57 protein-coding genes, 2 pseudogenes and 1 riboswitch (1 of these 60 cut by a window edge) are annotated in these 56,265 nt (G+C 57.1%); of the genes and pseudogenes, 27 read left to right on the plus strand and 32 right to left on the minus strand.

Going from position 1 to position 56,265, the window contains the following annotated elements:
• Both CWM53_RS26485 and CWM53_RS26490 read right to left on the minus strand, forming a co-directional pair.
• On the minus strand, positions 1-356 hold the 5' portion of the coding sequence (locus CWM53_RS26485) for a fumarylacetoacetate hydrolase family protein (RefSeq protein WP_012967776.1). Its footprint begins 304 nt before the window's first position; 356 of the gene's 660 nt are visible here — the first part of the coding sequence; the start codon lies at positions 354-356; its stop codon lies off the left edge, out of view.
• A 16-nt stretch (positions 357-372) separates the two neighbouring features.
• Positions 373-654, minus strand: coding sequence for a YcgL domain-containing protein (locus CWM53_RS26490; RefSeq protein WP_004203320.1), 282 nt, complete (start codon positions 652-654; stop codon positions 373-375).
• Between the two features lie 126 nt (positions 655-780).
• Here CWM53_RS26490 and minC point away from each other — a divergent pair, with 126 nt between their 5' ends.
• From minC to minE, 3 genes are read left to right on the plus strand one after another with little or no spacing between them, the layout of a single operon-like run.
• Positions 781-1,482, plus strand: a complete 702-nt coding sequence (gene minC, locus CWM53_RS26495; RefSeq protein ID WP_008804301.1) for a septum site-determining protein MinC — start codon at positions 781-783, stop codon at positions 1,480-1,482.
• Positions 1,483-1,505: 23 nt separating this feature from the next.
• Positions 1,506-2,318 (plus strand): septum site-determining protein MinD, encoded by an 813-nt coding sequence (gene minD / locus CWM53_RS26500; RefSeq protein ID WP_008804300.1) that lies wholly within the window; start codon positions 1,506-1,508, stop codon positions 2,316-2,318.
• Positions 2,319-2,321: 3 nt separating this feature from the next.
• Positions 2,322-2,591, plus strand: coding sequence for a cell division topological specificity factor MinE (gene minE / locus CWM53_RS26505; RefSeq protein ID WP_004103270.1), 270 nt, complete (start codon positions 2,322-2,324; stop codon positions 2,589-2,591).
• 77 nt (positions 2,592-2,668) lie between these two features.
• Here minE and rnd read toward each other — a convergent pair whose 3' ends face one another.
• The 5 genes from rnd to CWM53_RS26530 form a co-directional block, all read right to left on the minus strand.
• Positions 2,669-3,784 carry a ribonuclease D gene (rnd, locus tag CWM53_RS26510; protein WP_162678272.1) on the minus strand — a complete coding sequence of 372 codons (1,116 nt, stop codon included), beginning with the start codon at positions 3,782-3,784 and terminating at the stop codon, positions 2,669-2,671.
• A gap of 81 nt (positions 3,785-3,865) precedes the next feature.
• Positions 3,866-5,551, minus strand: coding sequence for a long-chain-fatty-acid--CoA ligase FadD (fadD, locus tag CWM53_RS26515; protein WP_074386165.1), 1,686 nt, complete (start codon positions 5,549-5,551; stop codon positions 3,866-3,868).
• A gap of 205 nt (positions 5,552-5,756) precedes the next feature.
• Positions 5,757-6,338 carry a Slp family lipoprotein gene (locus CWM53_RS26520; RefSeq protein WP_008804297.1) on the minus strand — a complete coding sequence of 194 codons (582 nt, stop codon included), beginning with the start codon at positions 6,336-6,338 and terminating at the stop codon, positions 5,757-5,759.
• 38 nt (positions 6,339-6,376) lie between these two features.
• Positions 6,377-7,072: a tRNA (adenosine(37)-N6)-threonylcarbamoyltransferase complex dimerization subunit type 1 TsaB gene (gene tsaB, locus CWM53_RS26525; RefSeq protein WP_008804296.1), complete on the minus strand. Its 696-nt coding sequence runs from the start codon at positions 7,070-7,072 to the stop codon at positions 6,377-6,379.
• A 145-nt stretch (positions 7,073-7,217) separates the two neighbouring features.
• Positions 7,218-9,128, minus strand: a complete 1,911-nt coding sequence (locus CWM53_RS26530; protein ID WP_061154139.1) for an ATP-dependent DNA helicase — start codon at positions 9,126-9,128, stop codon at positions 7,218-7,220.
• A 131-nt stretch (positions 9,129-9,259) separates the two neighbouring features.
• Between CWM53_RS26530 and CWM53_RS26535 the strand changes: the two genes are divergently transcribed.
• Entirely contained in the window at positions 9,260-9,604 is a 345-nt protein-coding gene (locus CWM53_RS26535; RefSeq protein WP_061156348.1) for a RidA family protein, read from the plus strand.
• Here CWM53_RS26535 and CWM53_RS26540 read toward each other — a convergent pair whose 3' ends face one another.
• The gene (locus tag CWM53_RS26540) at positions 9,605-9,802 is read right to left on the minus strand and encodes a YoaH family protein (protein ID WP_074385474.1); all 198 of its coding nucleotides are present in this window, start codon (positions 9,800-9,802) and stop codon (positions 9,605-9,607) included.
• An 88-nt stretch (positions 9,803-9,890) separates the two neighbouring features.
• On the opposite strand from CWM53_RS26540, the gene pabB reads away from it, so the two are divergent.
• The 4 genes from pabB to CWM53_RS26560 all read left to right on the plus strand — a co-directional run bounded on the left by pabB (position 9,891) and on the right by CWM53_RS26560 (position 15,109).
• Positions 9,891-11,246, plus strand: a complete 1,356-nt coding sequence (gene pabB, locus CWM53_RS26545; protein WP_074385473.1) for an aminodeoxychorismate synthase component 1 — start codon at positions 9,891-9,893, stop codon at positions 11,244-11,246.
• 3 nt (positions 11,247-11,249) lie between these two features.
• Positions 11,250-11,828 (plus strand): CoA pyrophosphatase, encoded by a 579-nt coding sequence (locus CWM53_RS26550; protein ID WP_008804292.1) that lies wholly within the window; start codon positions 11,250-11,252, stop codon positions 11,826-11,828.
• 162 nt (positions 11,829-11,990) lie between these two features.
• Positions 11,991-13,355 (plus strand): L-serine ammonia-lyase, encoded by a 1,365-nt coding sequence (gene sdaA, locus CWM53_RS26555; protein WP_061154131.1) that lies wholly within the window; start codon positions 11,991-11,993, stop codon positions 13,353-13,355.
• Positions 13,356-13,537: 182 nt separating this feature from the next.
• Entirely contained in the window at positions 13,538-15,109 is a 1,572-nt protein-coding gene (locus CWM53_RS26560; RefSeq protein ID WP_074385472.1) for an EAL domain-containing protein, read from the plus strand.
• Between the two features lie 33 nt (positions 15,110-15,142).
• Here the strand turns inward: CWM53_RS26560 and yoaE are convergent, their stop codons facing one another.
• Positions 15,143-16,702, minus strand: a complete 1,560-nt coding sequence (gene yoaE / locus CWM53_RS26565; protein WP_061154129.1) for a CNNM family cation transport protein YoaE — start codon at positions 16,700-16,702, stop codon at positions 15,143-15,145.
• Positions 16,703-17,148: 446 nt separating this feature from the next.
• Between yoaE and manX the strand changes: the two genes are divergently transcribed.
• The 5 genes from manX (at position 17,149) to mntP (ending at position 21,348) form a co-directional block, all read left to right on the plus strand.
• Positions 17,149-18,120: a PTS mannose transporter subunit IIAB gene (gene manX / locus CWM53_RS26570; RefSeq protein WP_100729541.1), complete on the plus strand. Its 972-nt coding sequence runs from the start codon at positions 17,149-17,151 to the stop codon at positions 18,118-18,120.
• Positions 18,121-18,176: 56 nt separating this feature from the next.
• Complete coding sequence (locus tag CWM53_RS26575) at positions 18,177-18,977, plus strand: PTS mannose/fructose/sorbose transporter subunit IIC (RefSeq protein WP_004203359.1); 801 nt, start codon at positions 18,177-18,179, stop codon at positions 18,975-18,977.
• 12 nt (positions 18,978-18,989) lie between these two features.
• Positions 18,990-19,841, plus strand: coding sequence for a PTS mannose transporter subunit IID (locus CWM53_RS26580; RefSeq protein WP_061154127.1), 852 nt, complete (start codon positions 18,990-18,992; stop codon positions 19,839-19,841).
• A gap of 62 nt (positions 19,842-19,903) precedes the next feature.
• Positions 19,904-20,362, plus strand: a complete 459-nt coding sequence (locus CWM53_RS26585) for a DUF986 family protein (protein WP_100729542.1) — start codon at positions 19,904-19,906, stop codon at positions 20,360-20,362.
• Between the two features lie 199 nt (positions 20,363-20,561).
• Positions 20,562-20,664: riboswitch (yybP-ykoY riboswitch) on the plus strand.
• A gap of 117 nt (positions 20,665-20,781) precedes the next feature.
• Positions 20,782-21,348 (plus strand): manganese efflux pump MntP, encoded by a 567-nt coding sequence (gene mntP / locus CWM53_RS26590; protein ID WP_100630716.1) that lies wholly within the window; start codon positions 20,782-20,784, stop codon positions 21,346-21,348.
• A 3-nt stretch (positions 21,349-21,351) separates the two neighbouring features.
• Here the strand turns inward: mntP and rlmA are convergent, their stop codons facing one another.
• From rlmA to mgrB, 7 genes and pseudogenes are all read right to left on the minus strand, one after another.
• A complete protein-coding gene (gene rlmA, locus CWM53_RS26595; RefSeq protein WP_074385470.1) occupies positions 21,352-22,146 on the minus strand; it encodes a 23S rRNA (guanine(745)-N(1))-methyltransferase in 795 nt (264 codons plus the stop codon).
• A 61-nt stretch (positions 22,147-22,207) separates the two neighbouring features.
• A complete protein-coding gene (gene ftsI, locus CWM53_RS26600; protein ID WP_061154123.1) occupies positions 22,208-23,956 on the minus strand; it encodes a peptidoglycan glycosyltransferase FtsI in 1,749 nt (582 codons plus the stop codon).
• A 187-nt stretch (positions 23,957-24,143) separates the two neighbouring features.
• Positions 24,144-24,353 carry a transcription antiterminator/RNA stability regulator CspE gene (gene cspE, locus CWM53_RS26605; protein ID WP_001062678.1) on the minus strand — a complete coding sequence of 70 codons (210 nt, stop codon included), beginning with the start codon at positions 24,351-24,353 and terminating at the stop codon, positions 24,144-24,146.
• 85 nt (positions 24,354-24,438) lie between these two features.
• Positions 24,439-24,510, minus strand: a pseudogene (locus CWM53_RS26610) (DUF2627 domain-containing protein); the annotation flags it as partial.
• Between the two features lie 97 nt (positions 24,511-24,607).
• Positions 24,608-24,817: a hypothetical protein gene (locus tag CWM53_RS31470; RefSeq protein WP_165784164.1), complete on the minus strand. Its 210-nt coding sequence runs from the start codon at positions 24,815-24,817 to the stop codon at positions 24,608-24,610.
• A gap of 284 nt (positions 24,818-25,101) precedes the next feature.
• Positions 25,102-25,392, minus strand: a complete 291-nt coding sequence (locus CWM53_RS26625) for a YebO family protein (protein WP_100675394.1) — start codon at positions 25,390-25,392, stop codon at positions 25,102-25,104.
• A 74-nt stretch (positions 25,393-25,466) separates the two neighbouring features.
• Positions 25,467-25,610, minus strand: a complete 144-nt coding sequence (mgrB, locus tag CWM53_RS26630) for a PhoP/PhoQ regulator MgrB (RefSeq protein ID WP_002911375.1) — start codon at positions 25,608-25,610, stop codon at positions 25,467-25,469.
• 159 nt (positions 25,611-25,769) lie between these two features.
• Here mgrB and CWM53_RS26635 point away from each other — a divergent pair, with 159 nt between their 5' ends.
• Positions 25,770-26,009 carry a YobH family protein gene (locus tag CWM53_RS26635; RefSeq protein ID WP_008804283.1) on the plus strand — a complete coding sequence of 80 codons (240 nt, stop codon included), beginning with the start codon at positions 25,770-25,772 and terminating at the stop codon, positions 26,007-26,009.
• 58 nt (positions 26,010-26,067) lie between these two features.
• On the opposite strand, the gene kdgR is transcribed toward CWM53_RS26635, so the two are convergent.
• A complete protein-coding gene (gene kdgR, locus CWM53_RS26640) occupies positions 26,068-26,859 on the minus strand; it encodes a DNA-binding transcriptional regulator KdgR (RefSeq protein ID WP_100729544.1) in 792 nt (263 codons plus the stop codon).
• A 177-nt stretch (positions 26,860-27,036) separates the two neighbouring features.
• On the opposite strand from kdgR, the gene CWM53_RS26650 reads away from it, so the two are divergent.
• Complete coding sequence (locus CWM53_RS26650) at positions 27,037-28,407, plus strand: MFS transporter (protein ID WP_074385468.1); 1,371 nt, start codon at positions 27,037-27,039, stop codon at positions 28,405-28,407.
• Between the two features lie 69 nt (positions 28,408-28,476).
• Here CWM53_RS26650 and htpX read toward each other — a convergent pair whose 3' ends face one another.
• The 4 genes and pseudogenes from htpX to CWM53_RS26670 form a co-directional block, all read right to left on the minus strand.
• Positions 28,477-29,361 carry a protease HtpX gene (htpX, locus tag CWM53_RS26655; RefSeq protein ID WP_008804280.1) on the minus strand — a complete coding sequence of 295 codons (885 nt, stop codon included), beginning with the start codon at positions 29,359-29,361 and terminating at the stop codon, positions 28,477-28,479.
• Between the two features lie 234 nt (positions 29,362-29,595).
• A complete protein-coding gene (prc, locus tag CWM53_RS26660) occupies positions 29,596-31,644 on the minus strand; it encodes a carboxy terminal-processing peptidase (protein WP_061154119.1) in 2,049 nt (682 codons plus the stop codon).
• A 19-nt stretch (positions 31,645-31,663) separates the two neighbouring features.
• The gene (gene proQ / locus CWM53_RS26665; RefSeq protein WP_100729545.1) at positions 31,664-32,341 is read right to left on the minus strand and encodes an RNA chaperone ProQ; all 678 of its coding nucleotides are present in this window, start codon (positions 32,339-32,341) and stop codon (positions 31,664-31,666) included.
• An 81-nt stretch (positions 32,342-32,422) separates the two neighbouring features.
• Positions 32,423-32,936, minus strand: a pseudogene (locus CWM53_RS26670) (GAF domain-containing protein).
• A 132-nt stretch (positions 32,937-33,068) separates the two neighbouring features.
• On the opposite strand from CWM53_RS26670, the gene yebS reads away from it, so the two are divergent.
• The 5 genes from yebS to CWM53_RS26695 all read left to right on the plus strand — a co-directional run bounded on the left by yebS (position 33,069) and on the right by CWM53_RS26695 (position 39,161).
• Positions 33,069-34,352: a membrane integrity lipid transport subunit YebS gene (gene yebS / locus CWM53_RS26675; protein WP_074385466.1), complete on the plus strand. Its 1,284-nt coding sequence runs from the start codon at positions 33,069-33,071 to the stop codon at positions 34,350-34,352.
• On the plus strand, positions 34,321-36,954 hold the full coding sequence (locus CWM53_RS26680) for a PqiB family protein (RefSeq protein ID WP_061154116.1): 2,634 nt from the start codon (positions 34,321-34,323) through the stop codon (positions 36,952-36,954). Before yebS ends, CWM53_RS26680 begins: the two co-directional genes overlap by 32 nt.
• Before the next feature lie 129 nt (positions 36,955-37,083).
• On the plus strand, positions 37,084-38,517 hold the full coding sequence (rsmF, locus tag CWM53_RS26685) for a 16S rRNA (cytosine(1407)-C(5))-methyltransferase RsmF (RefSeq protein WP_100729546.1): 1,434 nt from the start codon (positions 37,084-37,086) through the stop codon (positions 38,515-38,517).
• Between the two features lie 115 nt (positions 38,518-38,632).
• Positions 38,633-38,872: a YebV family protein gene (locus tag CWM53_RS26690; RefSeq protein WP_002911393.1), complete on the plus strand. Its 240-nt coding sequence runs from the start codon at positions 38,633-38,635 to the stop codon at positions 38,870-38,872.
• A gap of 97 nt (positions 38,873-38,969) precedes the next feature.
• The gene (locus tag CWM53_RS26695; protein WP_002911395.1) at positions 38,970-39,161 is read left to right on the plus strand and encodes a YebW family protein; all 192 of its coding nucleotides are present in this window, start codon (positions 38,970-38,972) and stop codon (positions 39,159-39,161) included.
• Here CWM53_RS26695 and pphA read toward each other — a convergent pair.
• A complete protein-coding gene (gene pphA, locus CWM53_RS26700) occupies positions 39,158-39,811 on the minus strand; it encodes a protein-serine/threonine phosphatase (protein WP_100675391.1) in 654 nt (217 codons plus the stop codon). The genes CWM53_RS26695 and pphA overlap by 4 nt on opposite strands.
• Positions 39,812-39,966: 155 nt before the next feature.
• Here pphA and CWM53_RS26705 point away from each other — a divergent pair, with 155 nt between their 5' ends.
• Both CWM53_RS26705 and CWM53_RS31475 read left to right on the plus strand, forming a co-directional pair.
• The gene (locus CWM53_RS26705; protein ID WP_077268376.1) at positions 39,967-40,935 is read left to right on the plus strand and encodes a VirK/YbjX family protein; all 969 of its coding nucleotides are present in this window, start codon (positions 39,967-39,969) and stop codon (positions 40,933-40,935) included.
• 103 nt (positions 40,936-41,038) lie between these two features.
• The gene (locus CWM53_RS31475) at positions 41,039-41,182 is read left to right on the plus strand and encodes an Ecr family regulatory small membrane protein (protein ID WP_142667623.1); all 144 of its coding nucleotides are present in this window, start codon (positions 41,039-41,041) and stop codon (positions 41,180-41,182) included.
• A 641-nt stretch (positions 41,183-41,823) separates the two neighbouring features.
• Here the strand turns inward: CWM53_RS31475 and CWM53_RS26715 are convergent.
• Genes CWM53_RS26715 through yobA form a run of 3 tightly spaced genes read right to left on the minus strand, consistent with a single transcriptional unit; the run spans position 41,824 to position 43,426 of the window.
• Positions 41,824-42,162 (minus strand): YebY family protein, encoded by a 339-nt coding sequence (locus tag CWM53_RS26715; protein WP_008804271.1) that lies wholly within the window; start codon positions 42,160-42,162, stop codon positions 41,824-41,826.
• A gap of 16 nt (positions 42,163-42,178) precedes the next feature.
• The gene (gene copD, locus CWM53_RS26720) at positions 42,179-43,048 is read right to left on the minus strand and encodes a copper homeostasis membrane protein CopD (RefSeq protein ID WP_074385462.1); all 870 of its coding nucleotides are present in this window, start codon (positions 43,046-43,048) and stop codon (positions 42,179-42,181) included.
• A 3-nt stretch (positions 43,049-43,051) separates the two neighbouring features.
• On the minus strand, positions 43,052-43,426 hold the full coding sequence (yobA, locus tag CWM53_RS26725) for a CopC domain-containing protein YobA (RefSeq protein WP_074385461.1): 375 nt from the start codon (positions 43,424-43,426) through the stop codon (positions 43,052-43,054).
• A 113-nt stretch (positions 43,427-43,539) separates the two neighbouring features.
• Here yobA and CWM53_RS26730 point away from each other — a divergent pair, with 113 nt between their 5' ends.
• The gene (locus CWM53_RS26730; protein ID WP_012541260.1) at positions 43,540-43,770 is read left to right on the plus strand and encodes a DNA polymerase III subunit theta; all 231 of its coding nucleotides are present in this window, start codon (positions 43,540-43,542) and stop codon (positions 43,768-43,770) included.
• A 78-nt stretch (positions 43,771-43,848) separates the two neighbouring features.
• Positions 43,849-44,508 (plus strand): exodeoxyribonuclease X, encoded by a 660-nt coding sequence (exoX, locus tag CWM53_RS26735; protein WP_074385460.1) that lies wholly within the window; start codon positions 43,849-43,851, stop codon positions 44,506-44,508.
• 3 nt (positions 44,509-44,511) lie between these two features.
• On the opposite strand, the gene ptrB is transcribed toward exoX, so the two are convergent.
• The 3 genes from ptrB to CWM53_RS26750 all read right to left on the minus strand — a co-directional run bounded on the left by ptrB (position 44,512) and on the right by CWM53_RS26750 (position 47,852).
• Positions 44,512-46,572, minus strand: coding sequence for an oligopeptidase B (gene ptrB, locus CWM53_RS26740; protein WP_100675389.1), 2,061 nt, complete (start codon positions 46,570-46,572; stop codon positions 44,512-44,514).
• Positions 46,573-46,692: 120 nt separating this feature from the next.
• Complete coding sequence (locus tag CWM53_RS26745; protein ID WP_074385458.1) at positions 46,693-47,355, minus strand: tellurite resistance TerB family protein; 663 nt, start codon at positions 47,353-47,355, stop codon at positions 46,693-46,695.
• 149 nt (positions 47,356-47,504) lie between these two features.
• Complete coding sequence (locus CWM53_RS26750; protein ID WP_100675387.1) at positions 47,505-47,852, minus strand: YebG family protein; 348 nt, start codon at positions 47,850-47,852, stop codon at positions 47,505-47,507.
• Positions 47,853-47,987: 135 nt separating this feature from the next.
• Between CWM53_RS26750 and purT the strand changes: the two genes are divergently transcribed.
• Positions 47,988-49,166, plus strand: a complete 1,179-nt coding sequence (gene purT / locus CWM53_RS26755; RefSeq protein ID WP_100675386.1) for a formate-dependent phosphoribosylglycinamide formyltransferase — start codon at positions 47,988-47,990, stop codon at positions 49,164-49,166.
• Positions 49,167-49,223: 57 nt separating this feature from the next.
• Here the strand turns inward: purT and CWM53_RS26760 are convergent, their stop codons facing one another.
• From CWM53_RS26760 to CWM53_RS26775, 4 genes are all read right to left on the minus strand, one after another.
• Positions 49,224-49,865, minus strand: a complete 642-nt coding sequence (locus CWM53_RS26760) for a bifunctional 4-hydroxy-2-oxoglutarate aldolase/2-dehydro-3-deoxy-phosphogluconate aldolase (protein ID WP_002911423.1) — start codon at positions 49,863-49,865, stop codon at positions 49,224-49,226.
• A 38-nt stretch (positions 49,866-49,903) separates the two neighbouring features.
• Positions 49,904-51,715 (minus strand): phosphogluconate dehydratase, encoded by a 1,812-nt coding sequence (gene edd / locus CWM53_RS26765; protein WP_100675385.1) that lies wholly within the window; start codon positions 51,713-51,715, stop codon positions 49,904-49,906.
• A 222-nt stretch (positions 51,716-51,937) separates the two neighbouring features.
• Complete coding sequence (zwf, locus tag CWM53_RS26770; protein ID WP_008804260.1) at positions 51,938-53,413, minus strand: glucose-6-phosphate dehydrogenase; 1,476 nt, start codon at positions 53,411-53,413, stop codon at positions 51,938-51,940.
• 10 nt (positions 53,414-53,423) lie between these two features.
• A complete protein-coding gene (locus CWM53_RS26775; protein ID WP_004145554.1) occupies positions 53,424-53,573 on the minus strand; it encodes a hypothetical protein in 150 nt (49 codons plus the stop codon).
• A gap of 159 nt (positions 53,574-53,732) precedes the next feature.
• On the opposite strand from CWM53_RS26775, the gene CWM53_RS26785 reads away from it, so the two are divergent.
• Positions 53,733-54,638: a MurR/RpiR family transcriptional regulator gene (locus CWM53_RS26785; protein ID WP_162677299.1), complete on the plus strand. Its 906-nt coding sequence runs from the start codon at positions 53,733-53,735 to the stop codon at positions 54,636-54,638.
• 125 nt (positions 54,639-54,763) lie between these two features.
• Complete coding sequence (gene pyk, locus CWM53_RS26790) at positions 54,764-56,206, plus strand: pyruvate kinase (RefSeq protein WP_100729547.1); 1,443 nt, start codon at positions 54,764-54,766, stop codon at positions 56,204-56,206.
• The last annotated feature ends 59 nt before the right edge of the window (positions 56,207-56,265 follow it).

The raw sequence follows: 56,265 nt of genomic DNA on the forward strand, positions 1-56,265 counted from the left end.
TCCCACGGCTGCCCGGCCTTTTTCATCTTAGCCTGCAGGTCGCGCAGGGTGAGATCCAGCGCGACGCCATAGCCGGCGATCCCTTTCTGCACATGTTCTTCCGTTGCCTGACGCAGCGTACTGCCAATCAGCACCGCCAGCTCGACTTCGTGGTGCACTGAGCCCAGCCCTTCAGGAAGCACCAACGGCTGACGGAGATCGCACAGCGCGGTCTCAGGTTTAATAAACAGCACCGGCTCTTCCGGCGTCGCACTGCCCATTTCCTTGATGTGTTTTGCATAATTACTGCCGACGCAAACCACTTTGCTCACTGGATAATCCAGAAGCGCACCCTGCCAGTTATGATGTTGGTACATTATTTTCCCTCATGGGTTAATCGGATTGTTTCCCCTGTTCCGCCAGGTGTTTCTTTAGTAGATTTTCAGATGGCGGGGGAAGTTGCAGGTAATAGCCCTGCTCGCTCAACGCCTGTTTCACTTTTTCCAGGTCGGCGTTAACCAGCTTTTTGCGCCCATCCAGCGGCAGCAGCATCGCCATTTGCGGCGTGCCGAAGCCGCGCATTAGCTCGTCAGGAACGCGTGAGAAATCGTCCTTTTTTTCGACATATAAATAGGTTTGTTCACGTTTAGTACTTCGATAGATCACACAAAACATAGTTTTACTCGGAATTAGACCCGTGGTCACTTGCCTCAATATATGAGTGACTATAACATGCCTTTTAGTCTTCGGAATATCACCGCACTTCTGCGGTTGATAAACAGCAAATTGAGTAAGGCCAGGATGTCAAATACGCCAATCGAACTTAAAGGCAGTAGCTTCACGTTATCTGTCGTTCATTTGCACGATGCAAATCCCGAGGTTATTCGTCAGGCGTTAGAAGACAAAATCGCCCAGGCTCCCGCCTTTTTACGCCATGCTCCGGTGGTGGTGAATATCGCCAGCGTGGAGGAGGAGGTCGAATGGCGCGCCATTAACGAGGCCATCGCCGCGACCGGTTTACGCATTATGGGCGTCAGCGGATGCAAAATCCCGCGCCTGAAAACCGAAATCGATCGCGCCGGGATCCCGTTATTAACCGAAGGGAAAGAGAAAGCCCCTCGTCCGGCACCGTCCGAACCCACCCCTCCGCCGCCGCCAGTTGCTAACCAGATCACAAAAACGCGTTTGATTGATCAGCCGGTACGTTCCGGTCAGCGCATTTATGCGCCACACTGTGATCTTATTGTTACAAATCATGTGAGTGCCGGTGCGGAACTTATCGCTGACGGCAATATCCATGTATATGGCATGATGCGAGGACGCGCGCTGGCAGGCGCCGGTGGCGACAGAGACGCCCAGATATTTTGTACCCACCTTGCGGCGGAGCTGGTCTCCATCGCCGGGGAATATTGGCTGAGCGATAACATCCCGGCCGAATTTTATGGCAAAGCGGCACGCCTGCGTTTAGGTGAAAGCGCTTTGACAGTTCAACCGTTGAATTAATCCCTTTTTAACAAGGAATTTCTATGGCACGCATTATTGTTGTGACTTCGGGTAAAGGGGGCGTTGGCAAGACCACCTCCAGCGCGGCCATCGCTACAGGTTTGGCCCAGAAGGGAAAGAAAACCGTCGTTATCGACTTCGACATCGGCCTGCGTAACCTCGATCTGATTATGGGCTGCGAACGTCGCGTCGTTTATGATTTCGTCAACGTCATCCAGGGCGATGCCACGTTGAACCAGGCGCTGATCAAAGATAAGCGCACGGAAAATCTCTACATTCTCCCGGCCTCTCAGACCCGGGATAAAGACGCCCTGACCCGCGAAGGCGTCGACAAAGTTCTCGAAGAACTGAAGAAAATGGACTTCGATTTCATTGTCTGTGATTCACCGGCAGGTATCGAAACCGGTGCGCTGATGGCCCTCTACTTTGCTGATGAAGCCATTATCACCACCAACCCGGAAGTCTCCTCCGTTCGCGACTCCGACCGTATCCTTGGCATTCTCGCGTCGAAATCCCGTCGTGCGGAAAATGGCGAAGAGCCGATCAAAGAGCACTTACTGCTGACCCGCTACAATCCAGGCCGCGTCAATAAAGGCGATATGCTGAGCATGGAAGACGTGCTGGAAATTCTGCGCATTAATCTGGTGGGCGTGATCCCGGAAGACCAGTCAGTTCTGCGCGCATCCAACCAGGGTGAGCCCGTGATTCTGGATGCCGCGTCGGACGCAGGCAAAGCCTATGCCGATACCGTTGAACGTCTGCTCGGAGAAGAACGCCCTTTCCGCTTCATTGAAGAAGAGAAGAAAGGATTCCTCAAACGCCTGTTCGGAGGATAAATTATGGCTTTACTCGACTTTTTTCTCTCGCGAAAAAAGAACACGGCTAATATTGCGAAAGAACGCCTGCAAATCATCGTCGCCGAGCGTCGCCGCGGCGACGCGGAGCCGCACTACCTGCCGCAGTTGCGCAAAGATATTCTGGAAGTGATCTGTAAATACGTGCAGATCGACCCGGAGATGGTCAGCGTGCAGCTGGAGCAGCGGGATGGTGATATTTCGATTCTTGAGCTGAACGTGACCCTACCCGAAACGGAAGAGTCGAAACCCTGACCCTGTTGTTCCGCCCCGAAAAAAAACCGGCAACGCCCTGCGCCGCCGGTTTTTTATTGCCTGGAACTGGCCGTTCGTTAACGCGGATAGTCGTTTAACAGCGACTTCAGCCGCTCGGCCATCAGTTCGCCGCGCCAGCCGGAAATCAGCTCAGGCTCACCGGCTTGCGTTTTCAACTGCCAGTGCCAGTTCAGCAGCTGGTTGATCTGCCGACGCGAGGCCAGCAGTTCCGCGCTCACGCCCTTATCGGCACTCACTTCCTGCACCAGCGCTTTAATATCTTTAAAGGCTTTGCGGTAACCCGGCATGTCAATGAGGTTCTGCAGCGGCGCCGGCAGGGCCGATTCCGGCAGCGCCTGGGCTTTCTCGACCAGGCTAATCAACGTTTTGCCGTGGAAGCGAATTTCACTGCCGGACAACCCGAGGCTGTCGAGCTCGCCGAGGCTGGTGGGCATATAGCGCGCCACGCTCCACAGATGCTCTTCCCGCACCACAAAGTTCACCGCCAGGTCGCGCTCACGCGCTTTGCGCAGACGCCACTCTGCCAGCAGCTGCAGGCAGCCCAGCTGGCGGGTACGCAGCTGCCAGGCGTTGCCGATGTCGCGCCAGGCCTCGGCCGGGTCGACCACCTCCTGACGGCGCTGCTGCATCAGACGACATTCGTCCAGCGCCGCCGATAGCCAGCCTGCGCGGTCGGTCTCCGCCATTAATTGGCTGGCGATCGGCAACAGGTACCAGACGTCAGCTGCGGCGTATTCACACTGACGCTCGGTCAGCGGGCGCGCCAGCCAGTCGGTGCGGGATTCACTTTTATCCAGCGCCACTCCGGAATACTCTTCCACCATGGAGGCAAAGCCCCAGGACATCGGGCGGCCGCAGAACGCCGCCAGGATCTGGGTGTCGATCAGCGGCTGCGGCATCAGGTTGAACGCATTGAGGAAGACTTCTAAATCCTCGCTACCGGCATGCAGGTATTTAGTCACATCCTGGTTAAGCAGCAGCTCACGCATCGGCGCCCAGTCGCTAATCGTCAAGGGATCGATCAGAGAGACCTGAGTGCCGTCGAACAGCTGCAGCAGGCCCAGCTGCGGATAGTAGGTGCGAGTGCGGACAAATTCCGTATCCAGAGCAACGGTGGAGGCCGCGCTTGCCGCTTCGCAGACAGCGCGCAGGCCATCGTCGGTGGTGATCATCTGATAGTTCAAAGCATACTCTCTTAACTTGCGCCCATAAAAAACGCCGGCGTAGCCGGCGTCAGGCGACTCATTCGTTACTTAGCCTTTATTGTCCACTTTAGCGCGCGCTTCGTCACGCAGTTCTCGCCGCAAAATTTTCCCGACGTTGGATTTCGGCAGTTCGTCACGGAATTCCACCAGCTTCGGCACTTTGTAGCCGGTGAGATGGCGGCGGCAGAACGTAATCAGCGCTTCTTCGGTTAACGCGGCATCTTTCTTGACCACGAAAATCTTCACCGCTTCACCGCTGCTGCCGGACGGCACGCCGATGGCCGCCACTTCGAGGACGCCGCTGTGCTGCATGACCACATCTTCGATTTCATTCGGATAGACGTTAAATCCCGACACCAGGATCATATCTTTTTTCCGGTCAACGATACGCAGGAATCCCTCGTCATCCATCACCGCGATATCCCCGGTGTGCAACCAGCCGTCTTTGATAATCTCATCCGTCGCGTCAGGACGCTGCCAGTAGCCCAGCATCACCTGCGGCCCCTTGATACAGAGCTCGCCCGGCTGACCCGGCGCCACTTCGTTATCGTCGTCGTCCACCAGTTTGGCTTCAGTGGAAGGCACCGGCAGGCCAATGCTGCCGCTGTGGTAGTCGATGTCGTGCGGGTTGACGCTGACCAGCGGCGAACACTCGGTCAGGCCGTAGCCCTCCAGCAGATATTGTCCGGTCAGTTTTACCCAGCGCTCGGCCACCGCCTGCTGCACCGGCATCCCACCGCCGGCGGACAGGTGCAGCGAGGAGAAATCAAGCTGCTGAAACTCTTTGTTGTTCAGCAAGGCGTTGAACAGGGTATTGACCCCGGTCATGGCGGTAAAGGGGTATTTCGCCAGCTCTTTCACCAGCCCGGGAATGTCGCGTGGGTTGGTGATCAGCAAATTTTGCCCGCCCAGTTCGATAAACAGCAGGCAGTTCATGGTCAGGGCGAAAATGTGATACAGCGGCAGCGCGGTCACCACGAACTCTTTGCCGCGATGCAGCAGCGGGCCGTAGGTGGCATTGACCTGCTCGAGGTTAGCCAGCATGTTGCGGTGGGTCAGCATCGCCCCTTTGGCCACGCCGGTGGTGCCCCCGGTGTACTGCAGAAACGCCAGATCTTCTGGAACGATCTCCGGCTTCACGTACTGCATGCGGTAGCCATGCTGCAGCGCGCTGCGAAACGAGATGGCATCCGGCAGGTGGTACTTCGGCACCAGGCGCTTGATGTACTTGACCACAAAGTTCACCAGCGTGCCTTTGGCGGTGGAGAGCTGGTCGCCCATTCGCGTCAGGATCACGTGCTTAACCTGAGTTTTCGCCACCACTTTTTCCAGGGTATGGGCAAAGTTGGAGACGATGACGATCGCCGCCGCGCCGCTGTCGTTGAGCTGATGCTCCAGTTCACGCGGGGTATACAAGGGGTTGACGTTGACCACGATCATCCCGGCGCGCAGGATGCCAAACAGGGCCACCGGATACTGCAGCAGGTTAGGCATCATCAGGGCCACGCGATCGCCCTTCTGTAATCCTAACCCCTCCTGAAGGTAAGCGGCGAAGGCGCGACTACGCTCTTCCAGCTTACGGTAGGTCATCACTTCACCCATATTGATAAACGCCGGTTGGTCGGCGTAGCGGGTGGTGCCATGTTCAAACAATTCAACCAGGGATTGATAGCGGTCAGGGTTTATCTCCGCAGGAACATCTGCGGGATAACGGTTTAGCCAAACCTTTTTCACTGCATCACCTCTGAAATAGTTATTCGTCGTCATCACAGCCCCTGGTAAATACATTTTGTTAACATTATATTAACTCAGCGTACCAGTTTATTAATTAGGCAATGAGCAGGTTGCGAAGCGCGTCACTATTTTTTTTCTTATTCGACTGAAAACAAAGAAACAGCGGACCGGCCGCTGTTTCTTTGAACTAACATAAACAACAAAATCATTCAGTTACGACGTTTCTCACCTCAGCAGGGCCGGGGTTGTACCAGCCCCAGCCGCCATAGCCGTAACCCCAGGGGCGTGGACCCAGCATCCACGGATCGATGGGCTGCGGCGGCATCACCACCTGCTGCACCACGTTCCAGCGTTTGTAGCCGATGGCGTTCATCAGCATAAATTTGTACGGCGTGCTGCCCACTTTGCCGTCGACCACGCCGGCAATCGGCCCGACCACGGTCACCAGCTGGCCGCGGTAGTCGACCGGATCGAGGAAGCCGTTAACGTCGGCATAGATCCGCCCACGAGACGGTTCGCCCAGCACAGGCCGTGCGCCGCTGTCCAGCGGTACGGTGGCGATTTCTAAGCGGGTTTTACCCTGCTGGTTCTGCACATTGACCACTTTGCCGCCAAAGCGTGCTTCCTGGCCAACGTACAGCTGCGGCGCGTTCATCACCCGCACTAAATCCTGCTGCGGCGTAGGGCTGGTGCCTTTGATGGCATCCGGCACTGACACGCAGCCGCTTAGCGCAACGGCAACCGCCGCGGCTAACAGCCAGCGAACGCCCTGTTTTTGACCCGCCATGATGCGACTCCTTTTCTCAGTCTTCTTGTTACTGAGATTCACTCGCGGCCTGGAAGTTTCTTCCACGCCACCTCGTTTCGCAAATAAACCGGCTCCGCTTTCTCCACGGCCACGGTTTTCCCCGCCGCCAGCAGGTAACAGGCTAACGGCAGCATATCCTCCGCCGCCGGCAGTTCAATTTCGCCGCTGCTTAAGGTCAGTCCGCTCGCTTTCGCCAGATCCGGCCACGCCTGCCAGCCGGTGCCGACGGTGGCCCATTCGCCGGAAAGCTGTGCCAGCCGTTCGGCTACCGCTTCCGGTTTGAGCACCGCTTCCGTCTCTTCGCCATGCCAGACGCCCTGCTCGTCGCGCTGGTACTCGGCCCAGTAGACTTCGCCCATTCGCGCGTCAATGGCCGCCAGCACGCGGGTGGCGCCGGTTTTGCGCCAGGCGCCCTGCGCCATGGTGGCCAGCGTGGAAACGCCGATCATTGGCAGCTCAGCGCCCAGTGCCAGCCCCTGAGCGATACCGATCCCGATGCGCACGCCGGTAAAGCTACCCGGACCGCGGCCAAAGGCCAGCGCGTCCAGCTCGGTCAGCGTGGCGCCGCTCTCGGTGAGGACCTCCTGCACCAGCGGCAGGATACGTTGGGTATGTTCGCGGGGACAAATTTCGAAATGAGCACTAAGGGTGCCATCATTCCACAGCGCCGCGGAGCAGGCCTCTGTGGCGGTATCGATAGCCAAAATTCGCATGGGTGGTCACGCTCTCGTTACATAGTTCAGGCCTTCAGGCAGCCAGTTTTCCGGCAAACGGCCAACCCGCCGCCATGCCGCCCGAAGTCTATTGGGAACCGCTAATTAACAAAATGGCGCGCAGCTTAACACATTTTAGTGCGGATTACCTTGCCGGCGGCACGGCGAGGAAGCGCACCGCCCGGCGGATATCGCGGGTCCGCGGCGCAGGAGGCAAGCTGGCCAGGAACACCGCGCCGTAGGGGCGCATCACCAGTCGGTTGTCACAGATCACCAGCACCCCGCGATCGTCGATATCGCGGATCAGGCGTCCCACCCCCTGTTTGAGGGTGATGACGGCTTCCGGCAACTGCACTTCATCGAACGGATCGCCGCCGCGCAGCCGGCAATCTTCCATGCGCGCTTTTAGCAGCGGGTCGTCCGGCGAAGTAAACGGCAGCTTATCGATGATCACCAGCGACAGCGCATCGCCGCGCACGTCGACCCCTTCCCAGAAGCTGCTGGTGGCCACCAGCAGGGCGTTGCCGGCGCTGACAAACTGCTGCAACAGCTGGCCTTTGCTGGTCTCCCCCTGCAGCAGCACCGGTAGCGTCATGGTGGCACGGAACTGCTCCGCCAGATCGCGCATCATGGCGTGCGAGGTACACAGCATAAAGCAGCGACCGTCGTTGGCCTCGATCAGCGGCTTGAGCATCGCCGCCAGGTGGCGCGCCGCGCCAGGCTGATTCGGCAGTGGCAGATTGCGCGGCACGCAGAGCAGCGCCTGATGTTGATAATCAAAGGGGCTCGGCAGCAGCAGGGACTGCGCCTCGTCGATCCCCAGCCGGGCGGTGAAGTGGTGTAGATCGTCGTTCACTGACAGCGTCGCTGAGGTAAAGATCCAACTCCCCGACTTCTGCGCCATCACCTCTTTAAACTTCTCGGCCACGGTCAACGGCGTCAGGGCGAGAGTAAAGTGGCGCGAGGTGCACTCATACCAGTAGCTGTAGCCCGGCTGGTTAATCTCTTTCAGCCGCTTTAAGCGCCCGCGATAGAGGGTAGCGCGCTCAAAAGCGGCGTCGAGCAGCGCCGAACGACCCAGCGAAAGTTTGGCGACGTCATAGCATAGCTCGAGCGCGTCATCGAGCAGCAGCAGCGCGCGCTGAATGTGGCTATCCGCCAGCAGTTCGCGCAGGTTGCCGCGATAGCCGGGATCCCCCAGTTGCAGGCGGAAATCCTGCGCGCTTTGCGCCAGGCGGTCGGCGCATTTTTGCAACTGCTGGGTGTCTTTCAGTTCGGTGCGGTAGGCAATGGTGATGTCTTTCGCCAGATCCAGCAGCTGGCGGCTGGAGAGCGACTGACCAAAGTACTGACTGGCAATATCCGGCAGCTGATGGGCTTCATCGAAGATCATCACTTCCGCCTCGGGGATCAGCTCGGCAAAGCCGCTCTCTTTGACCACCATATCGGCAAGAAACAGATGATGGTTGACCACCACCACGTCGGCGTCCATCGCTTTTTTACGCGCCTTCACCACGAAGCAATCTTTATACAGTGGGCAGTCGCTCCCGAGACAGTTATCGTTGGTGCTGGTGACCAGCGGCCAGGCCTGGGAGTCTTCCGCCACGCTGGCGCAGGTGCTGATATCGCCATCCTGGGTTTGGTTCGACCATGAGCGCAGGAGGATCACATCGCTGAGGGTTTGTACCGGCAGATCGCCGCCCGCCAGCGCCTGCTGCTCAAGACGTTCGAGGCACAGGTAGTTGGAGCGCCCTTTGAGCAGCGCCAGTTTACCGGTGAATTTGAGCGCTTTGGCGACGGTGGGCAGATCGCGGCTGTAGAGCTGATCCTGCAGCGCTTTCGAGCCGGTGGAGATAATCACCTTTTTTTTCGCCCGCAGCGCAGGCGCCAGGTAAGCGTAGGTTTTACCGGTTCCGGTCCCCGCTTCCACCACCAGCGGTCGGGAGGCCTCAATCGCTTCGCTAACGGCTATCGCCATCTGGCGCTGCGGCTCGCGCGGCTTAAATCCCGGTATGGCTTTGGCTAGCTGGCCGTCTGCTGCAAAATCGTCGATCACATTGCCCCCTGGTTATTTGGACAGTGATTATGTCAGGGAGGACGGCGTTTCGCCAGTCCGGGTAGTGACGCGAGCGGAACATTATGGCAGTCTTGCCGCAGCCGAATGGAATGCTCACAGAGGAAAAAGACATGACAATTACGCGTATTGATGCCGAAGCCCGTTGGTCAGACGTGGTGATCCACAACCAGACCCTGTACTACACCGGCGTGCCGACAAATCTCGATGCCGACGCCTTCGAGCAGACCGCCAACACCCTGGCGCAGATTGACGCGGTGCTGGAAAAACAGGGCAGCGACAAGTCGCGTATTCTTGACGCCACCCTCTTCCTCGCCGATAAAAGCGACTTTGCGGCAATGAACAAAGCCTGGGACGCATGGGTGGTGGCTGGTCATGCCCCGGTGCGCTGCACAGTGGAAGCGACGCTAATGAACCCGCAGTATAAAGTTGAGATCAAAATTATCGCCGCGGTGTAATTAATCGTCCTCATCTTCGTCTTGATCTTCATCTTCAAAGCGCGCTACGATCCGCTCGCCGGTATGATTAGCGCGCAGCTCTTCCGCCACCAGGGCAATCGCCTGGCCGCTGCTCATCCCCTGGGCCATTAGCTCATGGATACGTTCGACCGCTTTTTGCTGTTGCTCGTGGCTCAGCGAAGGTAAACCTGCAAACATCTTTTACTCCTGCTACATTGTGGGGCGTAATTATTTCACGCCGTCCCCGCCTACGCCAGAGGGATGGCAACGTTCAGGATCGAGAAAGATGTTGTCCCCCGCGATTATTACCCTGCCCTGGCGCCCGGATGCGGCCGAACACTATTTTGCGCCGTTAAGCGCCCTGCCCTGGGCGATGCTGCTGCATTCCGGCTTTGCCGACCATCCCCATAACCGCTTTGATATCCTGGTGGCTGCCCCGCGCGCCACGCTGTTGACGCGCGGTGAACAGACGTGGGTCGATGACGGCGAAACCGTTTTGGTCTCCGCGGAAGATCCGCTGCAACTGCTTCAACAGCAGCTGGATCGTCAGCCTTTCACGCCACAGCCCGATGACGATCTGCCGTTTCTTGGCGGCGCACTGGGGCTATTCGGATACGATCTGGGCCGTCGCTTTGAGCGACTTCCGGACTATGCGCAGGCCGATATCGCGCTGCCGGATATGGCGGTGGGGATTTATGACTGGGCGCTGATTGTCGACCATCAGCGCCAGCAAATTTCGCTGCTCAGCTATGACGATCCGCAGCAGCGCCTGCAGTGGCTGCTGGCGCAATCACGTCCGGCGAGGGAACCCTTCACCCTGACCTCTGCCTGGCAGTCAAATATGAGCCGCCAGCAGTACGGCGAGAAATTTCGCCAGGTGCAGGCGTATCTGCACAGCGGCGACTGCTATCAGGTCAACCTCGCCCAGCGTTTTCAGGCCAACTATGTCGGTGATGAATGGCAGGCCTTCCGCCAGCTGAACGTTGCCAACCGCGCGCCCTTTAGCGCCTTTATTCGCCTTGAGGAAGGGGCGATTTTAAGCCTGTCGCCGGAGCGCTTTATTCAGCTGCGCCAGGGGGCGATCCAGACGCGCCCGATAAAAGGTACCCTGCCGCGGCTCGATTCGCCGCAGGAAGATGCGCGGCAGGCTGAGAAGCTGGCGAATTCGCCTAAAGACCGCGCCGAGAATTTAATGATTGTCGACCTGATGCGCAACGACATCGGCCGCGTCGCCGTGCCGGGCAGCGTGCGGGTACCCGAGCTGTTCGTGGTGGAGCCGTTCCCGGCGGTCCATCATCTGGTCAGCACCATCACCGCCCGCTTACCGGCGACGCTGCATGCCAGCGATCTGCTGCGCGCCGCCTTCCCCGGGGGGTCTATCACTGGCGCCCCGAAGGTCCGGGCGATGGAGATTATTGATGAACTGGAACCTCAGCGACGTAACGCCTGGTGCGGGAGCATCGGCTACCTGAGCTATTGCGGCAATATGGATACCAGCATCACCATTCGCACCCTGACGGCCTGGCAGGGGCAGCTGTATTGCTCCGCCGGGGGCGGTATCGTCGCGGACAGCGAGGAAGATGCGGAATATCAGGAAACTTTTGATAAAGTTAATCGTATCCTGCACCAACTGGAGAACTAGACCATGGCGGACCACGCCCTCAATCTGGATGATTTTCTGTCCCGCTTCCAGCTGCTGCGCCCCCAGCCTTCGCGCCATGCGCTCAATCAGCGGCAGGCGGCGGTGCTGGTGCCGATCGTGCGCCGCCCGCAGCCCGGCCTGCTGCTGACCCAGCGTTCGCCGCTGCTGCGCAAGCACGCCGGTCAGGTCGCCTTTCCCGGCGGCGCGGTAGATAATACCGATGCGACGCTTATCGCTGCTGCTCTGCGCGAAGCCCAGGAAGAGGTCGCGATCCCGCCGGAAGCCGTCGAGGTGATCGGCGTTCTGCCGCCGGTGGACAGCGTCACCGGTTTTCAGGTGACGCCGGTGGTGGGTATTATCCCCCCCAATCTGCACTATCATGCCAGCCAGGACGAAGTCTCCGCGGTATTTGAAATGCCGCTCGCCGAAGCCCTGCGTCTGGGGCGCTACCATCCGCTCGACATCCACCGTCGGGGTAACGACCACCGCGTCTGGCTCTCCTGGTACCAGCATTATTTTGTCTGGGGAATGACCGCCGGGATCATTCGCGAACTGGCGCTGCAAATTGGCGCTCGACCTTAGCTATACTGTTTATGAGAGAGCGCTCTCACTATTAGTAAAATCGCGGTTATCCATTAGTTTAATTCATGTGAATAGTTCAACTGGCAGCGCGCTTCCCTCTTACACTATGCGCAGTTATTACATCGTTACCGCACCCGCGGTAACCCTGTCAGGAGTATTATCGTGATTAGTCTATTCGACATGTTCAAGGTGGGGATTGGTCCCTCATCTTCCCACACTGTTGGCCCGATGAAGGCCGGTAAACAGTTCGTCGATGACCTGGTCGAAAAAGGATTGCTTAATGCGGTGACCCGTGTGGCGGTTGACGTCTACGGTTCACTGTCATTAACCGGCAAAGGCCACCATACGGACATCGCTATTATCATGGGACTGGCGGGCAATCAGCCCGATACGGTCGATATTGACGCGATCCCGGCATTTATCCGTGACGTCGAGGCGCGCGGCCGACTGCTGCTGGCCAACGGGCAGCACGAAGTCGACTTCCCGGCCGATGACGGCATGCGTTTTCGCAGTGACAATCTGCCGCTGCACGAAAACGGCATGACCATTCATGCCTGGGCCGGCGAGAAAGAGATCTACAGCAAAACGTACTACTCGATTGGCGGCGGCTTTATCGTCGACGAAGAGCACTTCGGCAAAGAAGACGCCAACGAATTGCAGGTTCCCTACCCGTTTAAATCGGCGCAGGAAATGCTGGCGTACTGTAAAGAGACCGGCCTGTCGCTCTCCGGCATGGTGATGCAGAACGAACTGGCGCTGCACAGCAAAAAAGAGATCGAGGACTATTTCGCCAACGTCTGGCAGACCATGCGCGCCTGTATCGACCGCGGGATGAACACCGAGGGCGTGCTGCCGGGTCCGCTTCGCGTGCCGCGTCGCGCCTCGGCGCTACGTCGTCTGCTGGTGGCCAGCGATAAGCTCTCCAGCGATCCAATGAACGTCGTTGACTGGGTCAATATGTTCGCGCTGGCGGTCAATGAAGAAAATGCCGCCGGTGGCCGCGTAGTGACCGCGCCGACCAACGGCGCCTGCGGCATCGTTCCGGCCGTACTCGCCTATTACGATCACTTTATCGAGTCCGTCAGCCCGGAGATCTATATTCGCTACTTTATGGCCTGCGGAGCGATCGGCGCGCTGTACAAGATGAATGCGTCCATTTCCGGCGCGGAAGTCGGTTGTCAGGGTGAAGTGGGCGTTGCCTGCTCGATGGCGGCGGCAGGTCTGGCTGAACTGCTGGGCGCCAGCCCGGAACAGGTTTGCGTGGCGGCGGAGATCGGCATGGAACACAACCTCGGCCTGACCTGCGACCCGGTCGCTGGCCAGGTGCAAGTGCCATGCATTGAACGTAACGCCATCGCCTCTGTCAAGGCGATCAATGCCGCGCGAATGGCGATGCGCCGTACCAGCGAACCGCGCGTCTCGCTCGACAAAGTGATCGAGACCATGTACGAAACCGGCAAAGACATGAACGCCAAGTATCGCGAAACCTCCCGCGGCGGCCTGGCGATTAAAGTTCAGTGTGACTAAACTGTTCGCCTTCCCCTGCGCCCGCAAAACGCGCAGGGGGATAACATGGGTTACTGAAAGCTCCCTGATGCGCCTTCACCGGCGCATTTTCTTTTTTCTATACCTGGCGATATTCTGCCACTACAATTGCTCTATTAAATAAGCCACGCTTAACCACTCGTCCTGTCGACAGGGTGTCGCACATGCAGACTGCACAAAAAGTCATTACGGCCTATCGTCGCAAACGCATTATTGTCTGCCTGCTGGTAGCCTTGCTAACCCTGGGTACCACCTTAGCTATCCGATTTATTTCGCAGCGTAGCGTAAATGAAGAGTATATTCGTACTGCCGCCAGCCAGCGGGTCACCGCGCTGAATAATATCCTGCGTCCGCTAAGCGCAGAGCGGGCGACGCTACTCTCCCTGGTCGACAAACCCTGCATGGATATTCATCTCACGCTGCGCAAAATGGCGGCCTCGCTGCAGACGGTCCGCTCCGTCGCGCTGGTGGCGTCAGGGATGATCTACTGTTCCAGTATCTTTGGGCAACGGCAGGCGGATCTGCACCAGCTGCAGCCCGCTCTTCCGGCTCACCACCCCTTACTGCTCTTTTCTACCGACAACTCATTGCTCAAAGGCACACCGGTGCTGATCCAGTGGTATCCAGCCTCGGAAAGCGGCCTCGACGGCGTGATGTTAATTGTCAATATCGAGCTGCTGGGAACCTTAATTCTCAAGGAAAAATCGCCCCTGATCAGCGACGTCAGCCTGCAGGTTGGCGACCATTATTTTATCAGCGGGCTCGGCCTGATTGACAAAGCGCACGCCCCGCAGGCGTCGGTGATTTATCGCCAGCGCTCCACAGAATTTCCCTTTACCATCAACATTAACGGTCCGGGCGCCTCGACTATCGCGCTGGAGGAGCTGCCTGGTGAGCTGCCGCTGGCCCTTATCTTCAGCCTGTTGATGACCGGCATCACCTGGCTGGCCACCGCCGGCAGAATGAGTTTCTCGCGAGAGATAAGTCTCGGCATCTCTGCCCGGGAGTTTACGCTCTGGTGCCAGCCGCTGCAGGATGCGCGCAGCGGACGCTGCTGCGGGGTGGAGATCCTGCTGCGCTGGAACAACCCTCGCCGCGGGGCGATTTCGCCAGAAGTGTTTATTCCCATCGCCGAAGGGGACAATCTGATCATTCCCCTCACCCGCTACGTGATTGCCGAAACCGCCCGCCGCCTGGACGCTTTCCCCAGCGACCGCCATTTTCATATTGCGATTAATGTCGCCGCCCGTCACTTTGCCAATGGTTTACTGCTCCGCGACCTGCACAATTACTGGTTTAGCGTCAACCCGGTACAGCAGCTGGTGGTCGAGCTCACCGAGCGCGATGTCCTGCAGGATGGCGACCAGCACATGGCTGAACATCTGCACTTCAAAGGGGTCCAGCTGGCGATAGATGATTTTGGCACCGGTAACAGCTCACTCTCGTGGCTGGAAAAACTGCGTCCGGACGTGCTGAAGATTGACCGCTCGTTTACCAGTTCCGTCGGGATAGACAGCGTCAATGCCACGGTGACGGATATTATTATTGCCCTCGCCGATCGTCTGAATATCGTTACCGTTGCCGAAGGGGTGGAGACGCTGGAGCAGGAAAGCTACCTCAGAGGCCACGGCGTCGATGTACTGCAGGGATTTTATTACGCCCGGCCGATGCCGGTTGAGGCGTTTCCGGCGTGGCTGGCAGACAGAGAGGGACAGAAAACCGAGTGGGCAGAATAGCTCGCCGGCCCCAGGGGCCGGCGAGCAGGGCAATTACTCTTCTTCGTCGCTCAGTGGACGAGTGACCACCGCGCGGACCAGGTCGACCCGGTAATCATTCGCTTCCACCACGGTAAACTGCAGCGGCGGTAGCGACACGGTGTCGCCAATACGCGGGATATGGCCATTGACGGCGATCACCAACCCGGCCACCGTGGCAATATCCTCATCTTCATTGACCAGCGCATCCAGTCCAAGCGCCTGCTGCAGCGCATGCAGGTCGGTCGACCCTTTGATCAACCAGCCATCGCCGTCAATGACGATCTCCGGCGTCTCATCGGCATCCGGGAATTCACCGGCGATGGCTTCAAGGACGTCCAGCGGCGTCACCAGTCCCTGCACCATGCCAAACTCGTTGGTCACGATGACAAAGCTGCCGCGCGCACGGCGCAGAACCCCGAGCAGATTGATCGGGTCCAGCGTTTCCGGGACGACAATTGCCGGAGAGGCTGAGGCCAACGCCGCAATGTTCTCACCCGCCTCCAGGGCCACCAGCAACTCTTTCGCCCGCACGATACCGATGATTTCATCCAGTTCTCCGCGGCAGACCGGAAACAGGCTGTGCGGCGACGAGAGCAGCTGACGACGAATTTCATCGTCACTCTGTTCGGCGTCAACCCAGCTGATTTCTCCGCGCGGGGTCATAATACCGCGCAGAGAGCGCTGGGCCAGCGTCAGCACGCCGTTAATCATGTAACGCTCTTCTTCGGCAAACGCCCCTTCCGGAACCGGTATGGCTGCCGGGCTGTCGGCGTCATGGCTAGCAGAGGCTTGTTTCCGGCCCCCCATCAGACGCAGGATCGCATCCGCGGTACGGGCACGCAGCGGCAGCGTCGACTGATGTCGGACAAAGTTGCGCCGCGCCACCTGGTTAAAGAACTCGATGATGATCGAGAAACCGATCGCAGCGTACAGATACCCTTTCGGAATATGGAAGCCAAACCCTTCCGCCACCAGGCTCAGGCCGATCATCAACAGGAAGCTCAGACAGAGCACCACCACCGTCGGGTGCTGGTTGACAAAGCGCGTCAACGGCTTCGACGCCAGCAGCATCATGATCATGGCGATCACCACCGCCGCCATCATCACCGGCAGATGGTTAACCATCCCGACAGCCGTGATCACCGCATCCAGAGAGAAGACGGCGTCCAACACCACGATCTGCAGTACCACCACCCAGAAACTGGCATACCCTTTACCGTGACCGGCATCGTGCTGGCGGTTTTCCAGCCGCTCATGCAGTTCGGTCGTCGCCTTAAACAGCAAGAAGATCCCGCCGAGCAGCATGATGAGGTCGCGCCCGGAAAAGGAGAAATCGGCGATGGTAATCAGCGGCTTCGTCAGGGTCACCATCCAGGAGATCACCGACAGCAGCCCCAGGCGCATCACCAGCGCCAGCGACAGGCCGATCAGTCGGGCTTTATCGCGCTGCTTCGGCGGCAGTTTATCCGCCAGGATGGCAATGAACACCAGGTTGTCGATACCGAGCACAATCTCCAGAACGATAAGCGTCAACAGGCCGGCCCAGATTGAGGGATCCATTAACAATTCCATGTACGACTCCGGTTAGCGGCAAGCTGAGTCATCGCCATGTCATGCATGGGCGCGACAATAGGTGCTGAGAGAAAAGCGTGATGCGTGGAGGTGGCAACCAGGTGCCAGAAAGTGAAAAGACGTCGATGACGGTCCATACTGCGGGCTATGCCCTATACTCCTGAGTAATTAAACGGAAGTTAAACATAGCAAAATATAGATCGAAATTGGAAAAAATTTACCTGAATTTGCAATAACTAAGGCTATTTTTTGCGCTGCAAAATTATTACCAGGCGATGCCTGATTAACGGATCTTCATCACATTAATTATTTTTTCACTGTCTAAAATAATTCGCGGTAGTAACTATTTTCTATCTTACACCCTAACTGAATCGATTTTGTCCTCAAGAGTGATTCAGGATGTATCAAAGCAGATGATGCATTCACGATAATAAAGGAGGTAGCAAGTGACGATTGCTATTGTAATAGGCACACATGGTTGGGCTGCAGAACAGCTGCTGAAAACAGCAGAGATGCTGTTGGGCGAGCAGGAAAACGTTGGCTGGATCGATTTCGTTCCGGGTGAAAACGCCGAAACGCTGATCGAGAAATACAATGCCCAGTTGGCAAAACTGGATACCAGTAAAGGCGTGCTATTTCTCGTCGATACATGGGGAGGCAGCCCGTTCAACGCTGCGAGCCGCATTGTCGTCGATAAAGAGCATTACGAAGTTATCGCTGGCGTCAACATCCCGATGCTGGTGGAAACCTTCATGGCCCGCGATGACGACCCTTCGTTTGATGAACTGGTCGCCTTAGCGGTAGAGACCGGTTGCGAAGGCGTGAAAGCGCTGAAGGCCAAACCGGTAGAAAAAGCGGCTCCCGCGCCAGCCCCTGCCGCGGCGCCAAAAGCCGCCGCGCCGGCCAAACCGATGGGCCCGAACGACTATATGGTGATTGGCCTCGCGCGCATTGACGACCGTCTGATCCATGGTCAGGTCGCCACCCGCTGGACCAAAGAGACCAACGTTACCCGCATCATCGTCGTCAGCGACGAAGTCGCCGCGGATACCGTGCGCAAAACCCTGCTGACTCAGGTTGCGCCGCCAGGCGTCACCGCCCACGTCGTGGATGTGGCTAAAATGATCCGCGTCTACAACAACCCGAAGTATGCCGGACAGCGCGTTATGCTGCTGTTTACTAACCCGACTGACGTTGAGCGTATCGTCGAGGGCGGCGTGAAAATCACCAGCGTCAACATCGGTGGTATGGCGTTCCGCCAGGGCAAGACCCAGGTTAACAACGCGATTTCCGTCGATGCTAAAGATATTGAGGCGTTTAAAAAACTGAACGCACGCGGTATCGAGCTGGAGGCACGTAAAGTGTCCACCGACCCGAAACTGAAAATGATGGATCTGATCGCTAAGGCTGATAAATAACCTTGCCGATCGCGCCCCAGTTTTCACTTTAAGACTTAATCAACAGGAGAAGTACAATGGAGATTACCCTTCTTCAGATTGTGCTGGTGTTCATCGTCGCGTGTATTGCGGGTATGGAGTCGGTACTAGATGAATTTCAGTTCCACCGTCCTCTGGTCGCCTGTACGCTGATCGGTGCCGTTCTCGGCGATATGAAAACCGGTATTATCATCGGCGGTACGCTGGAAATGATCGCCCTGGGTTGGATGAACATCGGTGCGGCGGTTGCCCCTGATGCCGCACTGGCGTCCATTATTTCCACCGTTCTGGTTATTGCCGGCCATCAGAGCATCGGTGCCGGTATCGCGCTGGCTATCCCGCTGGCGGCGGCAGGCCAGGTGCTGACCATTATCGTTCGTACCATCACCGTAGCCTTCCAGCACGCGGCGGATAAAGCGGCGGAGAATGGCAACCTGACCGCCCTGTCGTGGTTGCACGTCTCGTCCCTGTTCCTGCAGGCGATGCGTATCGCTATCCCGGCCGTTATCGTGGCGATTTCCGTCGGTACCAGCGAAGTCCAGGGCCTGCTGAACGCGATCCCTGAAGTGGTCACCAGCGGTCTGAACATCGCCGGCGGTATGATCGTGGTTGTCGGTTATGCGATGGTCATCAACATGATGCGCGCAGGCTACCTGATGCCGTTCTTCTACCTCGGCTTCGTCACCGCCGCCTTCACCAACTTCAACCTGGTGGCTCTGGGTGTGATTGGTGCGGTCATGGCTATCCTCTACATCCAGCTGAGCCCGAAATATAACCGCGTCGCCGGTGCGCCGGCTCAGGCGGCTGGTAACAACGATCTCGATAACGAACTGGACTAACAGGTGAGCGAAATGGTTGATATGACTAAAAATACCACCGAGAAAAAACTCACTCAGAGTGATATTCGTGGCGTGTTCATTCGTTCTAACCTGTTCCAGGGTTCATGGAACTTCGAACGTATGCAGGCGCTGGGCTTCTGCTTCTCTATGGTTCCAGCGATCCGTCGCCTGTACCCGGAGAACAACGATGCGCGTAAGCAGGCGATTAAACGTCACCTTGAGTTCTTCAACACCCATCCTTACGTTGCCGCTCCGGTACTGGGCGTAACGCTGGCAATGGAAGAGCAGCGCGCCAATGGCGCAGAGATTGACGATGGCGCCATCAACGGCATCAAAGTCGGTCTGATGGGGCCGCTGGCCGGCGTCGGCGACCCGATCTTCTGGGGTACTGTGCGTCCCGTGTTCGCGGCCTTAGGCGCTGGGATCGCGATGAGCGGTAGCCTGCTCGGTCCTCTGCTGTTCTTTATCCTGTTCAACGCGGTGCGTCTGCTGACCCGTTACTACGGCGTTGCCTACGGTTATCGTAAAGGCGTGGACATCGTGAAGGACATGGGCGGCGGTTTCCTGCAGAAACTGACTGAGGGGGCGTCAATCCTCGGCCTGTTTGTGATGGGGGCACTGGTTAACAAGTGGACGCACGTGAACATTCCGTTGGTGGTGTCAAAAATCACCGGTTCTGACGGACAGGTTCACGTCACCACGGTGCAAACCATCCTCGACCAGCTGATGCCGGGCCTGGTGCCGCTGCTGTTGACCTTCGCGTGTATGTGGCTGCTGCGCAAGAAAGTTAACCCGCTGTGGATCATCGTTGGCTTCTTCGTCATCGGTATCGCGGGCTACGCGGTCGGCCTGCTGGGTCTGTAATTTTCAAGCTGTACGCCGGGGGCTTGCCCCCGGCTTTTTTTTATCAGGAGGAACGCAAAGCAATGACATTCACGGACCTGGTGATCTTTCTGTTTATCCTTGCGCTACTGGCCTACGCGGTGTACGACCAGTTCATTATGCCGAGGCGGAACGGCCCGGTGCTGCTGGCCATCCCCCTGCTTCGCCGCAGCCGTGTTGACGGCCTGATCTTTGTCGGCCTCACCGCCATTCTGATCTATAACAACATCACCCAGAACGGCACCGCGATCACCACCTGGTTATTATCTGCCCTGGCGCTGATGGGTCTCTATTTATTCTGGATGCGCACACCGAAAATCATTTTTAAACCGCGTGGTTTTTTCTTCGCCAACGCGTGGATAGAATATCCGCGAATTAAAGAGATGAATTTATCCGAAGACGGCGTGCTGGTGATGCAATTAGAGCAACGGCGGCTGCTGATTCGCGTACGAAATATCGACGACCTGGAGAAGATATCCAAACTCCTCCTTTCAACTCAATGAGTTAAGAATATAGCCAGCGCTATATCTTTCCAGCGTTCGTCTGGAAAAACATATAGCCATGGCTATATTTCCTCGCCTTCTCTTGCCTTTTTTATTAACTATTTATTTACTTAGAAATTCAAATGAAAATCGTTATCATTTGGTTATTAAAATAGCCGTCTTCTGTTATTGTTTTATATTCTAAAAATATGTTAAGGTTGCGCCCGTCGTTGGGGAGTAGCCGATTTCCTGTTTGCCAGGAAATGTACGTGTCAACATACTCGTTGCAAAACGTGGCACGTACGGGTTGAAGTGATTCAATCAGGCGAGACCATAGATACATCACTGCTGTACGTATTGCTCAGCCATTGAGCGGCTCCGCGTATATTTACTGGGGGCAGCGATGTGTCATATGGATTATCCCCGGTCAGGACACGCACATGAATTTATCCGCTACCATTCTTCTCGCCTTCGGCATGTCTATGGACGCCTTCGCGGCCTCTATCGGCAAGGGTGCCACCCTGCACAAACCTAAATTCTCAGAAGCCATCCGTACCGGGCTGATTTTTGGCGCCATCGAAACCCTGACCCCGCTGGTCGGCTGGGGACTCGGCATGCTGGCCAGCCAGTTTGTCCTCGAGTGGAACCACTGGATTGCCTTTATTCTGCTGGTGTTTCTCGGCGGGCGAATGGTCGTGGAAGGTTTTCGCGGCGACAGCGACGAGGTGTGTGAAGCGCCTCGCCGTCATGGTTTCTGGCTGCTGGTCACCACCGCCTTCGCCACCAGCCTTGACGCGATGGCCGTTGGTGTGGGTCTGGCCTTCCTGCAGGTCAGCATTGTGACCACCGCGCTGGCGATCGGTTGCGCGACGTTTCTTATGTCGACGCTGGGGATCATGGTCGGTCGCTTTATCGGCCCGCTGTTAGGCAAACGGGCCGAAATCCTCGGCGGTATTGTGCTGATTGGTATCGGCAGCGAAATCCTCTGGAGCCATTTCGCCGGCTAAGCCTTATGCCTCTCGCTGCCAGCAATGGATCATGAAATCGGTCTGACAGCCAAATGTCGCCTGCTGACGCAGCGCGGCGTGCACCTCAGGCTTAGCCCGCCACGCGAACGGCGTCATCTGCAGCAGCGCCTGCGCTTCATCACCGGTCAGCGTCATCGGATAGGCCAGCTGCTGCTGAGCATCCAGGCGGAACCCCGGCATCGCTTCCGTCTTCAGCTCATGAAGACGAACTTCATCGTAAATCAGCCCTTTCAGCTCCAGCAAATGGCGTGGACCCGGCGTGGCGGTGATCACCCATCCGCCAGGACGCACCACCCGCGCCAGCTCTTCGGCATTGCAGGGCGCGTAAATGCGCACCACCGCATCGAAACAGGCGTCGGAGAACGGCAGGCGCTGGCTGGAGGCCACGCAGAAACTGACCTCAGGATAGCGTTTTGCCGCCGCACGAATCGCCGGCTTCGACACGTCCAGCCCCCAGCTGCGGCTGGCGATGGCGGCAAACGCGTGGGTGTAATACCCTTCGCCACAGCCGATATCCAGTAAGTCCGCTGGGGCGTAGTGCTGCAGCCGCTCGGCGATCGCCTCCCGTAGCGGCTGATAATGACCTGCATCCAGAAACGCCCGCCGGGCCTGCATCATCTCTGCGCTATCGCCAGGATCGCGTGACCGTTTGAACTGCACCGGTAGCAGATTGACGTATCCCTCTTTCGCCAGATCGAACTGATGCCGCTGCGGGCAGGAATAGTGGTTGTCGCTGCGGCTTAGCGGCGCGTGGCAAAGGGGGCAACTGTATGACATGACGGCTCCGGTGTCGCTGAAAGGGCGAAAGTGTAGCGCTATTCGCCCCCGCAGACCACTGTTACAGCGCCGGTGCCAGCGGATGGCTGTCGTGCATCACGATCAGATTCTCCGCCCCTTGCGGCATACCGTCCGGCATCACATTTTCCAGCCGCAGGACATCACCCATGATCTGGCTGAAGACCGGCGCGGACACCGCCCCGCCGTAATAGGAACCATTGCTCGGATCGTTCATCACCACCACCAGGGCAAACTGCGGGCGACTGGCGGGCGCCACACCGGCGGTATAGGCCACATACTTGTCGATATATTTTCCGTCCGGGCCGATTTTCTTCGCGGTCCCGGTTTTTACCGCCACCCGATAGTCGCGCACCGCCGCTTTGGTCCCGCCCCCGCCCGGGAGCGCCACGCTCTCCATCATATGCTCCACGCTGTGAACAATGTTCTCCGGCATCACCCGTGTGCCTATCACCGGCGGATCGATGCGGGTGATCGACAACGGTCGTTCAATACCGAAACCACCGATAGTCGCGTAGACGTGCGCCAGCTGGAGCGGCGTCACCATTAATCCATAGCCGAACGCGAAGGTGGCACGATCCAGTTGCCCCCAGTAGCGACGATGCGGCATCAGCCCGGCGCTTTCGCCGGTCAACCCCAATCCGGTCGGCTCGCCGAAACCGAATGCCTGATAGGTATCAAGCAGATGCTGCACCGGCATAGCGAGCGAGAGATGCGACACGCCGGTATCACTGGATTTTTGCAGGATCCCGGTCAGACTCAGCTCCGGATAATAGCCAACATCACGGATACGGTGGCCGTCGAGGACAAACGGATGGGTGTCCACCACGCTGTCCGGCTGGACAATCCCCTGCTGGAGCGCGGTCATGATCACCAGCGGTTTAACGGTCGACCCGGGTTCGAAGGTGTCACTGATGGCGCGGTTGCGGAAATCATCCAGCGTCGCGGTATCGCGATTGTTCGGATTGAAGTCCGGGTAGCTGGCCATCGCCAGAATCTCGCCGGTATCAATTTTGATCAACACCGCCGCCCCGGATTCCGCCTTATTCCAGCGAACAGCATTGTCGAGGGCATCTTCGGTCACTGTCTGCAGGCGTTCATCAATACTCAGTTGCAGATTGTGCGCCGGAACTGGCGGCACTTCGGTAATATTTTCAATAACATTGCCATGTTTATCTTTGCGCACCAGACGTCGGCCGGGTTTGCCGGTCAGCTGGGCATTAAAGCTTTTCTCCACCCCTTCGATGCCCTGATTATCGACGTTGGTAAAGCCCAGCAGATTGGCAGCCACATGTCCTGCCGGATAGAAACGTCGCGATTCATCGCGCAGATAGACGCCCGGGAGATGCAGTTTATCAATCCACTCCGCCTGCTCCGGATTGATCTGACGCGCCAGATAGAGAAAACGGGCGTGCGGATGGCTCTGTACCCGCTGGGCCAGCTCCCCGAGGTTGAGATGTAGTGCTTCGGCCATTGCCTGCCAGCGAGGACCATAGCCAACCCCACCCTTCTCCATGGTAGTTTGCGGGTCGATCCAGATAGCGCTGACCGGTACGCTCACCGCCAGCGGTCGGCCTTCACGGTCGCTAATCATGCCGCGCTCTACCGCCACGGGCTCTTCGCGCAGAGAACGCATATCTTCTTGTTTTACCAGATTATCGGGAGAGATAATTTGCAGCCAGCCCACGCGGGCCAGCAGCAGTCCCAGACAACCAAGAATGGCCACACACAGTAACCCGAAGCGAATCGGGGTAAAGCTGGCGGAGGACTTCATTTTTTTCTTTAGCACCATAGCTCCGGCATTATTTTGCAACCATCTGATTTAACAGAAAATTAGCAAAACAGACTGCTACACAATGCTAATAAAGTTGAGTATTTGCAACAAGACGCGACGGGAGGGGGTAAAATGACATGCTTTGCAATAAAAACGCAAAAGCCCCGCGCAGGCGAGGCTTTTATACAAGAAGAGTGGTCTTGTATCAGATAGCAGTTACGTTAACTGCAGCCGGACCTTTCTGGCCGTCCTGAATTTCGAACTCAACGTTCTGGCCTTCAGCCAGAGTTTTGAAGCCGTTACCCTGGATAGCGGAGAAGTGTACGAACACGTCTTTGCTGCCATCAGCCGGAGTAATGAAACCAAAACCTTTAGACTCGTTGAACCACTTAACTTGACCTTTAATCTTTGCCATTTGCAAAATTCCTTAGACTGTTTTCTTCGCCTGCTGGCGTTTACATAGATAAAACTGACACATAACTGCATGAGGCACTAATTTAAGGTTCGGCAGAGAAGCGGTATTCAACGACAACGTGTTTACTCAGGACTTCTTTACTGAAAATGCCACACATAAACAGAACTGTACCTCGTTTAACCCGAAACGTGTTATCACATACTACGTAAATAATGGCAAGCCATTTTTAAACGTGTCACGATCGTTCGCACAAATTATAAGGTAATCATTTGATCGCCTGCACATTTATGCGTCTTTGCCGCCCCTGGCAAGGCACTATAGCGTTCGCTAATATCACCTGGTTGCTGCCTCATTACTGCAACTTTTTTACCATAGCTCAACAACTTCGCTTCGTCCAGGTATGTACGTATACGAACCGCCATACTGACGCCGGTGCGCTGAAGGCGATGAATATTGATGCGCATATTTAGTCATAACAGCAGACGAAAAATCGCTAAAGCCACGCCAGTGTAGTGATAATAAAACCTGTTAGTCGCCACGCTAAAAATAGTGCTAATTCTGCACCTTAATAATGAAAAAATGATGACAGTGTCACATTCCATAGCAATAAACGTGGCGGGGATGACTTTATTTACAGCGTGTAATAAAGAGAATATTGCGCAGAGAAAGGAATAATGGAATAAGAATAAGATATTACTGCCAGCTATCATGCAGGTGCGCACCTTATGATGCACACCTGTCGAGGTACTTAGCGCTCTGCCACCAGGCGGATAAACTCATCCTCCCCTTTCGCCTTACCCGCGACGGTTGGCTCAGCCACGTCCTCTTTTTCCGGCACATTGGCTTCACAGAGGCGACGTAACAGCGCATTCTGCCGCTTTTGCTGATCCAGCAGCGCTTGCAGCAGTTCTATCTGCTCGTTCGCCCGCGAACTGGCGCGGTTGACGAAGAACCATAACAACAGACCGACAAGCAGCAACGCGACGGACACGGCCAGCGATGCCAGATTTAAGATCCCAGGATTTAGTAACTCACTCATTTCACCACCTCAAAGAGAAGGCGTTCATTCTACCACCCACACCGCAGAAGGAAATCAGTCGTCAGAAAAATGTCTTACCACGGGATGAATTTATTGATAGTGCAAATGCCGCTGAAAAACTGAACATCCTGGTCGCACATTACGTTAAGCATCTGAGTCCACAGCAACAGGCAGCCTGCTATGATGACTATCAGTAAAACCCACCGTAATTTTTTCACTCCACTCTCCGCTTTAGTACTTTATGTCGCCAGGATAACACGGCCTTCTTAAACCGCGGCTAACTGTAATACGAAAGGCAAGTTTAGGAATCATCGACTTGTTTCAAAACGTGTTCGTGTCAAAATCACGGCAAGGATCATACAAATAATGAGGCATCAATGCGATTAATCATTCGTACTATTGTCGTCGTGGCTATCTTATGGATTGGCGTATTATTAAGCGGCTATGGCGTATTATTCCACAGTGAAGAAAACGTCGGTGGTCTGGGTCTTAAGTGTCAATATCTCACCGCCCGCGGGGTCAGTACCGCACTTTATGTGCATTCCAACAGCGGTGTGATCGGCGTCAGTAACTGTCCCATTCTGCGCAAAAGCGCAACCGTGGTTGATAACGGCTAAAATTGGTCCGGCGAGCGCGACAATAGCACCGCGCTCGCCGGATGTTTCAGCTACCGCGTCAGAACGGGTAGTCGTTGTATCCCATTTGCTCAGAAATCTTACGCGCCGTCTGGTGCAGCATCGCCACGTATTCATGCAAACGTTCTTCTGAGAAACGTAGCGTCGGGAAAGAGATGCTCAGTCCGGCGATAACCACGCCGAAACGGTCGAACACCGGGACTCCGATGCAGCGCAGCCCCTCTTCCTGCTCTTCGTTATCTTCGCCATATCCCTGCTCGCGTACGCCATCCAGTACCTTAAGCAGCTCCTCCGTGCTGGTGATCGTCCGCTCGGTGCTGCGCTTATACTCCACGCCCTCGAGGATCTGCTCAACTTCACTGCGATCGCGCCAGGCCAACAGCACCTTACCGATCGCGGTACTGTACAGCGGGTTGCGGCGGCCAATGCGCGAGTACATCCGCAGGTTGTACATTGAGTCAATCTTGTGGATGTAGACAATGCTGTCTTCATCCAGCGCGCCGAGGTGAATAGTCTCTTTCGTCAGTCGCGAGAGTTCGCGCATCTGAATATCCGCGCTGCGCACCAGGTCGACGTTCTGCAGCGCGCGTGCGCCCAGCTCGAACAGCTTGAGCGTGAGGGAGTATTTCTCTGACTCCCCTTCCTGTGCCACATAGCCCAGTGATTTCATGGTCTGTAAAAAGCGATAAACGGTGCTTTTCGACATCATGACGCGCTGGGACAGTTCGGTAATGCCAATTTCACGCTCTTCACCCAGCGCCTGTAAGATGCCAAAAACCTTCAATACCGAAGAGACAGAATCTGGCTGTTTATCCAAATCTGCACCTGCCATTTATCACCTCGTCGTAACTGTTTTATAAAATTTAGAACCGGTTTTTATTATAAATTCGCCGCCTCTGCGCCGCAATCATTCTTCTGCCACTTCGTTACAAATCTGCGACATACTGCGGATTAATCAATGCTAAACTCATCATTCAAAAAACCGTTTCATTTAAGACTTATATTCACCATGGATAAAAATTCTTCCGATGGCGTGCCGCTGCCGCAACGCTATGGTGCCATTCTGACCATCGTGCTTGGGCTGACCATGGCCGTGCTCGACGGGGCTATCGCCAACGTCGCGCTCCCGACCATCGCTAGCGATCTTAACGCCTCGCCGGCGTCGTCAATCTGGATCGTCAACGCCTACCAAATCGCCATTGTTATCGCCCTGCTGCCGCTCTCCTTCCTCGGTGATATGGTCGGCTATCGCCGCATCTATAAGATAGGCCTGGTGGTGTTTATCTTTACCTCGCTGGCCTGCGCGCTGTCGCGTAGCCTCGAAATGCTGACCTTCGCCCGCGTCGCTCAGGGGCTGGGCGGCGCCGCGCTGATGAGCGTGAACACCGCGCTAATCCGCCTGATTTATCCGCAGCGCTTTCTCGGACGCGGCATGGGCATTAACTCCTTTGTCGTCGCGGTCTCATCGGCGGCAGGCCCGACTATCGCCGCGGCGATCCTTTCCCTCGCCTCATGGCAATGGCTGTTTTTAATTAACGTGCCTCTGGGGATCGTCGCTTTTGTTCTGGCCATGCGCTTTCTGCCGCCCAACAGCGCACGCAGCAAAATCATCCGCTTCGATCTGCCAAGCGCCATCATGAACGCCCTCACCTTCGGATTGCTGATCACTGCGCTCAGCGGGTTCGCCCAGGGACAGTCTGTTCAACTGGTGCTGTCGGAAGTGGCCGCCATGCTGGTGGTGGGCTTCTTCTTTGTTCGCCGCCAGCTCAGCATGCCCGTCCCACTGCTGCCGGTCGACCTGTTGCGCATCCCACTCTTCTCGCTTTCTATTTGCACCTCCATCTGTTCCTTCTGTGCGCAGATGCTGGCGATGGTTTCCCTGCCCTTCTTTCTGCAGTCAATGATGGGACGCAGCGAAGTGGAGACCGGCCTGCTGCTGACACCGTGGCCGCTGGCGACCATGGTGATGGCGCCGCTGGCGGGCTATTTGATTGAGAAATGCCATGCGGGGCTGCTGGGGGCCATCGGTCTGCTTATTATGGCCTGCGGCCTGTTCGGCCTGGCGCTACTGCCCGAGTCGCCGTCCGATCTGGATATCATCTGGCGCATGGCGCTGTGTGGCGCCGGTTTCGGGCTGTTCCAGTCACCGAATAACCATACGATTGTCGCCTCGGCCCCGAGTCATCGCAGCGGTGGCGCCAGCGGGATGCTGGGCACCGCCCGCCTGCTCGGTCAGAGCACTGGCGCGGCGCTGGTCGCCCTGTTGTTCAACCTGCTCGGCAACAGCGGCACCCATACTGCCCTGCTGCTGGCTGGTATTCTGGCCACCGTTGCCGCATTGATTAGCGGTCTGCGCGTCACCCAGCCGCGCGCGGCCTGATAAACGGCGGCAAAAAAAATCCGCAGCTTTCGGGCTGCGGATTTTTATTTTTAGCGTCGGACCGACGAATTACTTCAGATACTCACCGCTACGCAGGGCTTCAATACGCTTATCCAGCGGCGGGTGAGTCATAAACAGCTCGCTCATGGATTTCGCTTTACCATTGATGCAGAACGCCATCATGCTGCTGGCTTCCTGCGGCTCATAGCTGGTTTTCAGTCGCTGCAGGGCTGCAATCATCTTCTCGCGGCCCACCAGTCGCGCCGAGCCGGCGTCAGCGTGGAACTCGCGATGACGAGAGAACCACATGGTGATAATGCTGGCCAGAATACCGAACACCAGCTCCAGCACCGTGGCAACGGCAAAATAAATTAACGGGTTGCCATTGCTGCTCTCCCCTTCATCTTCCCGGTTGCCGCCGAGGAAACCGGCCGCAATCTGGGCAATCACGCGGGAGATAAAGATAACGAAGGTGTTCACTACCCCCTGGATCAGCGTCATGGTGACCATGTCGCCATTAGCGATGTGGCTGATTTCATGGGCAATGACTGCTTCCGCTTCATCACGACTCATGTTTTGTAACAGCCCGGTACTGACGGCGACCAGCGAGGCGTCGCGACGCGCGCCGGTGGCAAAGGCGTTGATATCAGGCGCGTGGTAAATAGCCACCTGCGGCATGGCAATGCCCGCCTGCTGCGCCTGCTGGGCGACGGTGTGCATCAGCCAACGTTCCGTTTCGTTGCGCGGCTGCTCGATCACTTCCCCACCCACAGACTTCAGCGCCATCCATTTCGACATCATCAGTGAAACGATAGAACCACCGAAGCCGAACAGCAGGGCCATAATCAACAGACCGGTCATGCTGCTGGATTGGATCCCCGTGAGGCTTAACACCAGCCCGAACACGACCATCACTGCCAGGTTCGTCAGCAGGAAAAGCGCGATTCGCATCATAATTTTCTTTTTACCTCAATTTAACAAAACGCACTATGCGATTACCCACATCGTATGGGTCAGACTGCAATTTTCAACCATCAGCCCCCGCTAAGTCACGATAAAAACACAACTTTACATTTTGTAGCATCTTGCTGACAGCGACCGGGCAGGTTGACATTTTGTTAGTTGAGCTGAACGGGAATGACAAAAGCACAAAAAAAACGGGCACCTTCAGAGGTGCCCGTTTGCTGTTTATTTACTGGCTGGCGGTTCCACCGCCGGGCGCGCTTTCTCAAGATGCGCCAGGTCTACCGCGATATGGACCGTTTCATCAAGATACGGATCCGGCTCCTGGTAATCCTTCGCCAGGTCATCCAGTTTTTTCAGCGGCGGCTTGCCTTCGCGTTTCAGGCGATCGTTAATCCGCGCCAGACGAATCGCATCATCCTCTTCGTTCTCTTTCTCACGCTGGGCGTAGTTCAGAGAGACGATGTTACGCTTGTCCTTCATCGCGTTATAACGGGCAATATCCTTCATGATGTACTGGAACTCGGGATCCTGCGCGATACGCTCATCATGGCGCTTGAGCAGTTCCGGTCCAAACGGAGTCAGGTCCCCGGACTTCACATAGGTGGCCGCATTGATGCTGTCCCACGGCAGGGCGTTGTCTTCATACTGCTCGCCGGTTTCACGATCTTCATTACCGGTTGGCATCATGATATCCGGCGTCACGCCTTTACGCTGCGTACTGCCGCCGTTAATGCGGTAGAACTTCTGGATGGTGTACTGGACGGAACCTAAGGCTGGCCAGTCCGGACGCAGCATCTGATCGTAGATACGATTCAACGAGCGATACTGCTGTACCGTCCCTTTACCGAAGGTCGGCTCGCCAACGATCAGCGCGCGGCCATAATCCTGCATCGCTGCGGCAAAGATCTCAGACGCCGAGGCGCTAAAGCGGTCAACCAGCACCACCAGCGGCCCTTTGTAATAGACCACGCCATCGTTGTCGCTGTCTTCGCGGACCTTGCCATTGTTATCCCGCACCTGCACCACCGGGCCGGACGGAATAAACAGACCCGAGAGCGATACCGCCTCGGTCAGCGCCCCGCCGCCATTGCTGCGCAGATCAATGACGATACTGCTGACGTTCTGTTTTTCCAGCTTCTGCAACTGCACTTTCACGTCATCGGTCAGGCCAACGTAAAAGCCCGGAATATCCAGCACACCGACTTTTTCTTTACCGACGGTTTTCACCGACATCTTCACCGCACGGTCTTCCAGACGGATCCGCTCGCGGGTCAGAGTCACGATACGCGTCTTGGCTCCTTTGCCGGCCGGCAGGATCTCAAGGCGCACTTTGCTGCCCTTCGGCCCTTTAATCAGCGCGACAACGTCATCCAGACGCCAGCCGATGACATCAACCATCGGCTTCCCGGTCTGGCCAACGCCAACGATGCGGTCGCCGACACTGATCGCTTTGCTCTTCGCGGCCGGACCGCCCGCCACCAGCGAATTAATGACGGTGTAGTCATCATCCATCTGCAGGACAGCGCCGATCCCCTCGAGAGAGAGGCTCATCTCAGTGTTGAACTGCTCGGTATTACGTGGAGACAGATAGTTGGTGTGCGGGTCGATTTCGCGAGCGAAGGCAGTCATCGCCAGCGAGAAAACATCTTCGCTGTTGGTTTGCGCCAGACGACGGATCGCGAACTTATAGCGACGGGTTAAGGTATCGCGGATCTCTTTATCGTCTTTACCCGCCAGCTTCAGGCTTAACTGGTCAAACTTAACCTTGGCGTCCCACAGCGTGTTCAGCTCGGCCTCATCTTTTGGCCACGGTGCTTTGGAGCGATCGAGGTTGAAATTATCGTTGCCGGTAAAGTCCATCGGACGTTCCAGCACCTTCAGCGCATACTGATAGCGCTCAAAGCGACGCTGCTGCGCCAGGTTGTAGAGGTCGTAGAAGACGTCCAGTTTCCCGGTGCGCAGTTCGTCGCCGATTTGGTCTTTTTTGGCCGCAAACTTCGCCACATCGCTGGCCAGCAGCACATTATGGCTGTAGTCCAGCAGGTTCAGATAACGGTCAAAAATCTTTGCCGAGAAGGCGTTGTCGAGATCAAACTGACGGTAGTGAGAGCGGGTAAAGCGCGACGTCACGCGCTCGCTCACCGTCGCGTGCTGCGGCTCTTCTTTTAGCACGGGAATTTGATCTGCACGGGTTATTTCATCAACAGCGAAAGCATGGCCTGCTATTGCCAGCAGGCCCGCAAGCGCGGTGATTTTAAAAAATGTGTTCATGCCTGGCCCGGCCTCCGTTTCAGAACACCAGGTGTTCTGCGCGTACAATCATTGACATACCAGAAGTCAGCTGTACACGAACGCCATCTTTGGTGATTTCCAGAACGGTGGCGTCCATTGCGTTATTGCCTGCTTTTACCTTCAGCGCCTGGCCGACGGTCAGAACGGAAACATCCGATACCGGAGTATGACGCTCTTCACGCGGGGCTTTGGCCGCAACAAGACGCGGTTTACGCTGTTCAGCGCCTTCTTTACGACGCGGCTGCTGAGGACGCGGTTTACGCTCGCGGCGAACCCCTTCATCCTGCTGGCCTGCGGCGGCGGCGGCTTCGCGTTTTTTCGCCTGCTGGGCAGCGCGCTGCGTCTGAACGCGAGCTTTTGCTTCTTCCAGCTGCTGACGCGCATGGGCGATGTGCTGTTCTTCCAGTTCGCCACACGGGTTGCCGTCCAGGTCAACGCGGATAGCGCCGGCTTTCACGCCGTACAGATAACGCCAGCTAGACGTGTAGAGACGTAATGCAGCGCGAAGCTGGGTTTTGCTGAGATTCATCTCACCACCCACTCGCTCAACGAGATCCTGAAAAATACCAATTTTCAGGGGGCGCGCTTCGCCTTCAGCGCTAAAGCACTGAGGGAAACGTTCGGCCAGAAAGGCGATAACTTCTTTACTGCTATTCAACTTAGGTTGATTTTCCATGAAATTTCCTGATTACAACGGACGTAGCCAACAAGCCGCAGGCATGAACAGGCGACATTATAATGACGTCCTCGCTAAATGCTACGTTATCCGTTGATTATCCCACGACACGGGTAAAGATTTTTTGATAATCAGTGGCCGCGATCCGTTTTTCCAGTTGCTCGACCAGCGTGCGCAACCCCTGCTCATCTTCAGCTGTGAAGCGGCCGTACGCCGGGCTGTCGATATCCAGCACGCCGATAATCTGGTCGTTAACGCGCAGGGGAAAGACGATTTCCGAATTACTGGCCGCATCGCAGGCAATATGACCATCAAACGCATGCACGTCCTCAACGCGCTGGACCTGGGCTTGCGCCACCGCGGCGCCGCACACGCCGCGACCGACCGGAATGCGCACACAGGCCAGTTTGCCCTGGAACGGCCCCAATACCAGGGTATCGCCTTCCAGAAGATAGAAACCGGCCCAGTTGACCTCGCTCAGCCGCTCGAACAGCAGCGCGCTGGTATTGGCGATCATCGCCAGAAAACTGGTTTCACCTGCCATTAATGCCTGGAAATCGCGGTTTAGATCCGCGTAAAATTCTGTTTTGCTCATTATATCTTCACTTGGTTGTCTTACTGCCTGATACGTACAGCCTACTAAAATAAGCATTAAATGCGCTTAGGCTCAAGATGAATTCATTCATAGGTTAAGATAGTGGGATACATTCATTCCTGTACGTAATAAATGCCGATAAAAACACCAACGATCAAACCTGCGAAGAAGATGGTCGTGCATGCCGTCAGCACGCCGCTTCCTTATGCGCATTATCAGCGCTGTACGCAGTGTGACATGCTCTTTCGCTTACCGGTGCTTAAACGCTACCAAAGCGCCTGGTGTCCACGCTGTAACGCGAAGGTGCGTGATGGGCGCGACTGGTCGCTGACGCGTCTGGGCAGCATGGCTGTTGCGATGCTGCTGCTCATGCCTTTTGCCTGGTCTGAACCTCTGCTGCGCCTGCATCTGCTGGGCGTACGCATCGACGCCAACGTCCTGCAGGGGATCTGGCAGATGACCGCACAGGGTGACCCGCTTACCGCCGCCATGGTGCTGTTTTGCGCGGTGGTCGCCCCGGTGCTGCTGGTGGTCTCGATTAGCTATCTTTGGCTGGGCAACGTGCTGGGGATGAACCTGCGCCCGGTGCTGCTAATGCTCGGCAAGCTCAAAGAGTGGGTGATGCTGGATATCTATCTGGTGGGTATTGGCGTCGCCTCCATCAAGGTGCAGGATTACGCCTTCCTGCAGCCCGGCATCGGCCTGGTGGCGTTTATCTCGCTAACGCTGCTGAGCATCCTGACGCTTATTCACATGAACGTCGAAGAGCTGTGGGAGCGTTTCTATCCTGAACGGCCAGCGACCCGCGCCGATAATAATCTGCAGGTGTGCACCAGTTGCCACTACACCGGCTACCGCGACGCGCGTGGCCGCTGCCGACGCTGCCACACCCCGCTGCATCATCGTCGGCCCCAGAGCCTGCAGCGCAGCTGGGCGGCGCTGGTCGCTTCGATGATTTTCCTCTTACCGGCCAACCTGCTGCCGATCTCGATCATCTATGTCAATGGTGCGCGCCAGGACGATACGATCCTCTCCGGGATAATCTCCCTTGCCAACAGCAATATCGCCATCGCCGGGGTGGTGTTTATCGCCAGTATTTTGGTGCCATTCACCAAAGTTATAGTGTTATTTACCCTCCTGGTCAGCATACAATTCAAGTGTGAGCAGGGGTTGCGCACCCGCATCCTGCTGCTGCGGCTGATAACCTGGATTGGCCGCTGGTCGATGTTGGATCTGTTTGTTATCTCACTCACCATGTCGCTAATAAATCGCGATCAGCTCCTCGCCTTCACCATGGGGCCGGCGGCGGTTTACTTCGGCGGTGCAGTAATTTTAACTATTCTTGCAGTTGAATGGCTGGACAGCCGCTTACTTTGGGACGCACATGAGTCAGGAATCGCCCGCTTCGCAGACTGAAGCCAGAATAAAAACTAAACGCCGTATCTCGCCATTCTGGCTGTTGCCGGTCATCGCGCTGCTGATTGCCGCCTGGCTCATCTGGACCAGCTTTGACGACCGCGGATCGACGATTACCATCGATTTCCAGTCCGCTAACGGCATCGTGCCGGGGCGGACGCCTATCCGCTATCAGGGGGTGGAAGTCGGTACCGTCCAGGATATTAGCCTCAGTAAAGACCTGAGTAAAATTGAGGTTTCCGCCAGCATCAAACGCGATATGAAAGATGCACTGCGTAAAGAGACCCAGTTCTGGCTGGTCACGCCGAAAGCCTCTCTGGCCGGGGTCTCCGGGCTGGATGCGCTGGTGGGCGGGAACTACATCGGCATGATGCCAGGCAAAGGCGATCCCGAAGATCACTTCGTGGCCCTCGACACTCAGCCGAAATACCGCATCAACAACGGCGAGCTGATGATCCACCTGCAGGCCCCTGACCTTGGCTCCCTGAGCAGCGGCTCGCTGGTCTATTTCCGCAAGATCCCGGTCGGTCGCGTGTATGACTTCACCCTGAATGCCAATAATCAGGGAGTCACCATCGATGTCCTGATCGAACGCCGGTTTACCAACCTGGTGAAAAAAGGCAGCCGCTTCTGGAACGTCTCCGGGATCAAAGCCGACGTCGGCCTGAGTGGGGCAAAAGTGCAGCTGGAGAACCTTTCTGCACTGGTGAACGGCGCTATCGCCTTTGACTCCCCCGCCGATTCGCAGGTTGCGGCGCAAAATGATGACTATCATCTGTACGAAGATCTGGCGCATAGCCAGCGTGGTGTGCTGGTCACCCTCGACCTGCCCGACGGCGATGGGCTGAAAGCAGGTTCGACGCCGCTGATGTATCAGGGGCTGGAAGTGGGCCAGTTAAGTAAGCTGAATCTTAACCCCGGCGGCAAGGTGACCGGCGAGATGACCGTCGACCCGAGCGTGGTGACGCTGCTGCGTGAGAAAACGCTGATTCAGATGAAGAAGCCGAAGATCTCCCTCGACAACCCCAGCGTCAGCGCACTGCTCACCGGCAATACCTTTGAACTGGTACCCGGGGAAGGCGAGCCGCGCAATCACTTCTCCGTCATGCCAGCAGATAAAGCATTGCTGGAGGAACCCAACGTCGCCACCGTCACGCTCTCCGCGCCGGAAAGTTACGGGATTGACGGCGGCCAGCCGCTGGTGCTGCACGGGGTAAAAGTCGGCCAGGTGCTGGAGCGCAAACTGACGGCTAAAGGTGTCACCTTCCAGGTCGCCATTGCCCCGGAATACCGCGATCTCATTCGCGGCGACAGCAAGTTTGTGGTTAACAGCCGTCTGGATGTCAAAGTCGGACTCGATGGCGTGCAGGTGCTGGGGGCCAGCGCTAGCGAATGGGTCAATGGCGGGATCCGGGTCATTCCGGGAGAAAAAGGCGAAATGCAGAGCAGCTACCCGCTGTACGCCAACCTCGAAAAGGCCCAGGAAAACAGCCTGAGTGAAGTGCCGACCACCACCTTAAGCCTCTCAGCGGAGACCCTGCCTGACGTTCAGGCCGGCTCGGTCGTGCTGTATCGTAAATTCGCCGTCGGCGAAATTATCTCCGTCAAACCGCGCAGCGACGCGTTCGATATCGATCTGCATATCAAGCCGGAGTACCGCTACCTGCTGACCAACAACAGCGTCTTCTGGGCCGAAGGGGGTGCGAAGGTCAAACTTGACGGCAACGGGCTCACCGTCCAGGCCTCGCCGCTGGCGCGCGCCATTAAAGGCGCGATCAGTTTCGATAACCTCAACGGCAGTAGCGCCAACGCGCGGCTGAATAACAAACGTATCCTTTATGCTTCTGAAACGGCGGCACGCGCCGTGGGCGGCCAGATCACCCTACACGCGTTTGACGCCGGGAAGATGGCGGCCGGGATGCCGATTCGTTATCTCGGCATCGATATCGGTCAGATCCAGTCCCTGGAGCTGATCACCGCCAAAAACGAAGTGCAGGCGAAAGCGGTGCTCTACCCGGAATACGTCGGCACCTTCGCCCGGGCCGGGACCCGCTTCTCGGTGATCACCCCGCAAATCTCCGCCGCGGGCGTCGAGCATCTGGACACCCTGTTCCAGTCGTATATCAACGTTGAGCCCGGACGCGGCCCGGCGCGCCGCGACTTTGAGATCCAGGATACGACGATCAGCGACTCACGCTATATCGACGGCCTGAACATTGTGGTGGAAGCGCCGGAGGCGGGGTCGCTTGGCATCGGTACGCCGGTCCTGTTCCGCGGCCTTGAAGTGGGGACAGTCACCGGCCTGTCGCTGGGGTCGATGTCCGATCGGGTGATGGTGAAACTGCGTATCAGTAAGCGCTACCAGTATCTGGTACGCAATAACTCGGTGTTCTGGCTGGCCTCAGGTTACAGCCTCGACTTCGGCCTGATTGGCGGCGTGGTGAAAACCGGAACCTTCAATCAGTTTATCCGCGGCGGGATCGCGTTTGCCACGCCGCCGGGTACGCCGCTGGCGCCAAAGGCTCAGGATGGCAAGCACTTCCTGCTGCAGGAGAGCGAGCCGAAAGAGTGGCGGGAATGGGGCACCGCCCTGCCGCAGTAACCCTCACGACCCCTTCTCCCGCCCCGGCCAACGCCGAGGGCGGGAAGATAACCAACCGCACGCCCCGGTGTCCTGCACCGGGGCGTTTGTGCTAAACTGCGCACCCTTTTTTTCTGTGGTGCGCTGCCTGTGGCTGAAAATACTGTCTATTTCCCTGAAGCGTTTCTCGCTCAAATGCGTGCGGCAATGCCCGCGCACCTCTCCTTCGACGACTTTATCGCCGCCTGCCAGCGCCCGCTACGCCGCAGTATTCGCGTCAACACGCTGAAGATTAGCGTTGATGATTTCCTCTCTCTGGTCGCCCCCTATGGCTGGCAGCTGACGCCGGTCCCCTGGTGCGAAGAGGGATTCTGGATCGAGCGGGACAACGACGATGCGCTGCCGCTGGGCAGTACCGCCGAACATCTCAGCGGGCTGTTCTATATTCAGGAAGCAAGCTCGATGCTACCGGTCGCCGCCCTGTTCGCTGATAACCCGCAGCCTGAACGAGTGATGGACGTTGCCGCCGCGCCGGGGTCAAAGACCACCCAGATCGCCGCCCGAATGGGTAACGCGGGCGGTATCCTGGCCAATGAGTTCTCCGCCAGCCGGGTGAAGGTGCTGCATGCCAACATCAGCCGCTGCGGCATCAGTAACGTCGCCCTGACCCACTTCGACGGCCGGGTTTTCGGCGCGGCGCTACCTGAAGCTTTCGACGCCATCCTGCTTGATGCTCCCTGTTCGGGCGAAGGCGTGGTGCGTAAAGATGCTGACGCGCTGAAAAACTGGTCGCCGGAGAGCAACCTCGACATTGCCGCCACCCAGCGCGAACTTATCGACAGCGCCTTCCATGCCCTGCGTCCTGGCGGGACGCTGGTATATTCGACCTGCACCCTGAATCGCGAGGAAAATCAGGCGGTCGTTCAGTGGCTGCTGTCCCGTTATCCGCAGGCGGTGGAGATCCTGCCGCTGGGAGATCTGTTTTCCGGCGCGGCCGATGCCTTAACCGCTGAAGGGTTTCTGCACGTGTTCCCGCAGATCTACGATTGCGAAGGCTTCTTCGTTGCTCGTCTGCGCAAGACTGCGGCGATCGATCCACTCCCGGCGCCAGGCTATAAGGTCGGCAAATTCCCGTTTGTTCCGCTGAAGGGCCGGGAAGCCGCCGCGGTAACCGCCGCCGCCAACGCTGTTGGCCTCGAGTGGGACGCGGGCCATACGCTGTGGCAGCGGGATAAAGAGCTGTGGCTGTTCCCGCAGGCTATGGAGCCCCTGTTTGGCAAGGTGCGTTTTTCACGCATCGGCGTACGCCTGGCGGAGGTGCACAACAAGGGTTACCGCTGGCAGCATGAGGCGGTTATCGCCTTTGCCGCGCCGCAGCGCGCCTTCGAGCTGACGCAGGAGGAAGCGGAGGAGTGGTATCGCGGACGCGACGTCTATCCGCAGACCGCGCCGCAGCAGGATGAAGCCATCGTGACCTTCCAGGGTGTCCCGCTGGGCCTGGCCAAGCGCGTCGGCTCCCGCCTCAAGAACAGCTACCCGCGTGAACTGGTGCGCGATGGGAAACTTTTTGCCGGCAAGGTGTGACGTCGTGCAAAAAATACGCATTTTTTGACTGGCGATTTTCACCCCATTGACTACGCTGAAAAATGACGACCTCAACTGGTCGTACCACAACTCAGCTGAAAAATGGGGTGAAGCGATGAGTAAAACCAATGTCCGCATCGGCGCGTTTGAGATAGACGATGCCGAACTGCACGGTGAACATCAGGGAGAGCGAACGTTAAGTATTCCCTGCAAATCCGATCCAGATTTATGTATGCAGCTTGACGCCTGGGATGCCGATACCAGCGTGCCCGCCATTCTCAATGGCGAACATTCCGTTCTCTACCGTAAACATTACGACCGCCAGTCTGATGCCTGGGTCATGCGCCTTGCCTGACTCAAATGAACCCGTCGCCAGAGACGGGTTATTTATTTCCCCGTCCCGCTGTCATCCCCTACACTAAATAGTATGTGAACCCGAGCATGAGGCCAGGATGTTTGCCTTGGTGTTGTTTATTTGCTATCTGGATGGCGGCTGTGAGGACATTGTGGTTGACGTCTACCGCGAGGAAACGCAGTGTTTAGTGGCGATGGAGGATCAGCGGATCCGCCACGGCGGCTGCTATCCGATAGAAGATTTTATTGACGGCTTCTGGCAACCCGCCAGCGAATACAGCGACTTTTAACCTGCCGACTGCAGCGCCACCAGCGTCAGCGCCCCGCCAAACACAGCGCCCGTATCAATATAGTGTTGATTATCGCGTTCGTAAGGCGCGCGAAGCGGCGTATGACCAAACCAGAAATGGTCTGCTCCGGCGATGGCGCCATGACGTCCCGCCAGATGTTCGCTCAGGCGATGACGGCTCCATAATACCCGCTGGGGATCCACCGGCTGCTGCCAGCGATAGACTGACGCCGGATAATCGGCATGGGCGATAACATGCCGGGCATCTGCACACGCAACTTCAATAATCAACGGTAGCCGCTGGCAACGCGCTAACAGCCGGTCGGCTTCGGCCTGCTGCTGCCCGGTGCCCCGGACATACCAGTCGCCGCCGTTCATCTGCCAGAGTGCCATATCCCCGCTCTCCAGCGCCTCCAGCGCCATCTGTTCATGATTCCCACGCACCGCCCTGAACCAGCGGCAGCGCAGCAGGCCGAGGCAGTCAGCGCTCTGCGGACCGCGATCGATCAGATCGCCAACGGAGATCAGCAGATCGGCCCAGGGATCAAAGCGCAACTGGCGCAGTCGGCCCATCAGTAGCGCAAAGCAACCATGCAGATCGCCCATCAGCCAGATATTACGCCAGTCGCTACCATTAATACGTTGATACATATAATTACCTCTCTGCTGTAATTATAGGTAATTGCGCCGGATCCCGGTGATTTTTATTTACACCTCAATCGATTTTAAACAAACGGGAAATATAGTCGGCCAGAGGATTAAGGTTATCAGAGGCTCGCTTTAAAATAGGAGGAAATAACAACGAGGTGTTTATCGTGACAGACAATAGCCTGCATTCAACCAGCGTGCTTGCGCCGCGCTCGCATCTTATTGCCGATCTGGTGATGGGCAGACTAATACCTGCACCTATCTGGCGGCAGAAAAATTTTCGCCTTAAATTTCTGCTGCGTACGGCGTTATTTTATAGCCCCACCAAAGCGATGCTTGAGTCGCTTAGCGCCCGCGATGATTTTAACCAGCTTCTGGCCGCGCAGGCGACCTTGCCGGGGAAAGTGCACCGTCAGTACCTGACGCGCGATCTTAACGCCTGGCAGCGGGCGATGGCGGTGATAAGTCATTATCGCTACATCGATACCCTGCGGGGGTCGCTGCTGGCGCATGCCATGACCGCGGTGAGCGAGGTCCCGCTGCTGACGCTGAACGGAAAAGACGGCAGCCCGTTCACGCTCTCCGCCTCGTCTGCCGGGAAGGCTGAGCGTGAGGGCGAAACCACGCTGTGGCTACGTGACAACAACAACACCCTGTTGGCCAGCGCAACCTTTAGCGTGACCTGGGACGGTGAAGCCTGGCAGCTGGTCATTGGCGGCCTGCAGGGGCCACGGCGCCACGTTTCCCATGAGGTGATTAAGCAGGCGACTCGCGCCTGCTTCGGCCTGTTCCCGAAGCGCCTGCTGCTGGAGTTCATCTGGCTGCTGGCTGCTCGCAGCGCTATCGAGTCGATTTATGGCGTCAGCGATAATGGCCATGTGTTCCGTGCCCTGCGCTATCGCCTGAGCAAGGGCCGCCATTTCCACGCCAGTTACGACGAGTTCTGGCAGTCCATCGACGGTAAGCCGGAAAGCGCCTGGCGCTGGCGGCTGCCGCAGCGTCTGGAACGCAAACCACTGGAGAGTATCGCCAGTAAAAAACGGGCTGAATACCGGCGTCGGTTCCAGCTGTTGGATCAGCTGGCTGAGCAGGTGGACATCCTGACGCAACCGCGCCATGGCACGTAAATTTCGCTGCCGGTAACGCCGCGCTGACACGCGGCGTTTGCTTATTCGGTACTTATTTCGCTACTATCATGGCCCCAGGCGCCATTGGATAGTGGTTGGCATGATGAGTAAAACCGAAATTTTCCTGCTAATTATTCTTGCGGTCATTCTGCTGGGCTGCGTATGGTTTATTTTTAGCGATGAAATTTGGCTTTTGCTCTGCTATCTCGAAAGTAAGATATACCCCACCTTTAGTGTTCCTGAATAATTTCAGCCGCCGCACATAGCGCATTTGCTTATTATTTTTAGCGACACGGTCGTTCGACGATCGCTAATCGCATGAATTGCCAAATCTATTAGACTTTGCTCATTTTATTTATCATACAAATATGTATACTAGCAGACTTCCGATGTTGGCCCGCCTGTTAACCTGCACGCCGGGCCTGGTTAGGTGCAGGTTTTTTCTTTTCTCTTTCCACCCCAGTTTCAGATCTCTCCTTCCCGACGCAACCCTTCCTCAGGATGCGATTTGTGTGTAAATGGATTGTGTATGCTAAAAACGGTGTGCTATAACGGGACATCCAGAGGCCAGCCTGGGGTTTGACTGACATGATGTCGCTGGCTATTGCGAAAGCAGAAAGTGACAGATAAAAAGAGACCGAATACGATTCCTGTATTCGGTCCAGGGAAATGGCTCTTGGGAGAGAGCCGTGCGCTAAAAGTTGGCATTAATGCAGGCTAAGTCGCCTTGCACTATAAGAATAGTTTAACGCGTCAGCTTTTCCAGTCCGCGGCCAATGTGGTCGTGTAATTCCTGGTAAACGGCTGTCAGCCAGTAAAAAACCGCCACTGCCGTTATCCGGCAAGGGCGGTTTTTTTTATGCTATTACAGTAAGATAACGCGGAACGCTAGCAGAGCTTCTGCGCTCGCTCGATAAATGGCGCGAGGCTCATTTTTTGTCCCGGATGCTGCGGATCGTCGATCTGGATCACCGAGATCGGCTGCGCGGTCGTCTTGCCGGCTTTAACCTGCTGTTCCGCGACGTCATTGAGCGGATACTGGACCAGCGTACTTGGGTTGATGGCGTAAAGCGCGTTACCCGGACGGCAGGTCAACATCACCTCTTCACGGTTGAACGCCCAACTCTCCTTCCCCACTTCAAAGCGGCTCACGGTGATAATTTGCGGCGCCGCCAGAGCAGCCCCGGAGCTTGCCAGTAACAACATGGTCAGAACAATTTTTTTCATGATTTTGCCAGTTAATTCAATAAGGTTCCCAGGTGGCAAACAGACTGACGGCCAGCAGCGCCAGCGCGCCCAGCCCTATCTCAGCCTGCGTGGTCCGCAGGATCAGGCTTTCCGCCCGCGAACCGCTTGCCGACATGCGCGGTACCAGAACATACCTGTTCACTAAGGCAATTACCACCATCCCGGCGACCAGCGCACATTTGATCAACAGCATGCGCCCCCAGGGCGAGGTTCCGATCACCGCCCCCTGGATCAACAGCGCATTGACTATGCCGCTGGCAAGGGTGCCGGCCACTGCCAGATGTCCGTAACGCGAAAAGCGCGCCATGGTATAGATTGCAGCCTGACGCCAGCGCCCCTGCGCCAGACGCAGGCAGTAGATGAAGGGCAACAGGCCGCCGAACCAGCTGGCGACGCAGAAGAGGTGGACGGCATGATTAGTCCGCTGCAGGGCGCCGAGTAAGCCATCGTGCATGGCGGCATGTCCTACCCCGGCGGAAAGCAACAGCTGGGCTGCCAGCAGGGCCATCAGTTGCCTGGCGCCGTGATGAGGACGGATCCACACCACGGTGAGGGCGGACAACGCCAGCAGGATCTGCCAGATCCACACCCCACCGAAGCGGGTACCCGCTACCGCCTGCCAGACGGCGGGCTGCCAGACATCCGCCCAGCCATCGCCCATCATCCCCCCCTGCACCAGATACAGCGCCACGGTTGAGAGCGCGCCGATCAACATCAGGGGGCGCAACAGCGGATAAAAGCGGTGCATCAGCACGCGCCTCAGCGGTACTGGCGCCCACCAGGCGCCATACAGCACGCAGCCAAAAGCCAACATCAGGGTGATAAAGTGCCCAAAACGCAGCGTGATATAGAGCCCGGTCAACATCGATCACTTCACGCTAAAAGTGTATTGCCCTTTGGTTTTATGGCCGTCAACCGAGACCACATGCCATGCTACGGTGTACTCCCCCGGAGGCAACGTTTCCGCCAGGGGTAAGGTGACCTGAGAGGGGTTGTCAGCGCTGCGGGTCAGTTTTCCGGTGGCTACCGCGTGCTGCTGCGGACCGGTGACGACCACGCCGCTGAAGGCCGGTTCGATCCCTTCGGAGAAACTGAGCGTCAGCGTCTGAGGGGGCGCGATCAGCTGTGCACCCGCGGCGGGGATCTGCTGTTGCAGGTGAGCGTGGGCGAAGGCGCCTGCCGCGGTTAACATACCGGCAAACGCAACCGAGAGGCGCAACGCGCGTCCAGCGAGGAGTCGCATATTCGTCATTCCCTTTTGTTATGTCTGTAGGACAGAGAATAACCCTGTATAATGGCAGAGTCGAGCTAAGCGTCAGCGCCTCGACCGGGTTTACCAGCACACTGGAGTTAATAATGGAAAGAAATCTGGCCAAAATTTCGCAAGCTGAGATGGATAAGGTCAACGTCGATCTCGCCGCCGCCGGCGTCGCCTTTAAGGAGCGATACAACATGCCGGTGGTCGCTGATTTGGTCGAGCGTGAGCAGCCCGCCCATCTGCGCGACTGGTTCCGCGAACGACTGATCGCCCACCGGCTGGCGTCTGTTTCGCTTTCCCGACTGCCCTGGGAGCCGAAGCAGAAATAATGCGCGCCCGCCTGCTCCCCGTCGGTTGGCAAGGCCACCCAATTCCTTTACGCTTGTTGTTTTGCTCTGGAGCGAGCCATGTTGCGCGTCATTGATACCGAAACCTGCGGCCTGCAGGGGGGCATCGTCGAAATCGCCTCGGTCGACATTGTCGATGGGCAAATCACTAACCCGATGAGCCATCTGGTGCGTCCTGACCGTCCCATCACGCCGCAGGCGATGGCTATCCACCGTATAACGGAAGAGATGGTCGCTGATAAGCCGTGGATTGAGGAGATTATTCCGCACTATCTGGGCAGTCCCTGGTATGTCGCGCACAACGCCAGCTTTGACCGCCGGGTGTTACCGGAGATGAGCGGCGAGTGGATTTGTACCATGAAGCTGGCCCGCCGCCTGTGGCCGGGGATCAAATACAGCAATATGGGGTTATATAAATCACGTAAGCTGAATGTGGCGACCCCGCCGGGGCTGCATCACCACCGCGCGCTGTATGACTGCTATATCACCGCCGCGCTGCTGCTGGATATCATCAACGTTTCCGGCTGGACGCCTGACGAAATGGCCGATATCACCGGCCGCCCGTCGCTGCTCACCACCTTTACCTTCGGCAAATACCGGGGTAAAGCGGTGGCCGAAATTGCTGAAAACGACCCCGGCTACCTGCGCTGGTTATTCAACAATCTCGACCGCATGAGCCCCGAACTGCGCCTGACCCTCAAACATTACCTCGGGGAATAGTCATCACACTGCCGCTTTCCCCGGCAGTGTCCCCTGCGCCAGGGCAATGAAAAAGGCATACTCCAGCGCCACTCCCTCATAGCTTTTAAAGCGCCCGGATTTGCCGCCATGGCCGGAATCCATATCGGTGCAGAGCAGCAGCAGGTTATCGTCGGTTTTCAGTTCCCGCAGTTTGGCCACCCATTTTGCCGGCTCCCAGTATTGCACCTGAGAATCGTGCAGCCCGGTGGTCACCAGCATATGCGGATAAGCCTGCGCCCGGACGCCGTCGTAGGGGCTGTAGCTTTTCATGTAGCGGTAATAGGTTTCATCCTGTGGGTTTCCCCACTCTTCAAACTCCCCGGTAGTCAATGGAATAGATTCATCCAGCATGGTGGTCACCACGTCGACGAACGGCACCTGGGCTATCACGCCATGAAACAGCTCAGGACGTTCGTTAACGGCCACGCCCATCAGCATCCCGCCGGCGCTGCCCCCCATGCCATAGCAGAGCTGCGGATCGCCGTACCCCTGGGCCAGTAGCGCGTCGCAGACGTCCAGATAGTCATTGAAGGTATTTTTCTTACTCAGAAATTTGCCGTCCTCATACCACTGCTGCCCCAGCTCGCCCCCGCCGCGGACGTGGGCAATGGCGTAGACAAAGCCCCGGTTGAGCAGACTTAGCCGGCTGGCGCTGAAATCGGCATCGATACTCTCGCCATATGAGCCATAGCCATAGACCAGCAGCGGATTGCTCCCTTTGCGGAAATGGTCGCGATGGTAGACCAGCGATACCGGAACCTCGACGCCATCGCGGGCGCTCACCCACAGGTGTTCGCTCTGGTAGCAGCTCGTGTCCAGCCCCTTCACTTCCTGCTGCTTGATAACCCGCCGTTCGCCGGTATCCATATCCAGTTCAAACAGGGTGTCCGGCGTGGTCATGGAGGAATACCCGTAACGCAGGCGCGACGTTTCGGGTTCCGGATTATAGGCAAGCCAGGTGACATAGGCCGGATCGTCAAAGGCGATCCCTACCACCTCCCGGGTCTTGCGGTTAATTTGCCGCAGGCTGGTCAGGCCGCGCTGGCGCTCCTCGACGACCAGCCAGTCGGTAAACAGCGTAAATCCTTCGAGCATCACGTCGTGACGCGGCGGGATCAGCGTGGTCCACTGATCTTCATCGCGCAGCACGGTACGGTAGAGGCCAAAATTCTTCCCCTCCCGGTTGGATCGCAGATAGAACGCGTGCTGATAGTGATCGAGGCTGTATTCGTGATCTTTCCGCCGCGGCAGGAAGCAGACCGGCTCAGCGTCAGGGAGTTCGGCGTTGAACAGTAATGCTTCACTGGTGGTGGCGCTGGAGAGATAAATAACCACGAACTGCTGGGAAGTGGTCTTATGTACGCTGACGTAGAAGGTCTCATCTTTTTCTTCATACACCAGCACATCACTCTGCGCCGCGGTACCCACCGTGTGGCGCCAGACCTGATAAGGCAGCAGCGTGGTGGGATGTTTACGCACGTACCACACAAAGCGGGAATCATTACTCCAGGCAAAGCCGGAGGTGACATTTTCCAGGATCTCCGGGTACCACTCACCGCTGCTAAGGTTGCAGAAGCGCAGGCCATACTGGCGGCGGGAAAGATAATCCTCCGCTACCGCCATCAATTGGTTATTCGGCGCGACACCCAGTCCGCCAAGGGTGTAGAACTCACTCTTCGCCGCCCGCTGGTTGCCGTCAAGCAGGATCTCCCACTCATCCCACTCCTCTTTGAGCACCGACTGGCGCTGATAGATGGCGTATTCACAGCCCGGCTCGTAAACCTGGCGGTAGCGAAAACCGTTTTTACTGTAAGGGGCGGAGACTTCCCGTTGCGGAATGCGGTCGATAATTTCTTTCAGCAGACGTTCCTGCAGGCTGAGCTGCGAATCCATCACCCGCTTGCCGTAGGCGTTCTCCGCGTGCAGATAGTCCAGCACGTCAGGTTGCGCGCGCTCATCGTCGCGCAGCCAGTAATAGTTATCGATGCGTGTATCGCCATGCAAGGTCATGGCGTGAGGGATCCGTTTGGCTTTTGGTGGCATGTTGGTCTTCTGCTGCTTTATCGTGACACAAGAGCATTCAGGCCACACGGCGGCGCCTGAATGATGACGTGTCTATAAGGGTGGCAAAAGACGCGGGCGATGCAAGTGAAACGTGATAATTTAGACGCTTAGCGCTTGTTTTTGTGACTGGATATCCTGTTCTATATCGGCCCGGACATCCTTTGGCAGTGACAGCGCGTCACCCAGCGCGTTCAGATAACTGCGTTCCATAAAGTGGTCGATATCAATGACCGCGCAGCTGACGTAGTAGATCTCCAGTGCCTCCTGCGGATCAACGATGCCCTCCGCCAGACGCTGTGGATCCAGCGGTTGGGCCAGCGCCTGGTCGATCAGCACCCGAGCCTGAACGTCAATATTGGCCGCCCGCAGCTGGGCTTCAATATTAGCCCGCTCGTGGTCATCAATATGACCATCGCTCTTGGCGGCAAAAACCAGCGCGGTAATCAGCCGCACGCTGCGCGGATCAACGTCCGCCGGCACGACAGCCGGCGTGCTCGCCTCGGACGCAGGCGCATTTTGAGCGCGCATCTTCTGCTGATACTTGTTCCATAACACCGTACCCGCCACCGCCCCACCGCCTGCCAGCAGCGCGCTGGTGCCGTATTTCGCCAGCAGTTTGCGTGAGGATTTACTGGCCACCAGCAACCCGGCCAGCCCGCCAATCGCACCAGGCAGCAGTGCGCTCCCTTTTGACGACTCGCCTGTCGGTGACGCGCCCTGCTGCCCGAGCAGCGACTGCAGTTGATTAAGCCAGTTAGCCATGGTTTTCCTCTCAGGTGATAAAACACTGCTATCAGCCTAAACGACGCGATGTCAGGAAATGTTAGACCTGGCTAAAGATGCGCAAAGGTGGGCGCGGCAGACAAATCTCTACCCAGCTAGCCAGCCTGGCCATAGCTGGCTGCCGCCAGTCAGGCCACTTTCGCCTTACGCGCTTTGGCAGCCGGTGCAGCCTCGTCATCCGCCGAAGAAGCCTCTTCTGCCGCTGACGGCGCGAGTGAGTCGTGCGCGGGGGCATCCTGCTCCGGCAATCGGCCGACGCGCAGGATATGCTGCAGCGCCTCTTTTCGCTCTGCCAGCCACATCGCCATGGTGTCACGCTGAGCGTCATCCATCTCCAGCGGCGATGCCACCAGCCAGTCATTCAGCACCTCTGCCAGATCGAGCATTTTGTCGTAAGCGTCGGCCTCTTTTTTGCTGGCAAAAGACATTTTTTCCTCACCTTCGCGGATCACAACATATTTAATTTCAACCGCCATGCTGCAGCCTCTCAATACTGTATTTTTATACAGTATAACAAATTTCCTCTCCGGACTCAACTCACGCGCGTAAAGACAGACGCAAACGTTTTCGTTTATAATCGGCGGCATCTTTTTTTACTGCGGAAGAGAGTTATGACTGTATTAGGCACCGCGCTGCGCCCGGCAGCCACCAAAGTAATGCTGTTAGGTTCCGGCGAGCTGGGCAAAGAAGTCGCCATTGAATGTCAGCGTCTGGGCATTGAAACTATCGCCGTCGACCGCTACCCCGATGCCCCGGCGATGCAGGTCGCCCACCGCGCCCACGTCATCAATATGCTGCACGGCGAGAGCCTGCGCGCCCTGATTGAACAGGAAAAACCCGATTACATCGTGCCGGAGATCGAAGCTATTGCTACCGATACCCTGGTTGAACTGGAACAGGCCGGGCAGAAAGTGGTCCCCACGGCGCGGGCGGCAAAGCTCACCATGAACCGCGAAGGCATTCGCCGCCTGGCGGCAGAAGAGCTGCAGCTCCCCACCTCCAGCTATCGCTTCGCCGACAGCGAAGAAGGCTTCCGTGCGGCCGTTACCGAGATCGGTTTGCCATGCATCGTCAAACCGGTGATGAGCTCCTCCGGCAAAGGCCAGAGTTTTATCCGCTCGGCTGACCAGCTCAGCGAAGCCTGGCGCTATGCGCAGCAGGGCGGCCGCGCCGGCGCCGGGCGGGTGATCGTCGAGGGGGTGGTGAATTTCGACTTTGAAATCACCCTGCTCACCGTCAGCGCCGTCGATGGCGTGCATTTCTGCGCCCCGGTTGGCCATCGCCAGGAAGACGGCGATTACCGTGAGTCCTGGCAACCGCAGCAGATGAGCGACCTGGCCCTCGAACGTGCCCAGGCCATCGCCCGCAAGGTGGTGCTGGCGCTGGGCGGTCATGGCCTGTTTGGCGTGGAACTGTTCGTTTGCGGCGACGAGGTGATCTTTAGCGAAGTCTCCCCGCGCCCACATGACACCGGCATGGTGACGCTGATCTCGCAGGATCTCTCGGAATTCGCCCTGCACGTTCGCGCCTTCCTTGGACTGCCCGTCGGCGCTATCCGCCAGTATGGTCCGGCCGCTTCCGCGGTGATCCTTCCGCAGCTGACCAGCCAGAACGTCAGCTTTGGCCAGTTGCAATCGGCCGTCGGGGCTGGCCTGCAGCTGCGTTTGTTCGGCAAGCCCGAGATTGACGGTACCCGCCGCCTGGGGGTAACCCTCGCCGTCGCCGATTCAGTCGAAGAGGCCGTGGCACGGGCTAAAACTGCCGCCGCGGCGGTCATCGTCGAAGGGTAAAGACAAAAAAACCCGGTCGCGTTGCCGCTGACCGGGTTGTCGACCTTGAGGCGCGGTTTACTTCGCGCCTTCCACCGCTTCACGCGCCAGGGTGGTAATGCGATCGTAGTCGCCGGCTTCCAGCGCATCGGCTGGCACCAGCCAGGAACCGCCGATGCACAGCACGCTGTTCAGCGCCAGGTAGTCACGGTAGTTGGCCGGAGAGATACCGCCGGTCGGGCAGAAACGAATGTGGCCGAACGGACCCGCAATCGCCTGCAGGGCTTTCACGCCGCCGTTGGCTTCCGCCGGGAAGAATTTAAACTCTTTCAGACCATACTGCATACCCAGCATCAGCTCGGACACCGTGCTGATCCCCGGGATCAGCGGAATGGTGCCGTCTTCAGTCGCCGCTTTCAGCAGGGATTCGGTCAGCCCCGGGCTGATAGCGAACTGCGCGCCAGCTTCCGTTACCGCTTTCAGTTGCTCAACGTTGGTGACCGTGCCCGCGCCGACAATCGCGTCCGGCACTTCTTTAGCAATCGCGCGGATCGCTTCCAGGGCGCACTCGGTGCGCAGGGTGACTTCCAGCACGCGCACGCCGCCTGCGACCAACGCTTTCGCCATCGGTACCGCATGCTCCAGCTTTTTCACTACGATAACCGGGACAACCGGACCGGAGGTGAGGATTGCTTCTGCTGTTGTTTTCCAGTTTTTCATCAGGATTTTCTCTCGCCAGATCTAGAAATAAAATCGTCTTAAAAAGTGATGCAGGTTGCGCCCTGCTCCGCGCCAGAGAGCTTCTCACGCAGCGCCCCAAACATCTCCCGACCGGTTCCCACGCGCGACGCGCTGAGGTCAGGGATATGCGGCTGACGCGCCGCCAGTTCGGCATCTTCTACCAGCAGCGTCAGTTCTCCCGTCTGTCCGTTCACGCGAATCACATCGCCATCGCGCACTTTGGCCAGCAAACCACCGTCATACGCTTCAGGCGTGACATGGATAGCTGACGGGACTTTACCGGAGGCGCCAGAGAGTCGGCCATCGGTCACCAGCGCTATTTTGAAACGGCGGTCCAATAATACACCAAGTGGCGGCATAAGTTTATGTAATTCTGGCATCCCGTTCGCTTTTGGCCCCTGATGACGGACCACCACCACACAATCTTTATCCAGCAGGCCCGCTTCAAAGGCCGGCAATACGTCGTGTTGGCTCTCGAACACCACCGCCGGCGCTTCAATCACCTGGTTCTCTACCGGGACCGCCGACGTTTTCATCACTGCGCGTCCCAGGTTGCCGCTCAGCACCTTCGTGCCGCCGTGGCGGGAGAACGGTTTCTCGAAGGTCGCGATGACCTGATCGTCAAGCGGCGCTGTCGCCCCTTCACGCCAGTCCAGCTCGCCGTTGTTGAGCCACGGCTCCAGGGTGTAACGCGACAGACCAAAGCCGGCGACGGTGTGAACATCCTCATGCAGCAGGCCGCCTTTCAGCAGTTCGCGCACCAGTACCGGAACGCCGCCCGCCGCCTGGAAGTGGTTGATATCCGCCGGGCCGTTGGGATAGAGGCGCGCCAGCAGCGGCACCACGTCTGACAGGTCGGAGAAATCATCCCAGTTAATGATGATCCCCGCCGCGCGGGCCATCGCCACCAGGTGCATGGTATGGTTGGTGGAGCCACCGGTCGCCAGCAGCGCCACGATGCCGTTGACTACCACTTTTTCGTCGAACATTTTCCCCAGCGGCATCCACTCGTTGCCATTGCCGGTCATGCGGGTGACCTGGCGTGCGGCAGCGGCGGTCAGTGCGTCCCGCAGCGGGGCATCCGGATGGACGAAGGACGATCCCGGCAGTTGCATGCCCATAAACTCGACCACCATCTGGTTGGTGTTCGCCGTGCCGTAGAAAGTACAGGTTCCCGGCGCGTGATAAGAGGCGGCTTCGGACTCCAGCAGCGCCATACGATCCACTTTACCTTCCGCGTACAGCTGGCGAATGCGGACCTTCTCTTTATTAGCCAGGCCGCTGGCCATTGGACCGGAGGGAATAAAGACCGACGGCAGATGGCCGAAAGAGAGCGCCGCCATAGTCAGGCCGGGGACAATTTTATCGCACACGCCGAGGTATAGCGCGCCATCGAACATGTTATGCGACAGGCCGATAGCGGCGGACATGGCGATCACTTCGCGGCTCAGCAATGAGAGCTCCATACCGTCCTGCCCCTGGGTTACGCCGTCGCACATTGCCGGCACGCCGCCGGCCACCTGGCCGACCGCATTGGCGCTATGCAGCGCTTTACGGATGATGTCCGGATAGTGTTCATAGGGCTGGTGAGCGGACAACATATCGTTGTAGGAGGTGATGATGGCGATGTTGTTGCGCAACATGCTTTTCAGAGAGGCTTTGTCGTCAGCCTGACAGGCCGCGAAACCGTGAGCCAGATTGCCGCAGGCCAGTTGCGCACGATGCACGGTGTCGGTTTTGGCCTGGTTAATCCTTGCGAGGTAAGCCGCGCGGGTGTCACGCGACCGTTCGATAATGCGATTTGTTACCCGTAACATTTTCGAATTCATAAAGGCTCCTCAAATTTGTATCTGTCCGGCCGCTGCGTGATGACGTATTTTTGTGCTAAAGGCCACCAACACCAGCGCTCAGGGGCAAAATGTCTGAAAGCAGTGTAATAAAAAAAGCCCCGTGGGTGAATCCTCACGGGGCTTAAAAGATTAAAAAGCGTGCGACTTTCTGCGTCAGATCATGTTACCGGTAAAATAACCCTGACGGATTAGGCGGCGAGCTTACTCGAACTCGTTCCACGAACGGCCGTCACGGGTGATCATCGCCACCGACGCAACCGGTCCCCAGGTCCCTGCCTGATACGGTTTCGGCGCATCGCGGTCGGCAGCCCAGGCTTCGGTGATGGAATCCACCCATTTCCACGCCTCTTCGACTTCATCACGGCGCACAAACAGCGCCTGGATACCGCGCATGGTCTCCAGCAATAGACGCTCATAAGCATCGGCCAGGTGCGTCTGATTAAAGGTCTCGGAGTAGCTCAGATCCAGCTTGGTGATCTGCAGATTATGCTTATGGTCGAGGCCCGGCACTTTGTTCAGCACCTGGATATCCACCCCTTCGTCCGGCTGCAGACGAATAGTCAGCTTGTTCTGCGGCAGCTCCTGCCAGGTCTCTTTAAACAAGTTCAGCTCCGGGGTTTTGAAGTAAACCACTACCTCAGAGCATTTGGTCGGCAGACGTTTGCCGGTGCGCAGATAGAACGGTACGCCGGCCCAGCGCCAGTTATCGATATCGACGCGGATCGCCACGAAGGTTTCGGTGTTACTGGTTTTGTTGGCGCCCTCTTCTTCCAGGTAGCCCGGCACTTTTTTGCCCTGGGCAAAGCCGGCGGTGTACTGGCCGCGAACGGTTTTCTCACGCACGTTGGAGCGATCAATGCGACGCAGGGATTTCAGGACCTTGACCTTTTCATCACGGATGCTGTCGGCGCTGAGATCGGACGGCGGCGACATGGCAATCATGCACAGGATCTGCAGCAGGTGGTTCTGGATCATGTCGCGCATCTGCCCGGCCTGGTCGAAGTAACCCCAGCGCCCTTCAATACCCACCTCTTCCGCGACGGTGATTTCGACATGATCGATAGTGCGGCAGTCCCAGTTATTGACGAACAGGGAGTTGGCAAAGCGCAGCGCCAGCAGGTTGAGGACCGTCTCTTTACCGAGGTAGTGGTCGATACGGTAGACCTGGCACTCTTCAAAAAACTCGCCGACCTGGTCGTTGATTTCACGCGAGGTTTCCAGCGAGGTACCCAGCGGTTTTTCCATCACCACGCGCGCAGGCTTGGCATTGAGCTTCGCTTCGCCCAGACCTTTGCAGATCGCGCCAAAGGTGCTCGGCGGCATGGCGAAATAGTTGATGGTGACACGGTTCTGTTGATCCAGCATCTCACCCAGACGCGTGAAGCCGCTGGTGTCATTAACGTCAAGATTACAGAACTCCAGGCGTCCGCTCAGGGAATCCCACAAACCTTCATCAATTTTTTCCTTCATGAAGGTTTCCAGCGCTTCGCGCACGACTTTGGTGTAAGCCGCTTTATCCCAATCGGCACGGCCGACGCCAATGATGCGGGTGTCGGCGTGGATCTGGCCCGCTTTTTCAAGCTGATACAGGGAAGGCAACAATTTACGTCGCGCCAGGTCGCCCTTCGCGCCGAAAATGACCAGGTCGCATGCCTGGGCCGTTTGCGTTACCGCCATGTCATTCTCCTCAGTTGATAGTCTGGTGCTTCTGCCAGGCTATATTTGTAATTTTCTTACACTGCACTGTACTGTGTTTACGTATTTCCCGAAAGCCTTCCCCTTCGTTTGCGGCGGTAAAACCGCACAGGGTGAAAACATTCGGCGATGATTTGGGCATCTGGCTGATATTGTTCGTTGTTTGTACCTGTTTCAGGTCAGTAAAATACGACTCTGATCATGTAATGAAAAAAAACAACATTATTTCACGTCATTCCTCACCGCTTGCGCTTGCGGAGGGGTATATTCTTGCTAAAACGCCCGATGATTTCACCCATTAATGAAATCGTTTCCATTGATGAGCGCCCTGTTACTAATGAACATGCTGGAAAAAATCCAGTCCCGACTGGAACACCTTAGCAAATCTGAACGCAAAGTGGCGGAAGTGATCCTCGCCACCCCCGCGCAGGCCATTCATTCGAGCATCGCCGCCCTCGCCCTTGAGGCCGGGGTGAGCGAACCGACCGTCAATCGCTTCTGCCGCAGCCTCGAAACCCGCGGGTTTCCTGATTTTAAACTGCACCTTGCCCAGAGCCTCGCGCACGGTACGCTCTATGTTAACCGGAATGTTGATGAAGACGACAGCGTTGAGTCATACACGGGAAAAATATTCGAATCGGCCATGGCGAGTTTAGATCAGGTCCACCATTCTCTCGACATGTCGGCGGTGAATCGCGCGGTGGATCTGCTGACTCAGGCCAAAAAAATCGCCTTTTTCGGCCTCGGTTCCTCGGCGGCGGTCGCCCATGATGCGATGAACAAATTTTTCCGCTTTAACGTGCCGGTCATCTATTCCGACGACATTGTCCTGCAACGCATGAGCTGTATGAATTGCGATGACGATGATGTGGTGGTGATTATCTCACATACCGGCAGAACCAAGAGCCTGGTGGAGCTAGCGCAGCTGGCCCGTGAAAACGATGCCATGGTGATCGCCCTCACCTCCGCCGGCACCCCCCTGGCCCGGGAAGCCACGCTCGCCATCACCCTCGATGTGCCGGAAGATACCGACATCTATATGCCGATGGTCTCCCGTCTGGCCCAGTTGACCGTCATCGACGTGCTGGCGACGGGTTTTACGCTGCGTCGGGGGGCAAAATTCAGAGATAACTTGAAGAGGGTCAAGGAAGCGCTGAAGGAATCGCGTTTTGATAAAGAACAGTTCGTACCCAGTGATAATCAATAAAAGTTGATAACAAGCAGTAACCCATTACACCTTCGATAACGATCCGGCTGTGCGACGTTGCAGGCTGGCGCTACCGAATCCATGTTCACGCAACACCAAAGTTGTATCAGTCAACGGAGTATTACATGTCCAGAAGGCTTCGCAGAACCAAAATCGTTACTACCTTAGGCCCAGCAACTGACCGTGATAACAACCTGGAAAAAGTTATCGCCGCGGGCGCAAACGTAGTGCGTATGAACTTCTCTCACGGCACCCCGGAAGATCATCAGCTCCGTGCCGACAAAGTGCGTGAGATTGCGGCGAAACTGGGCCGTAACGTTGCTATCCTCGGCGACCTCCAGGGACCAAAAATTCGCGTATCGACCTTCAAAGAAGGCAAAATTTTCCTCAATATCGGCGACAAATTCCTGCTCGACGCTAACCTCGGCAAAGGTGAAGGCGACAAAGAGAAAGTCGGGATCGATTACAAAGGCCTGCCGGCGGACGTCGTGCCGGGCGATATCCTGCTGCTCGACGATGGTCGCGTACAGCTGAAAGTCCTCGAAGTTCAGGGGATGAAAGTGTTTACTGAAGTGACCGTCGGCGGTCCGTTATCTAACAACAAAGGGATCAACAAGCTGGGCGGCGGCCTGTCTGCCGAAGCGCTGACCGACAAAGACAAAGCTGATATCGTCACCGCCGCCAAAATCGGCGTCGACTACCTGGCGGTCTCTTTCCCGCGCTGCGGCGAAGACCTGAACTACGCCCGTCGCCTGGCGCGCGATGCCGGCTGCGATGCAAAAATCGTCGCCAAAGTTGAGCGTGCGGAAGCAGTCTGCGATCAGGATGCGATGGACGACGTGATCCTCGCCTCCGATGTGGTCATGGTTGCGCGCGGCGACCTCGGCGTCGAAATCGGCGATCCAGAGCTGGTAGGTATCCAGAAAGCGCTGATTCGTCGTGCCCGTCAGCTGAACCGTTCCGTCATTACCGCCACCCAGATGATGGAGTCGATGATCACCAACCCGATGCCGACTCGCGCGGAAGTGATGGACGTGGCCAACGCCGTGCTGGATGGTACCGATGCGGTGATGCTCTCCGCGGAAACCGCTGCCGGTCAGTACCCGTCAGAAACCGTGGCCGCAATGGCGCGCGTGTGTCTGGGCGCCGAAAAAATCCCGAGCCTCAACGTCTCCAAACACCGTCTGGACGTCCAGTTCGACAACGTGGAAGAAGCGATTGCCATGTCGGCGATGTATGCCGCCAACCACCTGAAAGGCATCACGGCCATCATCACCATGACTGAATCGGGCCGCACCGCGCTGATGACCTCGCGCATCAGTTCCGGTCTGCCGATTTTCGCCCTTTCCCGCCACGAGCGCACCCTGAACCTGACCGCCCTCTACCGCGGGGTGACCCCGGTGTTCTTCGACAGCCAGAATGACGGGGTAGCCGCTGCGCACGATGCCGTCAATCTGCTGCGGGATAAAGGCTATCTCGTCTCCGGTGACCTCGTGGTCGTGACCCAGGGTGATGTGATGAGCACCATCGGCAGCACCAACACCACCCGTATCCTCACCGTCGAGTAAGCCTCGGTGTCGACCTGCCAGCGATGCGGCTGGCAGGTTTTTTTTGCTCAATATCTGGC

It is taken from the genome of Klebsiella sp. A-Nf5 (assembly GCF_002810545.1).
GTDB classification, from domain to species: domain Bacteria; phylum Pseudomonadota; class Gammaproteobacteria; order Enterobacterales; family Enterobacteriaceae; genus Klebsiella; species Klebsiella variicola.

Bases quoted from the DNA above. Each gene is read 5' to 3' on its own strand.
- CWM53_RS26490 (WP_004203320.1), bottom strand. From the start codon at position 654: ATGTTTTGTGTGATCTATCGAAGTACTAAACGTGAACAAACCTATTTA.
- minC (WP_008804301.1), top strand. From the start codon at position 781: ATGTCAAATACGCCAATCGAACTTAAAGGCAGTAGCTTCACGTTATCT.
- minD (WP_008804300.1), top strand. From the start codon at position 1,506: ATGGCACGCATTATTGTTGTGACTTCGGGTAAAGGGGGCGTTGGCAAG.
- minE (WP_004103270.1), top strand. From the start codon at position 2,322: ATGGCTTTACTCGACTTTTTTCTCTCGCGAAAAAAGAACACGGCTAAT.
- rnd (WP_162678272.1), bottom strand. From the start codon at position 3,784: ATGATCACCACCGACGATGGCCTGCGCGCTGTCTGCGAAGCGGCAAGC.
- CWM53_RS26520 (WP_008804297.1), bottom strand. From the start codon at position 6,338: ATGGCGGGTCAAAAACAGGGCGTTCGCTGGCTGTTAGCCGCGGCGGTT.
- tsaB (WP_008804296.1), bottom strand. From the start codon at position 7,072: ATGCGAATTTTGGCTATCGATACCGCCACAGAGGCCTGCTCCGCGGCG.
- CWM53_RS26535 (WP_061156348.1), top strand. From the start codon at position 9,260: ATGACAATTACGCGTATTGATGCCGAAGCCCGTTGGTCAGACGTGGTG.
- CWM53_RS26540 (WP_074385474.1), bottom strand. From the start codon at position 9,802: ATGTTTGCAGGTTTACCTTCGCTGAGCCACGAGCAACAGCAAAAAGCG.
- pabB (WP_074385473.1), top strand. From the start codon at position 9,891: ATGTTGTCCCCCGCGATTATTACCCTGCCCTGGCGCCCGGATGCGGCC.
- CWM53_RS26550 (WP_008804292.1), top strand. From the start codon at position 11,250: ATGGCGGACCACGCCCTCAATCTGGATGATTTTCTGTCCCGCTTCCAG.
- CWM53_RS26560 (WP_074385472.1), top strand. From the start codon at position 13,538: ATGCAGACTGCACAAAAAGTCATTACGGCCTATCGTCGCAAACGCATT.
- yoaE (WP_061154129.1), bottom strand. From the start codon at position 16,702: ATGGAATTGTTAATGGATCCCTCAATCTGGGCCGGCCTGTTGACGCTT.
- CWM53_RS26575 (WP_004203359.1), top strand. From the start codon at position 18,177: ATGGAGATTACCCTTCTTCAGATTGTGCTGGTGTTCATCGTCGCGTGT.
- CWM53_RS26580 (WP_061154127.1), top strand. From the start codon at position 18,990: ATGGTTGATATGACTAAAAATACCACCGAGAAAAAACTCACTCAGAGT.
- CWM53_RS26585 (WP_100729542.1), top strand. From the start codon at position 19,904: ATGACATTCACGGACCTGGTGATCTTTCTGTTTATCCTTGCGCTACTG.
- mntP (WP_100630716.1), top strand. From the start codon at position 20,782: ATGAATTTATCCGCTACCATTCTTCTCGCCTTCGGCATGTCTATGGAC.
- rlmA (WP_074385470.1), bottom strand. From the start codon at position 22,146: ATGTCATACAGTTGCCCCCTTTGCCACGCGCCGCTAAGCCGCAGCGAC.
- ftsI (WP_061154123.1), bottom strand. From the start codon at position 23,956: ATGGTGCTAAAGAAAAAAATGAAGTCCTCCGCCAGCTTTACCCCGATT.
- cspE (WP_001062678.1), bottom strand. From the start codon at position 24,353: ATGGCAAAGATTAAAGGTCAAGTTAAGTGGTTCAACGAGTCTAAAGGT.
- CWM53_RS31470 (WP_165784164.1), bottom strand. From the start codon at position 24,817: ATGCGCATCAATATTCATCGCCTTCAGCGCACCGGCGTCAGTATGGCG.
- CWM53_RS26625 (WP_100675394.1), bottom strand. From the start codon at position 25,392: ATGAGTGAGTTACTAAATCCTGGGATCTTAAATCTGGCATCGCTGGCC.
- CWM53_RS26635 (WP_008804283.1), top strand. From the start codon at position 25,770: ATGCGATTAATCATTCGTACTATTGTCGTCGTGGCTATCTTATGGATT.
- kdgR (WP_100729544.1), bottom strand. From the start codon at position 26,859: ATGGCAGGTGCAGATTTGGATAAACAGCCAGATTCTGTCTCTTCGGTA.
- CWM53_RS26650 (WP_074385468.1), top strand. From the start codon at position 27,037: ATGGATAAAAATTCTTCCGATGGCGTGCCGCTGCCGCAACGCTATGGT.
- htpX (WP_008804280.1), bottom strand. From the start codon at position 29,361: ATGATGCGAATCGCGCTTTTCCTGCTGACGAACCTGGCAGTGATGGTC.
- prc (WP_061154119.1), bottom strand. From the start codon at position 31,644: ATGAACACATTTTTTAAAATCACCGCGCTTGCGGGCCTGCTGGCAATA.
- proQ (WP_100729545.1), bottom strand. From the start codon at position 32,341: ATGGAAAATCAACCTAAGTTGAATAGCAGTAAAGAAGTTATCGCCTTT.
- yebS (WP_074385466.1), top strand. From the start codon at position 33,069: ATGCCGATAAAAACACCAACGATCAAACCTGCGAAGAAGATGGTCGTG.
- CWM53_RS26680 (WP_061154116.1), top strand. From the start codon at position 34,321: ATGAGTCAGGAATCGCCCGCTTCGCAGACTGAAGCCAGAATAAAAACT.
- CWM53_RS26690 (WP_002911393.1), top strand. From the start codon at position 38,633: ATGAGTAAAACCAATGTCCGCATCGGCGCGTTTGAGATAGACGATGCC.
- CWM53_RS26695 (WP_002911395.1), top strand. From the start codon at position 38,970: ATGTTTGCCTTGGTGTTGTTTATTTGCTATCTGGATGGCGGCTGTGAG.
- pphA (WP_100675391.1), bottom strand. From the start codon at position 39,811: ATGTATCAACGTATTAATGGTAGCGACTGGCGTAATATCTGGCTGATG.
- CWM53_RS31475 (WP_142667623.1), top strand. From the start codon at position 41,039: ATGAGTAAAACCGAAATTTTCCTGCTAATTATTCTTGCGGTCATTCTG.
- CWM53_RS26715 (WP_008804271.1), bottom strand. From the start codon at position 42,162: ATGAAAAAAATTGTTCTGACCATGTTGTTACTGGCAAGCTCCGGGGCT.
- copD (WP_074385462.1), bottom strand. From the start codon at position 43,048: ATGTTGACCGGGCTCTATATCACGCTGCGTTTTGGGCACTTTATCACC.
- yobA (WP_074385461.1), bottom strand. From the start codon at position 43,426: ATGCGACTCCTCGCTGGACGCGCGTTGCGCCTCTCGGTTGCGTTTGCC.
- CWM53_RS26730 (WP_012541260.1), top strand. From the start codon at position 43,540: ATGGAAAGAAATCTGGCCAAAATTTCGCAAGCTGAGATGGATAAGGTC.
- exoX (WP_074385460.1), top strand. From the start codon at position 43,849: ATGTTGCGCGTCATTGATACCGAAACCTGCGGCCTGCAGGGGGGCATC.
- ptrB (WP_100675389.1), bottom strand. From the start codon at position 46,572: ATGCCACCAAAAGCCAAACGGATCCCTCACGCCATGACCTTGCATGGC.
- CWM53_RS26745 (WP_074385458.1), bottom strand. From the start codon at position 47,355: ATGGCTAACTGGCTTAATCAACTGCAGTCGCTGCTCGGGCAGCAGGGC.
- CWM53_RS26750 (WP_100675387.1), bottom strand. From the start codon at position 47,852: ATGGCGGTTGAAATTAAATATGTTGTGATCCGCGAAGGTGAGGAAAAA.
- purT (WP_100675386.1), top strand. From the start codon at position 47,988: ATGACTGTATTAGGCACCGCGCTGCGCCCGGCAGCCACCAAAGTAATG.
- CWM53_RS26760 (WP_002911423.1), bottom strand. From the start codon at position 49,865: ATGAAAAACTGGAAAACAACAGCAGAAGCAATCCTCACCTCCGGTCCG.
- edd (WP_100675385.1), bottom strand. From the start codon at position 51,715: ATGAATTCGAAAATGTTACGGGTAACAAATCGCATTATCGAACGGTCG.
- zwf (WP_008804260.1), bottom strand. From the start codon at position 53,413: ATGGCGGTAACGCAAACGGCCCAGGCATGCGACCTGGTCATTTTCGGC.
- CWM53_RS26775 (WP_004145554.1), bottom strand. From the start codon at position 53,573: ATGCCCAAATCATCGCCGAATGTTTTCACCCTGTGCGGTTTTACCGCC.
- CWM53_RS26785 (WP_162677299.1), top strand. From the start codon at position 53,733: ATGAAATCGTTTCCATTGATGAGCGCCCTGTTACTAATGAACATGCTG.
- pyk (WP_100729547.1), top strand. From the start codon at position 54,764: ATGTCCAGAAGGCTTCGCAGAACCAAAATCGTTACTACCTTAGGCCCA.